At 71.2% G+C, this 56,843-nt stretch carries 49 protein-coding genes, 1 pseudogene and 1 riboswitch (2 of these 51 cut by a window edge); of the genes and pseudogenes, 32 read left to right on the top strand and 18 right to left on the bottom strand.

From position 1 onward, the window contains the following. Positions 1–165 carry the 3' portion of a 2Fe-2S iron-sulfur cluster-binding protein gene (locus ACWD1U_RS03205; RefSeq protein WP_451103934.1) on the top strand. 696 nt of this gene lie to the left of the window's left edge, so the window shows 165 of its 861 coding nt (coding positions 697–861); its start codon lies off the left edge, out of view; the stop codon is at positions 163–165. A gap of 6 nt (positions 166–171) precedes the next feature. Next, entirely contained in the window at positions 172–1,020 is an 849-nt protein-coding gene (fdhD, locus tag ACWD1U_RS03200) for a formate dehydrogenase accessory sulfurtransferase FdhD (protein WP_451103933.1), read from the top strand. A 104-nt stretch (positions 1,021–1,124) separates the two neighbouring features. On the opposite strand, the gene ACWD1U_RS03195 is transcribed toward fdhD, so the two are convergent. Continuing rightward, positions 1,125–1,562, bottom strand: a complete 438-nt coding sequence (locus ACWD1U_RS03195; RefSeq protein WP_451103932.1) for a MarR family winged helix-turn-helix transcriptional regulator — start codon at positions 1,560–1,562, stop codon at positions 1,125–1,127. A gap of 102 nt (positions 1,563–1,664) precedes the next feature. Between ACWD1U_RS03195 and ACWD1U_RS03190 the strand changes: the two genes are divergently transcribed. From ACWD1U_RS03190 to ACWD1U_RS03180, 3 genes are all read left to right on the top strand, one after another. Further along, positions 1,665–2,582, top strand: coding sequence for a quinone oxidoreductase family protein (locus ACWD1U_RS03190; RefSeq protein WP_451103931.1), 918 nt, complete (start codon positions 1,665–1,667; stop codon positions 2,580–2,582). Positions 2,583–2,732: 150 nt separating this feature from the next. Beyond that, positions 2,733–4,604 (top strand): exo-alpha-sialidase, encoded by a 1,872-nt coding sequence (locus ACWD1U_RS03185; RefSeq protein ID WP_451103930.1) that lies wholly within the window; start codon positions 2,733–2,735, stop codon positions 4,602–4,604. Positions 4,605–4,872: 268 nt separating this feature from the next. Beyond that, entirely contained in the window at positions 4,873–5,931 is a 1,059-nt protein-coding gene (locus tag ACWD1U_RS03180; protein ID WP_451103929.1) for a CobW family GTP-binding protein, read from the top strand. Here ACWD1U_RS03180 and ACWD1U_RS03175 read toward each other — a convergent pair. Further along, positions 5,928–8,384 (bottom strand): DNA gyrase/topoisomerase IV subunit A, encoded by a 2,457-nt coding sequence (locus ACWD1U_RS03175; protein ID WP_451103928.1) that lies wholly within the window; start codon positions 8,382–8,384, stop codon positions 5,928–5,930. The two genes, ACWD1U_RS03180 and ACWD1U_RS03175, sit on opposite strands and share 4 nt — an antisense overlap. A 363-nt stretch (positions 8,385–8,747) precedes the next feature. Here ACWD1U_RS03175 and ACWD1U_RS03170 point away from each other — a divergent pair, with 363 nt between their 5' ends. The 4 genes from ACWD1U_RS03170 (at position 8,748) to ACWD1U_RS03155 (ending at position 13,532) form a co-directional block, all read left to right on the top strand. Continuing rightward, entirely contained in the window at positions 8,748–10,118 is a 1,371-nt protein-coding gene (locus ACWD1U_RS03170) for a M16 family metallopeptidase (protein ID WP_451103927.1), read from the top strand. Beyond that, positions 10,115–11,503, top strand: coding sequence for a M16 family metallopeptidase (locus ACWD1U_RS03165; RefSeq protein WP_451103926.1), 1,389 nt, complete (start codon positions 10,115–10,117; stop codon positions 11,501–11,503). Before ACWD1U_RS03170 ends, ACWD1U_RS03165 begins: the two co-directional genes overlap by 4 nt. Positions 11,504–11,706: 203 nt before the next feature. Further along, positions 11,707–11,871: riboswitch (cyclic di-AMP (ydaO/yuaA leader) on the top strand. A gap of 12 nt (positions 11,872–11,883) precedes the next feature. Beyond that, on the top strand, positions 11,884–12,651 hold the full coding sequence (locus ACWD1U_RS03160) for a M23 family metallopeptidase (RefSeq protein WP_451103925.1): 768 nt from the start codon (positions 11,884–11,886) through the stop codon (positions 12,649–12,651). Positions 12,652–12,836: 185 nt separating this feature from the next. After that, positions 12,837–13,532 carry a GntR family transcriptional regulator gene (locus ACWD1U_RS03155; RefSeq protein WP_451103924.1) on the top strand — a complete coding sequence of 232 codons (696 nt, stop codon included), beginning with the start codon at positions 12,837–12,839 and terminating at the stop codon, positions 13,530–13,532. Positions 13,533–13,693: 161 nt separating this feature from the next. On the opposite strand, the gene ACWD1U_RS03150 is transcribed toward ACWD1U_RS03155, so the two are convergent. Continuing rightward, on the bottom strand, positions 13,694–13,975 hold the full coding sequence (locus ACWD1U_RS03150; protein WP_003993478.1) for an HPr family phosphocarrier protein: 282 nt from the start codon (positions 13,973–13,975) through the stop codon (positions 13,694–13,696). Positions 13,976–14,152: 177 nt separating this feature from the next. On the opposite strand from ACWD1U_RS03150, the gene ACWD1U_RS03145 reads away from it, so the two are divergent. From ACWD1U_RS03145 to ACWD1U_RS03130, 4 genes are read left to right on the top strand one after another with little or no spacing between them, the layout of a single operon-like run. After that, entirely contained in the window at positions 14,153–16,975 is a 2,823-nt protein-coding gene (locus tag ACWD1U_RS03145; RefSeq protein WP_451103923.1) for a bifunctional acetate--CoA ligase family protein/GNAT family N-acetyltransferase, read from the top strand. Between the two features lie 51 nt (positions 16,976–17,026). Further along, a complete protein-coding gene (locus ACWD1U_RS03140; RefSeq protein ID WP_451103922.1) occupies positions 17,027–17,614 on the top strand; it encodes a DUF5998 family protein in 588 nt (195 codons plus the stop codon). Continuing rightward, complete coding sequence (locus ACWD1U_RS03135; RefSeq protein WP_451103921.1) at positions 17,614–18,810, top strand: alkaline phosphatase family protein; 1,197 nt, start codon at positions 17,614–17,616, stop codon at positions 18,808–18,810. Before ACWD1U_RS03140 ends, ACWD1U_RS03135 begins: the two co-directional genes overlap by 1 nt. Positions 18,811–18,866: 56 nt before the next feature. Further along, positions 18,867–19,517: a thymidine kinase gene (locus ACWD1U_RS03130; protein ID WP_451103920.1), complete on the top strand. Its 651-nt coding sequence runs from the start codon at positions 18,867–18,869 to the stop codon at positions 19,515–19,517. 155 nt (positions 19,518–19,672) lie between these two features. Here the strand turns inward: ACWD1U_RS03130 and ACWD1U_RS03125 are convergent, their stop codons facing one another. Beyond that, a complete protein-coding gene (locus tag ACWD1U_RS03125; protein WP_451103919.1) occupies positions 19,673–20,476 on the bottom strand; it encodes a VOC family protein in 804 nt (267 codons plus the stop codon). A gap of 252 nt (positions 20,477–20,728) precedes the next feature. Here ACWD1U_RS03125 and ACWD1U_RS03120 point away from each other — a divergent pair, with 252 nt between their 5' ends. Continuing rightward, positions 20,729–21,580, top strand: coding sequence for a sulfurtransferase (locus ACWD1U_RS03120; protein ID WP_451103918.1), 852 nt, complete (start codon positions 20,729–20,731; stop codon positions 21,578–21,580). A gap of 73 nt (positions 21,581–21,653) precedes the next feature. Here the strand turns inward: ACWD1U_RS03120 and sepH are convergent, their stop codons facing one another. The 3 genes from sepH to ACWD1U_RS03105 all read right to left on the bottom strand — a co-directional run bounded on the left by sepH (position 21,654) and on the right by ACWD1U_RS03105 (position 26,081). Next, positions 21,654–22,688, bottom strand: a complete 1,035-nt coding sequence (gene sepH, locus ACWD1U_RS03115; protein WP_451103917.1) for a septation protein SepH — start codon at positions 22,686–22,688, stop codon at positions 21,654–21,656. 875 nt (positions 22,689–23,563) lie between these two features. Then, the gene (locus ACWD1U_RS03110) at positions 23,564–24,883 is read right to left on the bottom strand and encodes a D-arabinono-1,4-lactone oxidase (RefSeq protein ID WP_451103916.1); all 1,320 of its coding nucleotides are present in this window, start codon (positions 24,881–24,883) and stop codon (positions 23,564–23,566) included. Next, the gene (locus ACWD1U_RS03105) at positions 24,843–26,081 is read right to left on the bottom strand and encodes an MFS transporter (protein WP_451103915.1); all 1,239 of its coding nucleotides are present in this window, start codon (positions 26,079–26,081) and stop codon (positions 24,843–24,845) included. Before ACWD1U_RS03105 ends, ACWD1U_RS03110 begins: the two co-directional genes overlap by 41 nt. A gap of 173 nt (positions 26,082–26,254) precedes the next feature. Here ACWD1U_RS03105 and ACWD1U_RS03100 point away from each other — a divergent pair, with 173 nt between their 5' ends. Both ACWD1U_RS03100 and ACWD1U_RS03095 read left to right on the top strand, forming a co-directional pair. Further along, positions 26,255–27,382: a ferrochelatase gene (locus tag ACWD1U_RS03100; protein WP_451103914.1), complete on the top strand. Its 1,128-nt coding sequence runs from the start codon at positions 26,255–26,257 to the stop codon at positions 27,380–27,382. Positions 27,383–27,390: 8 nt separating this feature from the next. Beyond that, complete coding sequence (locus ACWD1U_RS03095; protein ID WP_451103913.1) at positions 27,391–28,206, top strand: inositol monophosphatase family protein; 816 nt, start codon at positions 27,391–27,393, stop codon at positions 28,204–28,206. A gap of 207 nt (positions 28,207–28,413) precedes the next feature. Here ACWD1U_RS03095 and ACWD1U_RS03090 read toward each other — a convergent pair whose 3' ends face one another. Further along, a complete protein-coding gene (locus ACWD1U_RS03090; protein WP_451103912.1) occupies positions 28,414–28,590 on the bottom strand; it encodes a hypothetical protein in 177 nt (58 codons plus the stop codon). Between the two features lie 409 nt (positions 28,591–28,999). Between ACWD1U_RS03090 and ACWD1U_RS03085 the strand changes: the two genes are divergently transcribed. The 4 genes from ACWD1U_RS03085 (at position 29,000) to ACWD1U_RS03070 (ending at position 32,595) form a co-directional block, all read left to right on the top strand. Continuing rightward, positions 29,000–29,653, top strand: a complete 654-nt coding sequence (locus ACWD1U_RS03085; protein ID WP_003993508.1) for a response regulator transcription factor — start codon at positions 29,000–29,002, stop codon at positions 29,651–29,653. Between the two features lie 6 nt (positions 29,654–29,659). Next, a complete protein-coding gene (locus ACWD1U_RS03080; RefSeq protein ID WP_451103911.1) occupies positions 29,660–30,892 on the top strand; it encodes a sensor histidine kinase in 1,233 nt (410 codons plus the stop codon). Positions 30,893–31,298: 406 nt separating this feature from the next. Beyond that, positions 31,299–31,595: a DUF4193 domain-containing protein gene (locus ACWD1U_RS03075; RefSeq protein ID WP_003993510.1), complete on the top strand. Its 297-nt coding sequence runs from the start codon at positions 31,299–31,301 to the stop codon at positions 31,593–31,595. 13 nt (positions 31,596–31,608) lie between these two features. Further along, positions 31,609–32,595, top strand: a complete 987-nt coding sequence (locus tag ACWD1U_RS03070) for a hypothetical protein (protein ID WP_451103910.1) — start codon at positions 31,609–31,611, stop codon at positions 32,593–32,595. Positions 32,596–32,813: 218 nt separating this feature from the next. Here ACWD1U_RS03070 and ACWD1U_RS03065 read toward each other — a convergent pair whose 3' ends face one another. Then, positions 32,814–33,272: a DUF3093 domain-containing protein gene (locus ACWD1U_RS03065; RefSeq protein ID WP_451103909.1), complete on the bottom strand. Its 459-nt coding sequence runs from the start codon at positions 33,270–33,272 to the stop codon at positions 32,814–32,816. A 58-nt stretch (positions 33,273–33,330) separates the two neighbouring features. Here ACWD1U_RS03065 and ACWD1U_RS03060 point away from each other — a divergent pair, with 58 nt between their 5' ends. The 7 genes from ACWD1U_RS03060 to ACWD1U_RS03030 all read left to right on the top strand — a co-directional run bounded on the left by ACWD1U_RS03060 (position 33,331) and on the right by ACWD1U_RS03030 (position 40,220). Further along, positions 33,331–33,915, top strand: coding sequence for a PaaI family thioesterase (locus tag ACWD1U_RS03060; RefSeq protein ID WP_451103908.1), 585 nt, complete (start codon positions 33,331–33,333; stop codon positions 33,913–33,915). A 149-nt stretch (positions 33,916–34,064) separates the two neighbouring features. Then, positions 34,065–34,634, top strand: coding sequence for a dUTP diphosphatase (dut, locus tag ACWD1U_RS03055; RefSeq protein ID WP_451103975.1), 570 nt, complete (start codon positions 34,065–34,067; stop codon positions 34,632–34,634). 1 nt (position 34,635) lies between these two features. Then, entirely contained in the window at positions 34,636–35,388 is a 753-nt protein-coding gene (locus ACWD1U_RS03050) for a DUF3710 domain-containing protein (RefSeq protein WP_451103907.1), read from the top strand. A gap of 399 nt (positions 35,389–35,787) precedes the next feature. Continuing rightward, positions 35,788–38,331, top strand: coding sequence for an ATP-binding protein (locus ACWD1U_RS03045; protein WP_451103906.1), 2,544 nt, complete (start codon positions 35,788–35,790; stop codon positions 38,329–38,331). Next, positions 38,328–39,011 (top strand): response regulator, encoded by a 684-nt coding sequence (locus ACWD1U_RS03040; protein WP_451103905.1) that lies wholly within the window; start codon positions 38,328–38,330, stop codon positions 39,009–39,011. Before ACWD1U_RS03045 ends, ACWD1U_RS03040 begins: the two co-directional genes overlap by 4 nt. Before the next feature lie 75 nt (positions 39,012–39,086). After that, positions 39,087–39,485: an OB-fold nucleic acid binding domain-containing protein gene (locus ACWD1U_RS03035; RefSeq protein ID WP_451103904.1), complete on the top strand. Its 399-nt coding sequence runs from the start codon at positions 39,087–39,089 to the stop codon at positions 39,483–39,485. A 3-nt stretch (positions 39,486–39,488) separates the two neighbouring features. Beyond that, positions 39,489–40,220, top strand: coding sequence for a DUF3159 domain-containing protein (locus tag ACWD1U_RS03030; protein ID WP_451103903.1), 732 nt, complete (start codon positions 39,489–39,491; stop codon positions 40,218–40,220). A gap of 110 nt (positions 40,221–40,330) precedes the next feature. Here ACWD1U_RS03030 and ACWD1U_RS03025 read toward each other — a convergent pair whose 3' ends face one another. Beyond that, positions 40,331–41,008 carry a potassium channel family protein gene (locus ACWD1U_RS03025; RefSeq protein WP_184989401.1) on the bottom strand — a complete coding sequence of 226 codons (678 nt, stop codon included), beginning with the start codon at positions 41,006–41,008 and terminating at the stop codon, positions 40,331–40,333. Continuing rightward, complete coding sequence (locus ACWD1U_RS03020; RefSeq protein ID WP_451103902.1) at positions 41,008–41,679, bottom strand: potassium channel family protein; 672 nt, start codon at positions 41,677–41,679, stop codon at positions 41,008–41,010. Before ACWD1U_RS03020 ends, ACWD1U_RS03025 begins: the two co-directional genes overlap by 1 nt. A gap of 247 nt (positions 41,680–41,926) precedes the next feature. Between ACWD1U_RS03020 and ACWD1U_RS03015 the strand changes: the two genes are divergently transcribed. The 3 genes from ACWD1U_RS03015 to ACWD1U_RS03005 all read left to right on the top strand — a co-directional run bounded on the left by ACWD1U_RS03015 (position 41,927) and on the right by ACWD1U_RS03005 (position 46,714). Continuing rightward, positions 41,927–42,904: an adenosine kinase gene (locus tag ACWD1U_RS03015; protein ID WP_451103901.1), complete on the top strand. Its 978-nt coding sequence runs from the start codon at positions 41,927–41,929 to the stop codon at positions 42,902–42,904. A gap of 296 nt (positions 42,905–43,200) precedes the next feature. Next, positions 43,201–45,252, top strand: a complete 2,052-nt coding sequence (locus ACWD1U_RS03010; RefSeq protein WP_451103900.1) for an APC family permease — start codon at positions 43,201–43,203, stop codon at positions 45,250–45,252. A 133-nt stretch (positions 45,253–45,385) separates the two neighbouring features. Beyond that, complete coding sequence (locus ACWD1U_RS03005) at positions 45,386–46,714, top strand: class I SAM-dependent RNA methyltransferase (protein WP_451103899.1); 1,329 nt, start codon at positions 45,386–45,388, stop codon at positions 46,712–46,714. Positions 46,715–47,247: 533 nt separating this feature from the next. Here the strand turns inward: ACWD1U_RS03005 and ACWD1U_RS03000 are convergent. Together ACWD1U_RS03000 and ACWD1U_RS02995 are read right to left on the bottom strand one after the other, a co-directional pair. Beyond that, on the bottom strand, positions 47,248–49,698 hold the full coding sequence (locus ACWD1U_RS03000; RefSeq protein ID WP_451103898.1) for an ABC transporter permease: 2,451 nt from the start codon (positions 49,696–49,698) through the stop codon (positions 47,248–47,250). Next, positions 49,695–50,387 carry an ABC transporter ATP-binding protein gene (locus ACWD1U_RS02995; protein ID WP_451103897.1) on the bottom strand — a complete coding sequence of 231 codons (693 nt, stop codon included), beginning with the start codon at positions 50,385–50,387 and terminating at the stop codon, positions 49,695–49,697. Before ACWD1U_RS02995 ends, ACWD1U_RS03000 begins: the two co-directional genes overlap by 4 nt. Positions 50,388–50,607: 220 nt before the next feature. Here ACWD1U_RS02995 and ACWD1U_RS02990 point away from each other — a divergent pair, with 220 nt between their 5' ends. Continuing rightward, positions 50,608–51,906: a sensor histidine kinase gene (locus tag ACWD1U_RS02990; RefSeq protein WP_451103896.1), complete on the top strand. Its 1,299-nt coding sequence runs from the start codon at positions 50,608–50,610 to the stop codon at positions 51,904–51,906. Then, positions 51,903–52,592: a response regulator gene (locus tag ACWD1U_RS02985; protein WP_451103895.1), complete on the top strand. Its 690-nt coding sequence runs from the start codon at positions 51,903–51,905 to the stop codon at positions 52,590–52,592. Before ACWD1U_RS02990 ends, ACWD1U_RS02985 begins: the two co-directional genes overlap by 4 nt. Before the next feature lie 249 nt (positions 52,593–52,841). On the opposite strand, the gene ACWD1U_RS02980 is transcribed toward ACWD1U_RS02985, so the two are convergent. The 5 genes and pseudogenes from ACWD1U_RS02980 to ACWD1U_RS02960 all read right to left on the bottom strand — a co-directional run. Continuing rightward, positions 52,842–53,243, bottom strand: coding sequence for a hypothetical protein (locus ACWD1U_RS02980; RefSeq protein WP_451103894.1), 402 nt, complete (start codon positions 53,241–53,243; stop codon positions 52,842–52,844). Positions 53,244–53,730: 487 nt separating this feature from the next. Further along, positions 53,731–53,887 (bottom strand): annotated as a pseudogene (locus ACWD1U_RS02975) (IS1380 family transposase); the annotation flags it as partial. A gap of 88 nt (positions 53,888–53,975) precedes the next feature. Continuing rightward, a complete protein-coding gene (locus ACWD1U_RS02970) occupies positions 53,976–54,779 on the bottom strand; it encodes an alpha/beta fold hydrolase (RefSeq protein ID WP_451103893.1) in 804 nt (267 codons plus the stop codon). Between the two features lie 162 nt (positions 54,780–54,941). Beyond that, a complete protein-coding gene (locus tag ACWD1U_RS02965) occupies positions 54,942–55,946 on the bottom strand; it encodes an NADP-dependent oxidoreductase (protein ID WP_451103974.1) in 1,005 nt (334 codons plus the stop codon). A gap of 172 nt (positions 55,947–56,118) precedes the next feature. Next, a protein-coding gene (locus ACWD1U_RS02960; protein WP_451103892.1) for an aldo/keto reductase crosses the window boundary here: on the bottom strand, positions 56,119–56,843 show its 3' portion. 331 nt of this gene lie beyond the right edge of the window; 725 of the gene's 1,056 nt are visible here — the last part of the coding sequence; its start codon lies beyond the right edge, outside the window; it ends in the stop codon at positions 56,119–56,121.

The following is a 56,843-nucleotide window of genomic DNA, read 5'->3' as shown; positions in this document are numbered from 1 at the left end:
ACGACCACGGTGTGCGCGTACTGCGGAGTGGGCTGCAACCTGACGCTGCACGTGCAGGACAATGAGATCGTGAAGGTCACCTCGCCGCACGACAATCCGGTGACCCACGGCAACCTCTGCATCAAGGGCCGCTTCGGCTACCAGCACGTACAGAACCGGGACTGATCAGGCATGGGACGAGTCACGGAACGACGCAAGGTGCTCCGCATCCGGGACGGGGCGGTCTCCAGCCGCCCGGACACGCTCGTCGCCGAGGAACCCCTGGAGATCCGGCTCAACGGCAAGCCCCTGGCGATCACCATGCGCACTCCCGGCGACGACTTCGCGCTGGCGGCCGGCTTCCTGGTGAGCGAGGGGGTGCTGGGCGGGCAGCGGGACCTGCGGAACATCGTCTACTGCGCCGGGGCGACGGCCGACGGCTCGAACACGTACAACGTGGTCGACGTCCAGGCGGCCCCGGACGTGGTGATCCCCGACATCACGCTGGAGCGCAACGTCTACACGACGTCGTCCTGCGGCCTGTGCGGCAAGGCGTCGCTGGACGCGGTGCGCACCACGGCCCGCTGGCCCATCGCCGACACTCCCCCGGTCCGGGTCACGCCCGAGCTGCTCGCGAGCCTGCCCGACCGGCTGCGCGCCGCCCAGCGGGTCTTCGACCGGACCGGGGGCCTGCACGCGGCGGCCCTGTTCTCCGAGGAGGGCGAGCTGCTGGACGTCCGGGAGGACGTGGGCCGGCACAACGCCGTCGACAAGCTGGTCGGCCGCGCCCTGCAGAACGGGGAGCTGCCGCTGTCCCGGGCGATCCTGCTCGTCTCGGGCCGGGCCTCCTTCGAGCTGGCGCAGAAGGCCGTGATGGCCGGCATCCCGGTCCTGGCGGCCGTGTCGGCGCCGTCCTCGCTGGCGGTGGACCTGGCCGCCGAGACGGGCCTGACGCTGGTGGGCTTCCTGCGGGGCGCCTCCATGAACGTGTACGCGGGTGAGGACCGCATCGCTCTGCGGGCCGCGGCCGCCCAGGGCTGAACCGGTCCTTCCGCGACACGGCGGCGGGGCCCCGACCGGCGGGGAGCGCCCCCTGCGCCGCAGGGGCCCCGTCTCGGCCCGCCCCCGGGGAGACGGGGGCGCCGTCAGTGTGCCGTGCCGGATATCCGCAGCAGCATGCCCGTGAACTGTTCGCGTTCGGCTTCCGACAGCGGCGCGAGCAGCTCGTCGTTGGCCGCGCGGGCCGCCTTCTCGCACCGCTCGAGCAGCCGGGCGCCCTTCTCGGTGAGGGACACCGCGTTCTTGCGGCGGTCCCTCGGATCCGGCTCGCGGACCGCCAGGCCGGCCGACTGGAGGTCGTTGAGGATGCCGACCAGGTCCTTGGGGTCCAGCCGGACCGCACGGCCGAGGTCGGCCTGGGCGACGGGGGCCAGGTCGCGGACGGCGGACAGCACCACGTGGTGCCACATCCGCATGTCCTGCGCTGCCAGCGCCTCGGCCACCAGGGCCCGGCCGCGGGCGGCGGCGCGGCCGAGCAGCCAGCTGGGCAGGGAGCGGATCGCGGGGAGGGGGGCTTCCGACATGGCCGCAGCCTAACCAGAAAATCGTTGGTTCCTCCTATGATCCTCCTATACCGTTGGGCTTCCCAACGATCCGTCGGGATCACCCACGACTCCGGAGGTGCGATGCGCCGTGTCCGCTACGAATCCCGAGACGGCCCCTTGTTCGTGGAAGAGGTACCGGCTCCCGAGCCCGGCCCCGGAGAACTGCTCGTGCGCACCGCGGCGATCGGCGTCACCCTCCCGGTCGTCCGCAAGGTCACCGAGGCGGCCGAGCCGGTCCCGCTCGGCGGCGAGATCGCCGGGGAGGTCACGGCCGTCGGCGAGGGCGTCACCGGCTTCCGCACCGGCGACCGCGTGACGGGGCTCTGCTTAGGCCACGGCTACGCCGACTTCGCGCTGCTGCACGAGGCCATGGCCTCCCCGGTTCCGGTGGAGGCCGGTGCCGTCGACGCGGTCGCCCTGGTCCGCAGCGGCCTGGTCGCCCTCGGCGCCCTGGAGGCGGCCCGCCCCGAGCCGGGCGAGGCGGCCCTGGTCACCGCGGCCGCGAGCGGCGTCGGCCATCTGGCCGTGCAGCTGGCCCGGACGCGCGGCGCCGGACGCGTCGTGGGAGCCGTCTCCGACCCGGCCAAGGCCGGCTTCGTCCGGGGCCTCGGCGCCGACCACGTCATCACGTACGGGGAGGACAGCTGGGGCACCCCGGTCGACTACGCCCTCGACGCGGTCGGCGGCGAGCTGCTCACCCCGGCCCTCGCCGCACTCGCCCCGGAGGGCCGGCTGGTGGCGTACAGCTCGGGCGGCGGCACCATCCGGGCGTACGACCTGCTGGTGGGCGCCAAATCGGTGATCGGGTTCCAGGTGGCCCGTATCGCCCGGGGGAGACCGGAGTTGTACGAGCGGTGGCGCGAGGAGCTGTGGCGGCTGTTCGCGGCCGGCGAGCTCAGGCCCGTCGTCCACGGGGAGTTCGCCCTGGAGGACGCGGCGAAGGCGCACGGGGAGATCGAGGCGCGGTCCAACCTGGGCAAGGTCGTCCTGATCCCCTGACGCACGCTTCTTGTGGGGGGTCTGTGAGGCCAAGTACCGTCTGTGAGCCCACACATGGGACGTGGGATGTCCGAATGACCGAATGACCGCATATCCGTTCCCACTCCCCGGTGGTCCAGCCGACAGACGCATGAAGGGGCACATCGCACCATGCCGTCAAGTCTTCGCGCACGTCTGAGATCCACCCTGACAGCCGCTGTCGCCGCCGGGGCGCTGCTCGCCCCCATCGGCACGGCGCACAGCCAACCCACCACGGTCGCAGGGGAGTTCGAGCAACAGGTCCTCTTCAAGGCTTCCCGGGACCCCGGCTACGCCTGCTTCCGGATCCCGGCGATCGTGCGCACCGCCAACGGCACGCTGCTGGCCTTCGCCGAGGGCCGCGTCCTCAACTGCGGTGACGCCGCCGACATCGACATCGTCCTCAAGCGCTCCACCGACGGCGGCCGCACCTGGGGACCGCTCCAGGTCGTCAACGAGGGCGCGGGCGACACGCACGGCAACCCGGCGCCCGTCGTGGACCGCAGGACCGGCCGGATCCTGCTGGCCGAGACGTACAACACCGGCCGTACGGACGCCGGCAACTGCACCGTTCCCTGCGACCGCACCCCGCATCTGCAGTACAGCGACGACGACGGCCGGACCTGGTCCGAACCGCGCGACCTGAGCGGCGAGATCCTGCCCGCCCACTGGAACTCCTGGTACGCCACCGGGCCCGTGCACGGCATCCAGCTCACCCGAGGCAAGCACGCCGGGCGGCTGGTGTTCGGCGTCAACACCGAGACGTGGGACGGCGGCCGGGTCACCGCCAACCACGCCGCTCTGATCGTCAGCGACGACGGCGGCGACCACTGGCGGATCGGCGCCACGGACTCCTGGCCCATAGCGCAGGACGGCACGTTCCGGCAGAAGCCGTCGGAGGTGACGCTCACCGAACGGGCCGACGGCGCCGTCCTGGTCAGCGGCCGTGAACAGGACGGCACCGACCTGGGCCACCGCTCCCAGACCCTCAGCCTGGACGGCGGCGACAGCTTCGCCACGCCCTTCCGCGGCCTCCCGGACCTCTACACCCCGCAGGTCCAGGGCGCGACCCTGCGCCTGGGCGGCCGGATGCTGCTGTCCGCTCCGGCCGATCCCGACCGCCGCCGGACGATGATGGTCCGCTCCTCCTACGACGGCGGGCGCACCTGGGAGAGCGTGGACCGCGGCACGGTCGTCACGAGGGACTGGTCCGGCTACTCGGACATGGCGGCGGTCGACGGCGCGACGGTGGGCCTGCTGTACGAGGGCGGCGCGGTCGACGCCCGCGACGAGATCCGCTTCGCCCGCTTCACCGAGGACTGGCTGACTCCGCGCCGGGGCGCCGACCCGACCACCCGCGACGCCGCGCCGGGTGCCAAGCCCGCGGCGGTGCTCGGCGGAGCCGGACGGACGGCCGGGATCCGCGGCGGCGCGCTGGCCTTCGACGGCGCCGACGACGCCGTACGCCTGCCGTACCGGTCCCGACTTCCGCTCGGTGAAAGGGACTTCACCGCCTCGCTGTTCTTCCGCTACACGGCCACGACCGGCGAGCAGCCCTTCCTGTGGATGGGCGGCATCGGCAGCACCCAGCCGCAGATCTGGCTGCGCGGGGAACCGGCGAGCGACCGGGTCCGTGCGCTGATCACCACCCGTTCCGGCGCCACGACCGTCAGGACGGCCTCGGTGTGGACCACCGGCGCCCACAACGACGGCCGCTGGCACCATCTGGCGCTGCGCCGCGGCGGAGGGAAACTGACCCTCTTTCTCGACGGCGAGGCACTCAGCACCACGGACGTGCCCGGCTCGGTCAGCCGCAACTCCCCGTTCGGCGTGCACATCGGCCAGCGCATGGACGGCAGGGCGTTCCTCACCGGGACCGTCGACGACGTCCGCGTGTGGAACCGTGCCTTGTCCGACAAGGAGTTGGCGTCCGGCGCCTTTGGCGCGGCCTCCCGGGGCACCGTGCTGTGGCTGCCCATGGACCGGGTGAGCGGCAGCAACTAACGTCACGGGACGTGCCCGACGACGCAAGGGGTCCTCGCACTGTGCCCGCCCGGGTCGCGCGGCCTGGCACCGCGCCTCGCCGCGTTGCCGGAGTGCCCAGGCAGCTCCGCTGCCTGGGCACTCCGGCGCCGTCTGACTCGCTGACGCTGCTGACGATCGTTCACTTCATCGCCGCTCTCACGGCTCGTATCCTGGGGCGGCATCCCATCCTCGTACGTGTGCCGGGAACGCGAGCCGGTGCACGCGTCGGCGCGAAAGAGGTCGCACGGTGAGCCAGCCGAGCCCGAAACCGCAGCAGATCCCGGTCGTCGTCCTGGCCGGATTCCTCGGCTCGGGAAAGACCACACTGCTCAACCACCTCCTCCACCGCGGCGGCGGCAGCCGGATCGGCGCCATCGTCAACGACTTCGGGGCCATCGAGATCGACGCGATGGCCGTGGCCGGAGCGCTCGGCGACTCGACGCTCTCCCTGGGCAACGGGTGCCTGTGCTGTGCCGTCGACGCGAGCGAGCTGGACCAGTACCTGGAGCGGCTCGCGGCCCCCTCCCTCGGCATCGACGTCATCGTCATCGAGGCCAGCGGTCTCGCCGAGCCGCAGGAACTCGTGCGGATGCTGCTCGCCAGCGAGCACCCCGGGATCGTCTACGGCGGGCTCGTCGAGGTCGTCGACGCCGCCGAGTTCGACGACACCCGCTCCCGGCACCCCGAGATCGACCGGCATCTCGCGCTGGCCGATCTCGTCGTCGTCAACAAGCTCGACCGGGCCGTGGACGGCGAACGCGTGCTCGGGCTCGTGCGGTCCCTCGTCGACGGCGCCGCCGTCGTCCCGGCGACCTACGGCCGCATCGACCCCGAGTTCCTCTTCGACTGCCGGCCGAGCGAGGAGCGCATCGGGCAGTTGTCCTTCGACGACCTCGGCGGACACGGCGAGGGCGACCACGCCGGGCACTTGCACACCGCGTACGACAGCCTGTCGTTCGCGGCACGGGAGCCCCTCGACCCGCGCCGGCTGATGGCGTTCCTCGACAGCCGGCCCGAAGGGCTGTACCGGATCAAGGGATACGTCGACTTCGGGCCGTACGACGTCCGGAACCGGTACGCCGTCCATGCCGTGGGGCGGTTCCTGCGCTTCTACCCGGAGCCCTGGCCGGCCGGAGACGAGCACCTCACCCAGCTCGTCCTCATCGGCTCGGGCATCGACGCCTCCGCTCTCGACAAGGAGCTCCAGGCGTGCAAGAGCGACGCCCCACAGGCCGACGAGCACGGCATGTGGGGCGTCCTGCGCTACGTGCGCGATCCCGAGGAGGATCCCGCGGAGCGGGTTTAGACCGGCCCGGCCACCACCGCCACCGTCTTGGCCAGGGACACGCCCGAGCCGTCGCGGCGCGGGTCGATGTCCGGGAGGTCGGCCGGGGTGCCGTTCTTCTGCGCCGCCAGGGCCGGGGCCGGGCCCGCCCAGGCCAGGGACAGGCAGTCCTCGCCCTTCAGGAACCGCTGACAGCGGACGCCGCCGGTGGCGCGGCCCTTGCGCGGGTACTGGTCGAACGGGGTCATCTTGGCCGTCGTCTGGACCGAGTCGTCCAGCGTGCCCCGCGAGCCCGCGACCGTGAAGACGACCGCGTCCGCGGCCGGATCCACCGCCGTGAAGGAGATCACCTTCGCGCCCTCGGCGAGCTTGATGCCGGCCACACCGCCGGCCGGACGGCCCTGCGGGCGCACCTGGGACGCCTGGAAGCGCAGCAACTGGGCGTCGTCGGTGATGAAGACCAGATCCTCGTCGCCGGTGCGCAGCTCGACCGCGCCGACGATCCGGTCGCCCTCCTTGAGGGTGATCACCTCGAGCTCTTCCTTGTTGGACGGGTAGTCCGGCACCACGCGCTTGACGACGCCCTGCTGCGTGCCGAGCGCCAGGCCCGGGGACGACTCGTCGAGCGTGGTAAGGCAGACCACCGTCTCGTCGTCCTCCAGGGACACGAACTCGGCCAAGGGGGCGCCCCCCGCGAGGTTCGGCGTCGGCAACGGCTCCGGGAGCTGGGGCAGGTCGACGACGTTGAGCCGCAGCAGGCGGCCCGCCGAGGTGACCGCGCCGATCTCGCCGCGTGCGGTGGCAGGGACCGCCGAGACGATCACGTCGTGCTTCACGCGCTTGGCGCCGGCGTCCTCCGCGAACGGCTCGCCGTTGGCCGTACGGGCCAGCAGACCCGTCGAGGACAGCAGCACCCGGCACGGGTCGTCGGCCACCTGCAGCGGCACGGCGGCGACCGGGGCGGCGCCCGACTCCAGCAGGACCGTACGCCGGTCGGTGCCGAACTTCTTGGCGACCGTGGCCAGTTCCGAGGAGACCAGCTTGCGCAGCTCCGCGTCCGAGTCGAGGATCCGGGTCAGTTCCTCGATCTCCGCGTTGAGCCGGTCCTTCTCCGTCTCCAGCTCGATGCGGTCGTACTTGGTCAGCCGGCGCAGCGGCGTGTCGAGGATGTACTGCGTCTGTACCTCGCTCAGCGAGAACTGCTCCATCAGGCGCTGCTTCGCCTGCGCGGAGTTGTCGCTGGAGCGGATGAGGCGGATGACCTCGTCGATGTCGAGCAGCGCCGTGAGGAGACCCTCGACCAGGTGCAGCCGGTCGCGCTTCTTGCCGCGCCGGAACTCCGAACGCCGCCGGACGACGGTGAAACGGTGGTCGAGATAGACCTCCAGGAGTTCCTTCAGGCCCAGCGTGAGCGGCTGGCCGTCGACCAGGGCCACGTTGTTGATGCCGAAGGACTCCTCCATCGGCGTCAGCTTGTACAGCTGCTCCAGGACCGCCTCCGGCACGAAGCCGTTCTTGATCTCGATGACCAGGCGCAGACCGTGCTCGCGGTCGGTGAGGTCCTTGACGTCGGCGATGCCCTGGAGCTTCTTGGAGCCGACCAGGTCCTTGATCTTGGCGATGACCTTCTCGGGGCCGACCGTGAAGGGCAGCTCCGTGACGACGAGGCCCTTGCGGCGGGGCGTCACGGGCTCCACCGCCACCGTCGCCCGGATCTTGAACGTGCCGCGGCCCGTCTCGTAGGCGTCCCGGATGCCGGACAGGCCGACGATGCGGCCGCCGGTGGGCAGGTCGGGGCCCGGGACGTGCTTCATCAGGGCGTCGAGATCCGCGTTCGGATGCCTGATCAGGTGGCGGGCGGCGGCGATGACCTCGCGCAGGTTGTGCGGCGGCATGTTCGTGGCCATGCCGACCGCGATGCCCGAGGCGCCGTTGACCAGCAGGTTCGGGAAGGCGGCGGGCAGGGCCACCGGTTCCCGCTCCTGGCCGTCGTAGTTGGGGTTGAAGTCGACGGTGTCCTCGTCGATCGACTCCGTCATCAGGCTCGTCGCCTCGGCCATGCGGCACTCGGTGTACCGCATCGCGGCCGGCGGGTCGTCGTTGCCCAGCGAGCCGAAGTTGCCGTGGCCGTCGACCAGCGGGACCCGCATCGAGAAGGGCTGGGCCATGCGCACGAGGGCGTCGTAGATCGACGCGTCGCCGTGCGGGTGCAGCTTGCCCATCACCTCGCCGACGACACGGGCGCACTTGACGTACCCGCGCTCGGGGCGCAGGCCCATCTCGTTCATCTGGTAGACGATGCGGCGGTGCACCGGCTTGAGGCCGTCGCGGGCGTCCGGCAGGGCGCGGGAGTAGATGACCGAGTACGCGTACTCGAGGAAGGAGCCCTGCATCTCGTCGACGACGTCGATGTCGAGGATCCTCTCCTCGTACGAGTCGTCGGGCGGCGGGGTCTTCGTGCTGCGGCGGGCCATCGCTGCCGGCTCCTCCTGTTGCTGGTCGCTCGCCTACGGGGAATGCGTGTCGGTGACGGGACGCCGATCGTGCTCAGCCCATCGGGCCTCGGCGCGCTCGCCCTCTCGTCTCCGGCCGCCCCTGCGGCTCGCTCGTGCTGCTGCGATCCGGATCTGACGCCGACCATTGTGGACCGCCGCACTGACAACCGGGACCAGGACCCTTCCTCCGGCTGCCGCACCCCGTCCCACAGCTGTCCTCGAGTCTCGCTCTCGGCGTACCCCGACCGGGAACTTCACCAGCGCTTCGCGCGCTTGCATACAGTGGCAGGACCGGCAGGAATCCGCGGTCGGGAAGACCGCTCCGCGATCGAAGGGACGTACATGCCCATGGGTCACACGGCCACAGCCCAGGCAGGCTCCGGGGGCCTGACAGCGACCGAGCACCGCCTGGCCAACGGCCTGCGCGTGGTGCTCTCCGAGGACCATCTGACCCCGGTCGCGGCGGTGTGCCTCTGGTACGACGTCGGCTCGCGCCACGAGGTCAAGGGGCGTACGGGCCTGGCTCACCTTTTCGAGCACTTGATGTTCCAGGGATCCGGCCAGGTCAAGGGCAACGGCCACTTCGAGCTCGTCCAGGGCGCGGGTGGCTCGCTGAACGGCACGACCAGCTTCGAGCGGACCAACTACTTCGAGACCATGCCCGCCCACCAGCTGGAGCTCGCCCTCTGGCTGGAGGCCGACCGCATGGGCTCCCTGCTCACCGCCCTCGACGACGAGTCGATGGAGAACCAGCGCGACGTCGTCAAGAACGAGCGCCGCCAGCGATACGACAACGTCCCCTACGGCACCGCCTTCGAGAAGCTCACCGCCCTCGCCTACCCGGAGGGCCACCCCTACCACCACACCCCGATCGGCTCGATGGCCGACCTGGACGCGGCGACCCTGGAGGACGCGCGCGCGTTCTTCCGCACCTACTACGCGCCGAACAACGCCGTGCTGTCCGTGGTCGGCGACATCGACCCGGAGCAGACGCTGGCCTGGGTCGAGAGGTACTTCGGTTCCATCCCCGGTCACGACGGCAAGCCCGCGCCGCGTGACGGCTCGCTGCCGGAGACCATCGGCGAGCAGCTGCGTGAGGTCGTCGAGGAGGACGTCCCGGCGCGCGCCCTGATGGCCGCCTACCGGCTGCCGCAGGACGGCACGCGCGCGTGCGACGCGGCCGACCTGGCCCTCACCGTCCTCGGCGGCGGCGAGTCCTCCCGCCTCTACAACCGCCTGGTACGGCGCGACCGTACGGCCGTGGCGGCAGGCTTCGGCCTGCTGCGGCTCGCCGGGGCGCCCTCCCTGGGCTGGCTGGACGTGAAGACGTCCGGTGACGTCGAGGTGCCGGTCATCGAGGCCGCCATCGACGAGGAGCTCGCCCGGTTCGCCGAGGAGGGCCCCACCGCCGAGGAGATGGAGCGCGCCCAGGCCCAGTTGGAGCGCGAGTGGCTGGACCGCCTCGGCACGGTCGCGGGCCGCGCCGACGAACTGTGCCGGTACGCGGTGCTGTTCGGCGACCCGCAGCTCGCCCTGACGGCCGTCCAGCGCGTGCTGGAGGTCACGGCGGAGGAGGTCCAGGAGGTCGCCAAGGCCCGTCTGCGCCCGGACAACCGCGCGGTGCTCGTCTACGAGCCCGTCGCCGACGAGACCGACGATGCCGAGGACACCGCAGCCGCGGCCGGCGACGAGAACGAGGAGGCGGCCAAGTGACCGAGCTCACCACGATGGACTTCCACCCCCGGCCGCAGGCGGGCGAGGCCCGGCCCTGGGCCTTCCCGGCCCCCGAGCGCGGCACGCTCGGCAACGGACTGACACTGCTGCGCTGCCACCGCCCCGGCCAGCAGGTCGTCGCCGTGGAGGTGCTGCTGGACGCGCCCCTGGACGCCGAGCCGGCCGGCCTCGACGGCGTCGCCACGATCATGGCCCGGGCCTTCTCCGAGGGCACCGACAAGCACTCCGCCGAGGAGTTCGCCGCCGAGCTGGAGCGCGCCGGCGCCACCCTCGACGCGCACGCCGATCACCCCGGCGTCCGAATCAGCCTGGAGGTGCCGGCCTCCCGGCTCTCCAAGGGAGTCGGCCTGCTCGCCGACGCTCTCAGGGCGCCCGCGTTCGCGGACAGCGAGATCGAGCGGCTGGTCCGCAACCGCCTCGACGAGATCCCGCACGAGCTGGCCAACCCCTCGCGCCGCGCCGCCAAGGAGCTCTCCAAGGAGCTGTTCCCGGCGAGCTCGCGCATGTCGCGGCCACGGCAGGGCACCGAGGAGACGGTCGCCGCGATCGACTCCGCGGCCGTACGCGGCTTCTACGAGAAGCACGTCCGCCCCGCCACGGCCACCGCCGTGGTCGTCGGCGACCTCACCGGCATCGACCTCGATGCCCTGCTCGGCGACACGCTGGGCGCCTGGACGGGCTCCTCGGCCGAGCCGCGCCCGGTGCCGCCGGTGACCGCCGACGACACGGGCAGGGTCGTCATCGTGGACCGCCCGGGCGCCGTCCAGACGCAGCTGCTGATCGGCCGCATCGGCCCGGACCGGCACGACCGCGTGTGGCCCGCGCAGGTGCTCGGCACGTACTGCCTCGGTGGCACCCTCACCTCCCGCCTGGACCGCGTCCTGCGCGAGGAGAAGGGCTACACCTACGGGGTGCGCTCGTTCGCCCAGGTCCTCAGGTCCGCCCCGGACGGCACCGGTGCCTCGATGCTCGCCATCAGCGGTTCCGTGGACACCCCCAACACCGGCCCCGCGCTGCAGGACCTCTGGACGGTGCTGCGTACCCTCGCCGCCGAGGGCCTCACCGACGCCGAGCGGGACGTCGCCGTGCAGAACCTGGTCGGCGTGGCGCCTCTGAAGTACGAGACGGCGGCTGCCGTCGCGTCCACCCTGGCCGACCAGGTAGAGCAGCACCTGCCCGACGACTACCAGGCCACGCTGTACCGGCAGCTCGCCGCGACCGGCACCGTGGAGGCGACCGCGGCGGCCGTCAGCGCCTTCCCGGTGGACCGGCTGGTGACCGTCCTCGTGGGTGACGCGGCGCAGATCAAGGGCCCGGTCGAGGCCCTGGACATCGGCGAAGTCACGGTCGTCGCCGCCGAGTAGCGAGACGCGGGCGGCACGCGTACGGAGGGGCCCTGGTTGTCTCCTAAGGCACCAGGGCCCCTGTATGCCCGAATTGATACGGAGGTTGCCTGTCTGCCCTGTGGTATGCGCTACAAAAGCCGGGATTCGTTTGGGAATTGAAAGTGGACCCGTTTAGCGTCATCCGGGCTGTTCGTCAGGCAGTGCGCCGCACCCGCGGCACCGGACAGTCATCGCCGAGTCCCCGCACGGCGCGAGCCAGGGGAGCCGGGGACCCAACGCAGTCCCTGGGGTGAATCGGACGCCCGCGCGAACCGCGAGGGGGTCCGTAGGAGACCTTCCTGCTCCGAACCCGTCAGCTAACCCGGTAGGCGAGAGGGAAGGAAAGGACCAGCCACCACATGGCGTTCACACGCGCCACCGGGAAGCACCGTCGTCCCAGCCGGATCCAGCGCGGCACGGCCCGCGCGGCGGGCGTCGCGGCCCTCGCCACCACCGGCGTCCTCGGCACCGTGGCCGCCCCGGCCGCCTTCGCCGCCGAGCCCGCCCCGGAGCAGACCGGCCTCACCCCGGTCGTCACCATGGGCGACACCGTGGCCCAGCAGATCGACGCCCAGGCCGTCGCGCAGCAGCACGCGGCCGAGGAGGCCGCCGCCAAGAAGAAGGCCGAGGAGGCCGCCCGCAAGCGGGCCGAGGAGGCGGCCGAGAAGGCCCGCGAGGCCAAGGAGCGCGCCGCCCGCGAGGCCGAGCGCAAGCGTCTCAACAGCTTCCAGTCCCCCATCCCGGGCTCCTACGTCTCCACCGGTTACAAGTCGGGCGGCGCCATCTGGTCCTCCGGCAGCCACACCGGCATCGACTTCCACGCCGCCACCGGCACCTCCGTCCACGCGGTCGGCATGGGCACGGTCGTCGAGGCCGGCTGGGGCGGTTCCTACGGCAACCAGGTCGTGATCAAGATGAACGACGGGACGTACACCCAGTACGGCCACCTGTCGTCCATCGGCGTCTCGGTGGGCCAGCGGGTCACCCCGGGTCAGCAGATCGGCCTGTCCGGCGCGACCGGCAACGTCACCGGCCCGCATCTGCACTTCGAGGCCCGCACGAGTCCTGAGTACGGCTCCGACATGGACCCCGTCGCCTACCTCCGCTCGCACGGCGTGGACGTCTGACGGCACCTTTCGCTGTTCCCGAGGCCCCGGCTCCCCGAGCCGGGGCCTTTCGGTTCCCGGCGGCCCGCTGTCCAAAAAATATCCCTGGATTCCGGCCTGCCGTCGGAAATTCGGGCTCATTGCAATAGAGTCACGGAACACGCGTCACTCGTCGGCGTTTCACGGGGATTAAGCGGAGGTCGGTCATGCGTATTCCCGCGCACTCGGTGTGCACGGCCATCCGGGACGACATCGTCGCGGGTGTCCACGCACGCGGCAGCCGGCTCACCGAGGAACTCCTCGCACGCCGCTACGGCGTCTCGCGCGTACCGGTCCGGGAGGCCCTGCGCACCCTGGAGGCCGAGGGCTTCGTGGTGACCCGGCGGCACGCGGGCGCGTGCGTGGCCGAACCCACCGAGCAGGAGGCGTCCGACCTGCTGGAGATGCGCATGCTGCTGGAGCCGCTCGGCGCCGCGCGGGCCGCCCAGCGCCGCACCGAGGCCCATCTCAAGGTCCTGCGCGGTCTGGTCCGGATGGGTCAGGAGCGCGCCCGCCGGGGCAACAGCGACGACCTGCGCTCCCTGGGTGGCTGGTTCCACGAGACGCTCGCACAGGCCTCCGGCAGCCCCGCGCTGACCTCGATGCTCACGCAGCTCCGCCACAAGATCCTCTGGATGTACGCCGTCGATCCACCGGCGAGCCCGGTGGAGTCCTGGAGCGAGCACGGAGCGATCGTGGACGCGGTGGCGCGCGGGGACGGCGAGCGCGCGCGGGCGGTCACGGCGCTGCACGCCGAGCGCGCGACGGCCGCGCACCGCCTGCGGTTCGGCTCCGCCGGGGAGCGCACCGAGCGTGTGAGGAACTCGCAACATGCCGTAAACACGTCGAGTCTGCGGCATTAACACGAGAGCCGTATACAAAGAGCAGGAAATTGCGGGGGGCTATTTCTGCTGTCGTCATTTCGCGGGAGAGAAATTAGCCGCGTGGCGAGGAAATGGCGAAGGGCTCGCCCGATGAATTCGGACGAGCCCTCCCGTGTGCGCCGGAGCCGGCGCGAATGGACTCAGACGGTCTCGGGCAGTTCCTCGAGACCCTCGGAGACCAGCTTGGCCAGTCGGTCCAGGGCGGCGTCCGCGCCCTCGGCGTCGGAGGCGAGGACGATCTCCTCGCCGCCCTGGGCGCCCAGGCCCAGAACGGCCAGCATGGAGGCCGCGTTGACGGGGTTGCCGTCAGCCTTGGCGATCGTCACCGGGACGCCTGCGGCCGTGGCGGCTCGGACGAAGATGGAGGCGGGGCGGGCGTGGAGGCCCTCGGCCCAGCCGACGTTGACGCGGCGCTCAGCCATGTGTTGCTGCCCTTCGGTGTTCAGGGTTGTCTAGACCAGTTTCCCATACGTGAAGCCCACCCGGAGCGGTCCTGTCGTTCCACTCCGGGGTGCCGTCGGATCGCGGCCTCGACCCGACTGACGCCCTCCACAGACTGCCTCGCGCCGTTGTCAGGCGCTAGCCGTACTCTGGGGCCCATGCAGACCTCGCCGGACCGGCACGAGTATCCCGCCCACTGGGAGGCCGACGTGGTGCTGCGCGACGGTGGCACCGCGCGCATCCGGCCCATCACCGTCGATGACGCCGATCGCCTCGTCAGCTTCTACGAGCAGGTCTCCGACGAGTCGAAGTACTACCGCTTCTTCGCGCCGTACCCTCGCCTGTCCGCCAAGGACGTCCACCGCTTCACGCACCACGACTTTGTGGACCGGGTGGGACTCGCGGCCACGGTCGGCGGCGAGTTCATCGCCACCGTACGCTACGACCGGATCGGCGCGGACGGAACGCCCGCGTCCGCACCGGCCGACCAGGCCGAGGTCGCCTTCCTGGTCCAGGACGCCCACCAGGGCCGCGGGGTCGCCTCCGCCCTGCTCGAACACATCGGAGCCGTCGCCCGCGAGCGCGGCATCCGCCGCTTCGCCGCCGAGGTACTGCCCGCCAACAACAAAATGATCAAGGTGTTCACGGACGCCGGGTACACCCAGAAACGCAGCTTCGAGGACGGCGTCGTCCGTCTCGAGTTCGACCTGGAACCCACCGACCGCTCCCTCGCCGTGCAGTACGCGCGCGAACACCGCGCCGAGGCCCGCTCCGTGCAGCGGCTGCTCGCGCCCGGCTCGGTCGCCGTCATCGGCGCCGGGCGCACCTCGGGCGGCGTGGGCCGCAGTGTCCTCGGCAACATCCGCGACGCCGGGTTCACCGGCCGGCTGTACGCCGTGAACAAGGCCCTCCGCGAGGAGCAGAAGGAACTCGACGGCGTGCCCGCGCACCGCTCGGTGCGGGACATCGACGGCCCGGTCGACCTCGCGGTCGTCGCCGTACCGGCCGAAAACATCACCGAAGTCGTCACCGAGTGCGGCGAGCACGGTGTGCAGGGGCTCGTCGTGGTCTCCGCCGGCTACGCCGAGAGCGGCCCCGAGGGGCGCGAACGCCAGCGTGCGCTCGTACGGCACGCGCGCACGTACGGCATGCGCATCATCGGCCCCAACGCCTTCGGCGTCATCAACACCTCCCCCCGGGTGCGGCTCAACGCCTCCCTCGCCCCCGAGGTCCCCCGCCCGGGCCGGATCGGCCTGTTCGCCCAGTCCGGCGCCATCGGCATCGCCCTGCTGTCCCGGCTGCACCGGCGCGGCGGCGGCGTCACGGGCGTGAGCGGCGTCTCCACCTTCGTCTCCTCCGGCAACCGGGCCGACGTCTCCGGCAACGACGTCCTGCAGTACTGGTACGAGGACCCGGACACCGACGTCGTCCTCATGTACCTGGAGTCCATCGGCAACCCCCGCAAGTTCACCCGCCTCGCCCGCCGCACCGCCGCCGCGAAGCCACTGGTCGTCGTCCAGGGCGCCCGGCACGCCGCCGCCCCCCAGGGGCATGCCGTACGGGCGACCCGGCTGCCGCACGCGACCGTCTCGGCCCTGCTGCGGCAGGCCGGCGTCATCCGGGTCGACACCATCACCGAGCTGGTGGACGCCGGCCTGCTCCTCGCCCGCCAGCCGCTGCCCGCCGGCCCCCGGGTGGCGATCCTGGGCAACTCCGAGTCGCTCGGCCTGCTCACGTACGACGCGTGCCTCGCGGAGGGCCTCCGGCCGCACCTCCCGCAGGATCTGACCACAGCGGCGTCGGCGGCGGACTTCCACGCGGCCCTGTCGCGCGCGCTGGCCGACGACCGGTGCGACGCGGTGGTGGTCACCGCCATACCGGCGGTGGGGGAGCGGTCGGTCGCGGACGAGGCCCTCGCGCAGGCACTGCGCTCGGCGGCGGCCTCGGCTCCTGCCAAGCCGGTCCTGGTGGTGCACGTGGAGCTCGGCGGCCTGGCGGAGGCCCTGTCGGCGGCGGCGAGCACGGCGCCTCAGGCCGGGGCGGACCATCCTTCGCACAGCGCCCCTCGCCCGGCCTCCGCCGAACAGCGACTTCCCGCTGCCGAGGCCCCCGAAGGCACCCACCTCATCCCCGCCTACCCCGCAGCCGAGCGCGCCGTCCGCGCCCTCGCCCAGGCCGTCACCTACGCGCAGTGGCGGCGCGACGCCGCCGACCCCGGCAAGGTGCCCGAGTACGACGACATCGACGAGAAGGGCGCCGCCGCCCTGATCGAAGGCCTCCTCGCGCGCGGGCAGGGACTCACGCTCGGCACGGAGGAGACCTGCGACCTGCTCGGCCACTACGGCATCCAGGTCCACCGCGCCCTGCCGGCCCCGACCCCCGACGCCGCCGTCGAGGCCGCCCGCACCCTGGGCTACCCCGTGGCCCTCAAGGCCACCGCACCGCACCTCAGGCACCGCGCCGACCTGGGCGGCGTACGCCTCGACCTTGCCGACGAGGAGCAACTGCGCCGGTCGTACGCCGAGTTGACCGAACTGTTCGGCGCGGCGGAGGAACTGCGCCCCGTCGTGCAGCGCATGGCACCGCGCGGTGTGGACGTCGTCGTCCGGGCCGTCATCGATCCCGCGGCCGGCGCCGTGCTCTCCTTCGGGCTCGCCGGGGCCGCCTCCCAGCTGCTCGGGGACACGGCGCACCGGCTGATCCCGGTGACCGACCGCGAGGCGACCTCCCTGGTGCGGTCGATCCGCACCGCGCCCCTGCTGTTCGGCTGGCGCGGCTCCGCACCGGCCGACACCCGCGCCCTGGAGGAGCTGCTGCTGCGGGTGTCCCGGCTGGTGGACGACCACCCCGAGGTCGTCGCGGTCACCCTGGAACCGGTGGTCGTCGCCTCGCACGGCCTGAGCGTCCTGGGCGCCTCCGTCCGCCTCGCGCCGCCGCCCGCCCGCGACGACCTCGGCCCGCGGACACTCCCCGCGTACTGACAGGGGCCGAGCGGTGCCTCGCAGTCAGTGGACCCCCGTAGGATGGGCGTCATGGCCAAGACCAGTACGACGACCCAGGGGCTGCGGGCGGCGATCGAGCGCAGCGGCTACTACCCGGCCCTCGTGGCCGAGGCGGTGGAAGCCGCCGTGGGCGGCGAGCCCATCCGGTCGTACCTGGTCCACCAGGAGACGACGTTCGACCAGAACGAGGTGCGGCGGCATGTGACGGTGCTCGTCCTCACCGACAACCGCTTCATCGTCAGCCACACCGACGAGCAGGCCGCCGACAGCACCTCCCCGACGCCCTACGCCACGACGTCGACGGAGTCGGTGAAGATCGGCCGTATCTCGTCGATCGTGGTCAGCCGCGTGGTCGCCAACCCGGAGTCGTACCAGCCGGGCACGCTGCCCCGCGAGGTGGTCCTCACCATCGGCTGGGGCGCTGTCTCCCGCATCGACCTGGAGCCCGCCGCCTGCGGCGACCCCAATTGCGAGGCGGACCACGGCTACACCGGCAACTCGACGGCGGACGACCTCAGCCTGCGCGTCAGCGAGGCCGGGGACGGACCGGAGACCGTGCGCCAGGCACTCGCCTTCGCGCAGGCCCTCTCCGAGGCGACCGCGGACACCGGCCGCTGATGGCGCAGCCCAAGACGGCCTGGGACCCCCATCCCGAACCGCTCGCCGTCGCCTCCGCACCGGTCCCCGAGTACGGCGGCGGATCGCTCGCCGACCTCCTGCCGACCCTGGCCGCCGGCCTGGACGTGCCGGGCATGACCGCCACGATCCCCGAGCTGGCCCCCGCCGACCGGAACTGCGTCTTCCTGATCGACGGCCTCGGCTGGGAGCAGCTCAAGGCGCATCCCGAGCACGCGCCCTTCATGACGTCCCTGCTCGCCACCTCGCGCGGCGGCACCGGGCGCCCGCTCACCGCCGGCTACCCGGCGACCACGGCGACCTCCCTCGCCTCCGTCGGCACCGGCCTGCCGCCCGGCGCGCACGGCCTGCCCGGGTACACCGTGCGCAACCCGGACACCGGCGAGCTGATGAACCAGTTGCGCTGGCAGCCGTGGACCCCGCCCGGCGCCTGGCAGCCTTACCCGACGGTCTTCCAACTGGCGCACGCGGCGGGCGTGCACGCCGCGCAGGTGTCGTCCCCGACCTTCGAGAACACCCCGCTGACCCGGGTCGCGCTCAGCGGCGGAACATTCCTCGGGCGGCTGACCGGCGAGGACCGTATGGACCTGGCCGCCGAGCAACTGGCCGCGGGCGACCGCTCCCTGGTGTACACGTACTTCGCCGAGGTCGACGGCGCCGGCCACCGCTTCGGCGTCGACTCCGACGCCTGGCGCGGCCAGCTCATGTACGCCGACCGCCTGGTCCAGCGCCTGGCCGAGCAACTGCCCCCGCGCAGCGCGCTCTACGTCACCGCCGACCACGGCATGATCGACGTGCCCTTCGACGAGGAGCACCGCATCGACTTCGACGAGGACTGGGAGCTGAGCGCCGGCGTCGCCCTGCTCGGCGGCGAGGGCCGCGCCCGGCACGTCTACGCGGTGCCCGGCGCCGCGAACGATGTCCTGACGTGCTGGCGCGAGGTGCTGGGTGAGCAGTTCTGGGTCGCCTCACGCGACGAGGCCATCGCGGCGGGCTGGTTCGGCCCGCAGATCGACGAACGGGTGTACGACCGGCTCGGCGACGTGGTCGCCGCCGCGCGCGACGACGTCCTGCTCATCGCCTCCGAGCGGGAGCCGAAGGAGTCGGCGATGGTCGGCAACCACGGTTCGATGACCCCCGCCGAGCAGCTGGTTCCCCTGCTCGAAGTACGCTCCTGAAGTCCCGCTTCCGACCTCCCGCCCGACCTCTCCCGCCGAAAGGTGCTCAACTCGACATGCCCGAGCTGGTGTTCTTCTCCGGAACGATGGACTGCGGGAAGTCGACGCTGGCTCTCCAGATCGAGCACAACCGCTCGGCGCGCGGCCTGCAGGGCATGATCTTCTCCCGTGACGACCGCGCCGGTGAGGGCAAGCTGTCCTCGCGCCTCGGTCTGGTCACGGAGGCGGTGGAGGTCGAGGACGGGCAGGATCTCTACGCCTACCTCGTCGACCACCTCTCGCAGGGCGGCCGCGCGGACTATGTGATCGCCGACGAGGCGCAGTTCCTCGCGCCGGAGCAGGTCGACCAACTCGCGCGCGTGGTCGACGACCTGAGCCTGGACGTCTACGCCTTCGGCATCACGACCGACTTCCGCTCCAAGCTGTTCCCCGGATCCCAACGACTGGTGGAACTGGCCGACCGGGTCGAGGTGCTCCAGGTCGAGGCCCTGTGCTGGTGCGGCGCCCGTGCCACGCACAACGCCCGCACGATAGACGGCGTCATGGTCGTCGAGGGCGCCCAGGTGGTCGTCGGCGACGTCACCCGCTCCGCCGACGAGGTCGGCTACGAGGTCCTGTGCCGCCGCCACCACCGCCGCCGCATGACCGCGGCGACGGCCCGCGCGGCGGCCCTGTCCCCGGACGTGCTGCCGGTGTCGTCCGTCTGACCAGCCGCCGGACGGACAGGCCGGGCGCGGGCTCGGCCGCTCCCCGGACCGGCGTACGCAGGATCGGCGCGCCCCACGCCACAGCGGTGCGGCAGGCCGAGCAGCAGCGCCACAGCCCCAGCGTCCACCGCCTCACCGACTGTCCCGGGGGACCGTCAACTCGGTCGTTGCAGCAGCGCGAACCGCGCCCCTTCCGGATCCGCCACCGCCGCCACCCGGCCCTGTGCCGTGTCGTGGACCGGCTTGAGGACCTGCCCGCCCAGGTGGACGAGGTGGTCCAGCGCGTCGTCGACGTCGGCGACCTGGAAGTAGGTCACCCAGTGCGGGCCCCGGTCGCGGGGCAGGGCCTGGCCCAGTCCGTGGATCCCGGCGACCGGCCGGCCGTCCAGATGCAGGGTCACGTAGTCGAAGTCGGCGGAGATCACCGGCTCCTCCTCGAGGCCGAACACCGTCCGGTAGAACTTGGCGGCGCTCGCCGACTCGAAGGTGAGCAGCTCGTTCCAGGCGGGCGTACCGGCGACGCCCGAGACGACCGTGCCGAGATGCGCGGCGGCCTGCCAGACGCCGAAGACCGCGCCCGAGGGATCGGAGCCGATGGACAGACGCCCGGCGTCGGCGGCGTCCAGCGGCCCCACGCCGATCGTGCCGCCACGGCTGCGCACGGTCTCGGCCGTCAGATCCACGTTCTCCGAGGCGAAGTAGGGCGTCCACGTGATGGGCAGATGCCGGTCCGGCGGCAGCCGCCCGATGCCGGCCACCTCGCGCCCGTCGAGCAGCGCGCGCACGTAGGGGCCGAGTTGCTGGGGGCCCGGCTGGAACTCCCAGCCGAACAGCGCTCCGTAGAATTCCTCGGTCGCGTCAAGTCCGTGCACCATCAGGCTCACCCAGCAGGGCACGCCGGGTGTGTGCCGAGCGGGCGCCTCGCCGTTCGGGCGGGCCGACCCCCGTGCGTCGGTCATCGTCACTCTCTTCTCGGCCTCGTGGTGGCCGTGCTCTCCGCAGCCCTCGTGGGGCACGCCCTGTGGGGCGGCTTCTGCCCGGGAGAATGCCCGATGTGCGGGCCCCTGTCCCTTGCGGCGCGCTTGTCGGCACCTGTCGTTCAGCTGTACAGCATGTGCTTGTTCCCGTACGCCGCGTGATCGCCCGGGTCCGGCCGAGCAGAGTAGCCGGACACGGACGGCTCGGCCACCCCCGTGCGCGAGGATGGGGTCATGAACGCCATCATCTCCGCTTCCGACCTCGCGACCGACCTGGCGGGCCCCCGCCCGCCGGTCCTGCTCGACGTCCGCTGGCAGCTCACCGCGGCCAAGGCGGCCGGTGAACCACCGTTCGACGGCCGGGCCGCGTACGCGTCCGGGCATCTGCCCGGGGCCGTCTACGTCGATCTGGACCGGGAGTTGGCCTCCGCGCCGGGCCAGGGCGGCCGGCACCCGCTGCCCGATCTCACGGTCTTCGGTGCCGCGATGCGACGGGCGGGCGTGTCGTCCACGGTGCCGGTGGTCGTCTACGACGGCGGCCAGGGCTGGGCGGCGGCCCGGGCGTGGTGGCTGCTGCGCTGGACGGGTCACCCGGACGTGCGGGTCCTCGACGGCGGGCTGCCGGCCTGGGAGGGCCCGCTGGAGCAGTCCGAGCCGGCCCCGGCGGAGGGCGACTTCGTGCCCGAGCCGGGGGTCACGGGACTGCTCGACGCCGACGCCGCCGCGGAGTTGGCGCGGTCCGGGGTGTTGCTGGACGCGCGGGCGGGGGAGCGGTACCGGGGCGAGGCCGAGCCGATCGACCCGGTGGCCGGGCACATCCCGGGTGCGGTGTCTGCGCCCACCACGGACAACGTGGGGGCGGACGGCTGCTTCCTGCCCGCCGAGGAACTGCGCGAGCGCTTCAAGGGGCTCGGCGTGTCCGGCGGTTCGCCGGTCGGCGTGTACTGCGGGTCCGGGGTCTCCGCGGCCCACGAGGTCCTGGCGCTGGCGGTCGCGGGCGTTCCGGCGGAGCTGTACGTGGGGTCGTGGTCGGAGTGGTCCTCGGACCCGGACCGGCCGGTCGCGGTGGGGCCGGATCCCCGGTAACCCGGCATGACGAAGGGGCCGCGCCCGGAAGGCGCGGCCCCTTGTCCCCTGCACCTCTTGCAGCCGGAGTCGGCTACTCCTGCTTCTTGCGCCGTGTGCCGAACACGATCTCGTCCCAGCTCGGGACGGCCGCTCTGCGGCCGGGACGGACGCCGTCGGCTTCGGCCTGGCGGTCGGTGGCACCGATGAGGCGGTCGCGGTGGCTGCCGACGGAGCGCGGCATGAGGACGTCCGCGTAGGCGGAACCGGCCGAGGCCGCGGGAGCCGGGGGCTCCTCCTCCTCGGGTTCGACGACGGGTTCCTCGTCGGGTTCCGGCGCGGGGTGCTCCGGAACGACGAGATCACCGCGGAAGCTCGGCACCGCCTCCAGCAGGCTGGTCAGCGAGTCGCGCTCGCCCGTGCTCTCCTCGATCGGTTCGGACGCCTGCGCGGGCAGGCTGGGCCGCTCGCGGTCGGCGGGACGGTCCAGCGGTCTGTCGCGCGGCAGCCGGGCGATCCGGGGGACGAACGGGAAGCTGGGCTCGGGCGCGGCGAGGTCGTCGGACTCGCCGATCAGCGAGCGGGCCTCGTCGTCGACGGCCTGGACGAGCCGCCGGGGCGGGTCGTACGTCCAGCTCGCCGAGTGCGGCTCGGCCGCGACGCGGTAGACCAGCAGGACCTCCCACGTGCCGTCGTCGCGACGCCACGAGTCCCACTGGACGGTGTCCTTGTCGACGCCGCGCATCAGCAGCCGCTCCTGCACGGCCTCGCCCAGTGGCGGACCGGAGTTCTCGCCGGGACGGCGGACCGGGGTCTTGCGGGCCCGTTCGGCCATGAAGGCACGCTCGGCGAGCACCGGGCCCTCGAAGCGGCGCACCCGGTCGACGGGGATGCCTGCCATCTGCGCGACCTCCTCCGCGGTCGCACCGGCACGTATACGCGCCTGGATGTCGCGGGGGCGGAGGTGACTCTCCACCTCGATCTCGATCTGGCCGAGGCGGGGACGGTCGCCGCGTACGGCGGCGCGGAGCCGTTCGTCGATCGGAAGCGTGTACTCCGTGCTGTCCGCAGCCTTCAGCACCAGCCGTGTGCCGTCATTCGAGACGGCCACGACACGCAGTTCGGGCATGGGGACCTCCCGGGTGGTGCCTGCCGACGTCACGTGCGTCGCTGCTTCCGCTAGTCGAGTGTGGCCTGCCCGGGTGCAGCCTGCCACAACCTTGCCGAGTTGCCCGGCGTGTCGGGCGCGGGCCCTGGATCGCCGTTATGGCACGGTTACCTATTCGCAACGCTAAGTGACGAACTTCATCACCCTGTGCAACTAGCCCCCTCCCGGCGGTCCTTAAAGGCCCCGTACACCCTGACGGGAGACCGGACCCAGGGTTCGCCACAGTACTCCATTTGGGCCACGTGCGTGGATTGGCACGCCGCCGAACTTCCGGCAAGACGGGGGACATGGCCACCCCTTGCCCCCATTTCTCGATCTTGAACGTGGGGAACTTCCGCGGCGCGAGGGTCGTGGCCCGCTGGCCGGCGGTCGTGTCCGCGGCCCGAGCACCGCCGCCACCCGGCGAGTTCAGCGAGGGCACCGTCCACCGCGCCCGGGTCAGGGGCTGGAAGCGTCCGGTGCTCGCCGCGGCCGTCGCCTTCGACGTCACGATGGCCGGAATCACCACCTACGAGCTCGTGTCCGGCCGCAACCTCAGCGGCGGACGCAGCACCTCGGTCGGCGACGCCTTCTCCGGTGGCCGTGACTCCTCGCCGGACTCCGGGCTTTCAAGCGGCTCGGAGGCCCCGGGGCTTTCCGGCGGCTCGGGAAACTTCGACGATTCGGACTCCGGTTCGGGGGATGACGGCGGGGTTACGACCGGCCCCTCCGGCATCGGCGCACCCTCGGACGGGGACGCCTCACCCTCCCCTGACGAGGGCGGCGGTACGGCACCGAGCCCGACCCCACCGCCACCGCGAGCGAGGACCCCGGGCACATCAGCCCGAGCGCGTCGCCTACGCCCCCAGAACCCTGCGCAAGTAGTCGTTCTGGAACCGCCGATCAGGGTCGAGGCGATTCCGCAGCGCCGTGAACTCGCCGAACCGCGGATACACCCGGGAGAAGTACTCGGCGTCCCGGGTGTGGATCTTGCCCCAGTGCGGACGGCCCTCGTGCGCGGTGAAGATGCGCTCGGCCGCGGTGAAGTACCGCTGATAGGGCGAGCCCTGGAACATGTGGACGGCGATGTACGCGCTGTCGCGGCCGGAGGCGGTGGACAGCGTGATGTCGTCGGCGGGGGCGGTGCGCACCTCGACGGGGAAGCTGATCCGGAGGCCGGAACGGTCGACCATCGTCTTCAGCTCGCGCAGCGCCTCGACGACGGCCGCGCGCGGAACGGCGTACTCCATCTCCACGAAGCGCACCCGGCGCGGGGACGTGAAGACCTTGTAAGGGATGTCGGTGTAGGTCCGCGCGGACAGGGCCTTGCTGGAGATCTGGGCGATCACGGGGATCGTGGCGGGCACCGCTCGGCCGACCCAGTTGGCCACCTGGAAGACGCCGTTGGAGAGGAACTCGTCCTCGAACCAGCTCTGGAGCTGGGGCACCGGCTTCTCCGGGCCCGCGCTGCGGTTGTTGCGCTTGGTGTTGGTGTTCCCGGTGTGCGGGAACCAGTAGAACTCGAAGTGTTCGTTCTCCGCCCACAGTTCCTCGAAGTCCGCGAGGACCTTGTCGAACGGCATCGGTTCCTCGCGGGCCGTGAGCAGGAAGACCGGCTCGACGGCGAAGGTGATGGCGGTGACGATGCCCAGGGCGCCGAGGCCGACGCGGGCCGCCGCGAAGACCTCCGGGTTCTCCTTCTCGGAGCAGGTGAGGACCGAGCCGTCGGCGGTGACCAGTTCCAGGCCCTTGATCTGGGCGGCGATCGAGCCGGAGTCGCGGCCGGTGCCGTGCGTGCCCGTACTGGTGGCCCCGGAGACGGTCTGCTCCATGATGTCGCCCATGTTCGTGAGCGACAGGCCCTCACGGGCCAGAGCCATGTTGAGCCTCTTGAGCGGGGTGCCTGACTCCACCGTGACCGTCATGGCCTCGCGGTCGATGTCGCGTATGCCGGTCATCAGTTGAGGGCGGATCAACACACCGTCGGTCGCGGCTATGGACGTGAAGGAGTGCCCCGTGCCGACGGCCTTCACCCTCAGGCCGTCCTCGGCTGCCCGCCGTACGGCGGCGGCCAGCTCGTCGACGGAGGCCGGGGTGACCTCCCGCGCGGGACGCGCCAAGACGTTGCCGCCCCAGTTACGCCACGTGCCGTTCTTTCCGTTCGCTGTGCTGCTCAACGGAGCCTCCCCGACCCGGTGCCGGTCGCTTGAGCCGGCGGAACCCGAGGAAACCCACCGCGACCGCGACGGCTCCGGACACTGCCGGAACCCCGTACCCCGCACGCGCCCCGGCCGCGTCGATCACCCAGCCGGCCGCGGAGGAGCCGAGTGCGACCCCGACCGCGAGCCCGGTGCTCACCCAGGTCATGCCTTCGGTGAGCTGCGCGCGTGGTACGTGCTCTTCGATGAGGGACATGGTCGTGATCATCGTCGGAGCGATGGACAGACCCGCAACGAACAGCGCCACGGCCAGAGACGGCAAGTTTCCGACCAGTAGGAGGGGGATCATACTCACGGCCATGGCGCACACGCCCAGCAACCACCGGCGTTCCGGTGCCCCGGCGAAGTGCAGCAGCCCGAAAACCATGCCCGCCACACAGGAACCCGCCGCGTACAGCGCGAGGACGATGCTCGCGGCGGCCTTGTGCCCCTCCTCGTCGGCGAAGGCCACGGTCACCACGTCTACCCCACCGAAGATCGCCCCGGTGGCGACGAAGGTGACCACCAGGACCTGAAGCCCCGGCGCGCGCATCGCGCTGCCGCCGGCCTCGCGTTCGCGCGGGTACGGCTCGGGCTCGGTGGCGCGCTGCGCGGTCAGCCAGAACACGCCGACGGCCAGGAAGCAGGCGGCCAGCAGCGGACCGGCCTCAGGGAACCAGGCCGTGGACAGGCCGATGGAGATGATCGGCCCGAAGACGAAGCACACCTCGTCCACCACGGACTCGAAGGAGTACGCGGTGTGCAGCTGCGGGGTGCCCCGGTACAGGGCCGCCCAGCGGGCGCGGATCATCGCGCCGACGCTCGGTACGCACCCGACGCCGGCGCAGGCCACGAACAACACCCAGTCCGGCCACCCGTAGTGCGCGGCGAACAGCAGGACGGCCGCCGCCGTGAGTGAGATCAGCGTCGCCGGGCGCAGCACCCGCCGCTGCCCGTACTGGTCGACCAGGCGCGAGACCTGCGGTCCGGCCACTGCGGCGAAGAGCGCGATGGTGGCGGACAGGGCACCGGCCAGCCCGTACCTCCCGGTGAGCTGGGAGATCATGGTGACCACGCCGATGCCCATCATCGACACCGGGATGCGACCGAGGAAGCCCGCTGCGGAGAACCGCTTGGAGCCGGGAGCGGCGAACAGGGCGAGGTAGGGGCTGGGCAACGGGGTCTCCGAAGGGCTCGGTAACCTGCGAACGCAGGGGATACAGCTTACGCGTGAAGAAGCCCTCAGACACCGGGCCGGAAACCAGTCACGGACCGGCCTCGACGCCACCGGTCGCGCACGTGTCACCCCGCCGTTTCCTGCCCGTCGGTGCCGGGTGGCAGGATCGACTCATGCCAGACGCGCGCGATGTCAGCCCCTACGACGCCCTGCTCCTGCTCTCCTTCGGCGGCCCGGAAGGCCCGGACGACGTGGTCCCGTTCCTGGAGAACGTGACGCGCGGGCGAGGCATCCCCAAGGAACGCCTCAAGGAGGTCGGGCAGCACTACTTCCTCTTCGGCGGGGTCAGCCCGATCAACGACCAGAACCGTGCCCTGCTGGACGCCCTGCGCAAGGACTTCGCCGATCACGGCATGGACCTGCCGGTCTACTGGGGCAACCGCAACTGGGCGCCCTACCTGACGGACACGCTGCGCGAGATGGTCCGCGACGGCCGCCGCCGCGTCCTGGTCCTCGCCACCAGCGCCTACGCCTCGTACTCGGGCTGCCGCCAGTACCGCGAGAACCTCGCCGACTCCCTCGCCGCCCTGGAAGCCGAGGGCCTTGAGCTGCCGAAGATCGACAAGCTGCGGCACTACTTCAACCACCCGGGGTTCCTCGAGCCCATGATCGACGGGGTGATCCGGTCCCTCGCCGAGTTGCCCGAGGACGTCCGGGACGGGGCGCACATCGCCTTCTCGACGCACTCGATCCCGACGGCCTCAGCCGACACCTCCGGGCCCGTCGAGGACCACGGCGACGGCGGTGCGTACGTCAAGCAGCACCTGGACGTGGCCAAGCTGATCGCGGACGCCGTCCGGGAGCGCACCGGCGTCGACCACCCCTGGCAGCTCGTCTACCAGTCCCGCTCCGGCGCCCCGCACATCCCGTGGCTCGAGCCCGACATCTGCGACCACCTCCAGGAGCGGCACGCGGCCGGTGTCCCGGCCGTGGTGATCGCCCCCATCGGGTTCGTCTCCGACCACATGGAGGTCCTCTACGACCTCGACACGGAGGCCAAGGCCAAGGCGGAGGAGCTGGGGCTGCCGATGCGCCGCTCGGCCACCGTCGGTGCCGACCCGAGGTTCGCCGCCGCGATCCGCGAGCTCGTCGTGGAGCGCGCCGCCGTCGAGCGCGGACAGCAGGTCACCCCCTGCGCCCTGGGCGCCCTCGGTCCGAGCCACCACCTCTGCCCGGTCGGCTGCTGCCCGGCCCGTGCCCCCCGGCCCGCCGCCGCGGGCGCCGACAGCACCTACGCGTGAGGAGCCCTGTGACCGACCCCCTGCACACGGACCTGCTCGAACTCGCCCAGGAGGCCGCCCGCCACGCCGGCGCGCTGCTGCGGGACGGGCGTCCGGCCGATCTCGCGGTCGCCGCGACCAAGTCCAGCCCCATCGACGTCGTCACGGAGATGGACATCGCGGCGGAGAAGCTGATCACCGGCCTGATCGCCGAGCGCCGCCCGGAGGACGGCATCCTCGGTGAGGAGGGCGCCTCCACGGAGGGCACGAGCGGCATCCGCTGGGTGATCGACCCGCTCGACGGCACGGTCAACTACCTGTACGGGCTGCCCACCTGGGCGGTCTCCATCGCTGCCGAGCAGGACGGCGACACCGTCGTCGGAGTCGTCGCGGCCCCGATGCGCGGCGAGACGTTCCACGCCGTGCGCGGTGGCGGCGCCTGGGCCACCGGAGCCTGGGACGGCGAGCGCCGACTGGCCTGCCGCCCCGCGCCGCCCCTGGACCAGGCGCTGGTCTCCACGGGCTTCAACTACGTCCAGAAGGTACGCGCCCACCAGGCCGAGGTCGCCCAGCGACTGATCCCGATGCTGCGCGACGTCCGACGGGGCGGCTCGGCCGCGGTCGACCTGTGCGACCTGGCCGCGGGGCGCCTGGACGGCTACTACGAGCGCGGTCTGCACCCCTGGGACCTCGCAGCGGGGGACCTGATCGCCCGGGAGGCGGGTGCGCTGACCGGTGGACGCCCTGGTGAGCGCCCGTCAGGTGATCTGGCGGTCGCGGGGACCCCGGGCGTCTTCGAGCCCCTCCAGCGCCTCCTGGAGGACTTCGGCGCCTGGCACGACTGAGAGCCGCCCGGGCCGCGAACGACAGAGGGCGGCTCAGGGCCGTCGCACCACGCCGGGCGTGGCCTCGGGCCGTCGTGCGACGTGGGGCGCGGCCTCGGGCCGTCGTGCGACAGTCGGCTGCGCGCTGAACAGCGTGTGAACACCGCCGCGGGACGACGAAGCGGGCCCCGGCGCTGGATTCGCCGGGGCCCGCTTCGTACGGCCTGATCAGACGCTCGTCGTGGCGCCGACCTCCACACCGTGCTCGGCGGCGAGACGGCGCAGGTCGTCGAGCTCACCCTGCTCCACCTCGACGAGGAAGTCGTCGCCCTCGTCGCGAGCCCGGGACAGATCGGACTCGGTCGCCCTTATGCGCTGCAGAAGTCCTGCCGTGAATGCGTCCATGCTGCGCCCCCTCGTCCTGGGTCGTGGGTCGATGGCACGGGGGTGTGCCGTTCAAAAGGGACGATCACGTCTGATGCGGATGCCCGGCGCCGCGCGGCCGGGCGGCGACGGTGCCGGACACCCACGCCCGCCCTGCGGAAAGCGGATCGGTGCGCACCGCATGGGAGTGCGGTACCAGCAGAGCGTGATCGTGGGATGTAAAGCCGTCCTCCCCAAGCTCCCTTCCGCGGAAACCTAACCGGAGGGGAAAATCTCGTATTCCCGCCCGGGCCCTCGGCCCCCCACTCGCCTTACCTCCGACTTATGGTCGAAACGGGCAGGATGGAGGGCACCACACAAGACACCGTCGAAGACCCCTGCCCGCGTGCGCCCAGCGCTGCGCGGGCGGACATGAGGAAGGACCAGGGACGTGCGCGTACTCGTCGTCGAGGACGAGCAACTGCTCGCCGATGCGGTGGCCACCGGACTGCGCCGGGAGGCCATGGCCGTCGACGTCGTCTACGACGGTGCGGCCGCCCTGGAGCGCATCGGCGTCAACGACTACGACGTGGTCGTCCTCGACCGCGACCTCCCGCTCGTGCACGGCGACGATGTCTGCCGCAAGATCGTCGAGCTCGGTATGCCCACGCGCGTGCTGATGCTCACGGCCTCCGGTGACGTCAGCGACCGCGTGGAGGGCCTGGAGATCGGCGCCGACGACTACCTGCCCAAGCCGTTCGCGTTCAGCGAGCTCATCGCGCGCGTGCGTGCCCTGGGTCGGCGTACGAGCGTGCCCCTGCCGCCCGTCCTGGAGCGCGCCGGGATCAAGCTCGACCCCAACCGCCGCGAGGTCTTCCGCGACGGCAAGGAGGTCCAGCTCGCTCCCAAGGAGTTCGCCGTCCTGGAGGTGCTGATGCGCAGCGAGGGAGCCGTGGTCTCCGCGGAGCAGCTCCTGGAGAAGGCGTGGGACGAGAACACCGACCCGTTCACCAATGTCGTGCGCGTGACGGTCATGACCCTGCGCCGCAAGCTGGGCGAGCCGCCCGTCATCGTCACCGTCCCCGGCTCCGGATACCGGATCTGATCACCCGTGGCAACGACTCCAGCGCCTCCCCAGGCGCCCCCGAAGCCCACCTGGGACCCCAGAAGGCCCGTGCCGCCCTTTCCGTGGCTGCGCCCGACCATCCGCATAAGGCTCACGCTGCTCTACGGCGGCATGTTCCTGATCGCCGGCATCCTGCTGCTGTCGATCATCTACCTGCTGGCCGCGCAGGCGCTGAACGTGGGCAGCGATCTCCCGTTCAAGATCGTCGAGGGCAAGGTCACCAGCGACATCTGCAACCTGCCCGACCAGGCCTCGCCCGCCGAGTTCAACAACGCCATGAACCAGTGCGTCAACGACCAGCGCCAGCACGCCCTGGACAACCTGCTCAGCCGCTCGCTGCTCGCGCTGCTGGGCCTGGCGGTCATCGCCTTCGCGTTCGGCTACGCCATGGCCGGCCGCGTCCTGTCGCCGCTGGGCCGGATCACCCGCACCGCCCGCGCGGTGGCGGGCTCGGACCTGTCGCGCCGGATCGAGCTGGACGGCCCGGACGACGAGCTGAAGGAGCTGGCGGACACCTTCGACGACATGCTGGAGCGGCTGCAGCGCGCCTTCACCGCCCAGCAGCGCTTCGTCGGCAACGCCTCGCACGAACTGAGAACGCCGCTGGCGATCAACCGCACGCTCCTCGAGGTGCACCTGTCCGATCCGAACGCGCCAGTGGAACTCCAGCAACTCGGCAAGACGCTGCTGGCCACCAACGAGCGCAGCGAGCAGCTCGTCGAGGGCCTGCTGCTGCTCGCCCGCAGCGACAACCAGATCGTCGAGCGGGGCCCGGTGGACCTCGCAGAGGTCGCCGGTCAGGCCATCGACCAGGTGCACGCCGAGGCCGAGAGCAAGGGTGTGCGGATCCGCGGCGAGCAGAAGCCCGTGGTCGTCCAGGGCAACGGCGTGCTGCTGGAGCGGATCGCGCTGAACCTGGTGCAGAACGCCGTGCGCTACAACGTGCCCGAGGGCGGCTGGGTCGAGGTCACCACCGACGTCCAGCACGGCCAGGCGGTCCTGGTCGTGTCGAACACGGGACCGGTTGTGCCGGCGTACGAGATCGACAACCTCTTCGAGCCGTTCCGGCGGCTGCGCACGGAGCGCACGGGAAGCGACAAGGGCGTCGGACTCGGTCTGTCCATCGTCCGGTCCGTCGCCCGGGCGCACGGCGGGCACATCTACGCGCAGCCGCGCGAGGGAGGGGGGCTCGTGATGCGCATCACGCTGCCCATCTGAGATCATGGCGCCGATCAACTCGACGACACCCGAAGATGTTCGCTTTACGCGGAATTCCCGAGACATCGCCGTGCGTGTCCCGTGTGTGATCGATCACAGGGGCAACTTTCCGGTCATCTACTCTCCGTGATCATGTGTCCTGTCGGAAAGCCGGGAAAGTCCCGGTTTTCGGGGGTCTTGATCACGGGAAGTACACGGTGAGACGCCTTTGTAGTGCGGCATTCGGACCGTGTACGGTCCCCATCGCCATCCAAGCCGATCACTCGTGAGGAGTCCGGTTGGGTGTCGATTGAGTAACAGACCTTGATGTGAGGCAAAATCTCCGCCTCAGGTCGGGCACAAGTCCGGCCTCTCACGCGTTACGTGCGCTGGAGACACCGCAGACACCCAGAGGGGGAGAGCGACCATGGCAACCGATTACGACACTCCACGCAAGACCGACGACGACGTCGACTCGGACAGCCTTGAAGAGCTGAAGGCTCGTAGGAACGACAAGTCGGCCTCCGCCGTGGACGTCGACGAGTTCGAGGCCGCAGAAGGCCTCGAACTGCCCGGAGCCGACCTCTCGAACGAGGAACTGGCAGTCCGAGTGCTCCCGAAGCAGCAGGACGAGTTCACCTGCATGAGCTGCTTCCTGGTGCACCACCGCAGCCAGCTGGCCCGGGAGAAGAACGGTCAGCCGATCTGCCGCGACTGCGACTGAGGGCGGGTCGGCCGTGACTGGCTCGACCCCTCCCTGGAAGCGCCGCTTTTCCAAGCGGAAAGCGGACGAAGGGCCGACCGACGGCCCGCGGTACGACGCGCGTGACGATGAGCGAGGCCCCACCGGTACGGGGGCGGCCTCGCTCGAACCGGCAGCGGACCGGGGTGACCTCCCGGCATCCGTGGACGTCCCCGCACCCGTCGCCCGGCGGCGGGTGGGGGCGATCCGGGAGCGGGCCAGGTCGAGCGCCCGCAAGGGCGGCGACCGGGCCCGGGCGGGGCTCGCCTACCTCGCCGACCGGATCATCGATCTGGCCCCCAGGGTCCCCGTACGGGACCTGGCGACCCTGCGCAGACAGTTCCCCGGCCTCGGGCCCGAGGAGCTCGCGGACAAGCTCGTGGCGGGCGCGTCGAAGGCGACGGCGACGGTCGGCGCGGGTGTCGGCGCGGCGGCCATGCTTCCCGTGCCGCCGGCGATGCCGACGGAACTGGCGGCGGAGGTCACCGGCGTCGCGGCGATCGAGCTGAAGCTGATCGCCGAACTCCACGAGGTGTACGGCGCACGGCCGCCCGGCAACCTCAAGCAGCGCAGCACCGCTTACCTCGACTCGTGGTCGGGGGAGCGCGGGATCGACGCGTCCAAGCCGTCGACGTTCAGCACGGCGCTGAACAGCCGCATGAAGCGCGAGCTGCGGCAGCGGATCATGAAGCGGATGGTCCGCAACATGCCGAACCTGATGCCGTTCCTGGTGGGCGCCGCCGTGGGCGCGGCGATGAACCGCAGCGAGACGAGGAAACTCGCCGGCCGGATCCGCGAGGACCTGCGCAAGTTCCAGGTGCCCTGGGAGTCCCTGGAGCAGCTTCCCGCCCTGCAACGTCCCGCGGACGCCCTGGAGATGGGCGCGATCACGAACGACCCGCTGGGCCGCCACGAACAGCGGCACCACGAGGACCACCAGCAGGACGGCAGACCCGGCGACCAGCCCGGCGACGGGCGCTGATCCCGCCCGTCCCGTCTGCCGGGCGATGCCTCGCACAGGTGTGCCAGGCCCTGTCGTCACATTCCGCCTGCCCCTCGACGCCATGCACGCACTCCCGCCGCACCGGGCGAACATGCCCAAGTGCGTCCGGTGCAGGACTTCCGCACGGCACGCCGAGAGCACGCACCTGCCGCCGCGGGGCCGCCCTCCGGGCGACGACGGGAAGGTGACGACAGACCTCAGGCCGACTTGGCCGCCCTCAATGCCTCCGCGAGGCGCTCCGGCTCGCGCGTGGACAGGTAGAGGTACGGAGTCGGGTCCTGCGGATCCGTGACCTCCACGCGCAGGGCCGTGGGGATGTAGGCCCGCAGCAGCATGAAGGCGCGCGGGTCGGCCTTGTGGGTGCGCCAGGCGCGGGTTTCCTCCGCGTCCAGCACCTCCGCCTCGCCCAGTGCCGCCACGGGGATCTTCGCCTCGCCCGCGATCAGGCAATCGCCCACGACGCGGATGCGGACCGAGCCGTAAGAGCTCGCGGCGACGGCCGCGACCGCGGTGCCCCCGGCCAGGCCGCCGAGCATCGGCAGCGTGCCGAACGGGAGCAGGACCAGGGCCATGGAGACCCCGACGAGGAACGAGATCAGCCACCAGGTCCGCGGGGCGGTGAGGCGTTCTTCGTACGGGGCGGCGGAGAGCTGCATGGAGTCAAGCTTGGCACGGTGTCTTGAACGGGCCGACGCGCGGGTAAGGTCTGCGGCTGTGAGTCGTACTTCCGCCGCTCTTCAGCCACCGGCCGACGCCGTGCGACCGGTGCGGCATCCGGATGCCCCGGCGCCCGGCGAGCTCCTCGGTGCGCACTACGGCCAGTGCTTCGGCTGTGGCGGCGACCAGCCGCACGGGCTGCACCTGCAGGCACGGGCCGGCGAGGGCGTGTCCCTCACCGCCGAGTTCACGGTGCAGCCCGCTCACCAGGGCGCCCCGGGTCTCGCGCACGGAGGCGTGCTCACCAGTGCCCTTGACGAGACCCTCGGCTCGCTGAACTGGCTGCTGCGCACGATCGCCGTGACCGGGCGGCTGGAGACGGACTTCGTGCGGCCCGTGCCCGTCGGCACCACGCTGTACCTGGAAGCGGAGGCGACGGCGGTGGCCGGGCGGAAGATCTACTCGACCGCGACCGGACGCGCGGGCAGCCCCGACGGGCCTGTCGCCGTACGCGCCGACGCGCTCTTCGTCGAGGTGAAGGTCGACCACTTCGTCGACCACGGCCGCCAGGAGGAGATCCAGGCGGCCATGAACGACCCGGACCAGGTCCGGCGCACCCGTGCCTTCGAGGTGAACCCGTGAGCCAGGACAGCTCCGGGAGCGCCGTCGACCTTCTGAGCCAGGCGGCCCCTCTTGCCCCGGCGGTCTCCCGGAGTCCGTTCGCACCTCTGAGCGCAGTGAGTTCCCTGGACGCCGTCGACCCCACCAGCTCCGCCACCCCGGAGAGCCCCATGACCCCCACGAGCCCCTCGAGCCGGCAGCCGGTCGACGTGCTGATCCGGCGCGTCGATCCGGACGTACCGCTTCCGTCGTATGCGCACCCCGGTGACGCGGGTGCCGATCTGCGGACCACCGCGGCGTGCGAACTGGCCCCGGGCGAGCGGGCCGTGCTGCCCACGGGAGTGTCTGTGGCGTTGCCGGAGGGGTACGCGGCCTTCGTGCACCCGCGATCCGGTCTGGCCGCGCGCTGCGGCGTCGCCCTGGTGAATGCCCCGGGGACGGTTGATGCCGGGTACCGTGGGGAGATCAAGGTGATCGTGGTGAATCTCGACCCGCGCGAGACCGTGCGGTTCGAGCGCTTCGACCGAATCGCCCAACTGGTCGTCCAGCAGGTCGAGAGGGTCCGCTTCCAGGAGGTCGCGGAGCTTCCCGGCTCCGCGCGGGCCGAGGGGGGCTTCGGGTCCACCGGAGGCCATGCCGCGGTGGACGGGACGAGCGGCACAAGCGGTCAGGCCGCCGTGGGCGGTCAGGCGGGTGGGAATCGATACGCTTCGGTCGTATCCGACCGGGAAGGACAGTGACGTGTTCGGACGTCGCAAGAAGAGGGATGCCGCCGAGGACGCGGCCGGCGAGGCCGAGCAGGTCGTCGACGGTGTCGACACTGAGGCGGACGAAGAGGGCGGGCGCCTGAGGCTCGAGCCTGCGCCGCGCCCCGACGGACCCTGGGACAGCTCCGAGGTCCGCGACCCGGGCGAGGGCCGGGTCGACCTGGGCGGTCTGTTCGTGCCCGGCGTGGACGGCATGGAGCTCAGGGTCGAGGTCGCGGGTGACGCGATCGTCGCGGCGACGGTCGTGCTGCGCGACAGCGCCATCCAGCTGCAGGCTTTCGCCGCGCCCAAGCGTGAGGGCATCTGGGGTGAGGTGCGCGAGGAGATCGGCTCCGGCATCACCCAGCAGGGCGGCATCGTCGACGAGGTCGAGGGGCCGCTGGGCTGGGAGCTGCGCGCGCAGGTCCCGGTGCAGCTGCCGGACGGCACCGGCGGTTTCCAGGTCGTGCGGTTCGTCGGTGTGGACGGCCCCCGCTGGTTCCTGCGCGGGGTCATCTCGGGCCAGGGCGCGGTGCAGCCGCAGGCCGCCGGGGTGCTGGAGCAGATCTTCCGGGACACCGTCGTGGTGCGCGGCGAGGGCCCGATGGCGCCCCGCGACCCGATCGTCCTGAAACTGCCGAACGACGCCCAGATGGTTCCCGAGGGCGTTCAGCAGGAGGAGGGCTCCCGTTTCGCCGGCGGAATGGGGCAGCTCCAGCGCGGACCGGAGATCACCGAGGTCCGCTGAGCCGCAGCGACACCAGGGCCGCATTCCACCGGGGTGCGGCCCTCTCTCGTGCGCGGAACCTTGACGGCCTCCGCACTGCGCCTACCGACTCCGAGCAACGGGCAGACGGCTGGACCGGTTCCTCCTGGCCCGAGGCCGCCGAGATCAACAAGTACACGCACCGGGGGGACCGGGCCCGCTCCGGCCGCTTCGCCACCATGCTCGCGCACCGTGTACCTGCCCTCTTCGTCGCCTGGGAGACCCGCACCCACGGCGGCAACCCCGCGTGAGCCCCTGATCGGCCGGGCGCGTCAGAGTTCCGTCAAAGACGGCCCCGCCGGCGTGCCCGGCACGGACGAGGAGCCCCGGCCGGCCGTAAGGTCGACGCTGCGCAGGCACAGACCGGAAGACAATGGGGCCATGGCACGCGGCAAGCTTCGGATCTACCTCGGTGCGGCACCGGGCGTCGGCAAGACGTACGCGATGCTGGCCGAGGCGCACCGCCGCGTCGAGCGGGGCACCGACTGCGTGGTCGCCTTCGTCGAGACCCACGGCCGCTCCCGCACCGAGGTGATGCTGCACGGGCTGGAGCAGGTGCCGCGCAGACGGCTGGAACACCGGGGCGGCGTCTTCCCCGAGATGGACCTCGACGCCGTCCTCGCCCGCCGCCCGCAGGTCGCCCTCGTGGACGAACTCGCCCACACGAACATCCCCGGCTCCCGCAACGCCAAGCGCTGGCAGGACGTGGAGGAACTGCTCGCGGCCGGGGTCGACGTCGTCTCCACCGTCAACATCCAGCACCTGGAGTCCCTCGGCGACGTCGTCGAGTCGATCACCGGCGTGCGCCAGCAGGAGACATTGCCGGACGAGGTGGTACGCCGGGCCGACCAGGTCGAGCTGGTCGACATGTCGCCGGAGGCGCTGCGGCGGCGGATGGCGCACGGCAACATCTACCAGCCCGACAAGGTCGACGCCGCCCTGTCGAACTACTTCCGCCCCGGTAACCTGACCGCCCTGCGCGAGCTGGCGCTGCTGTGGGTGGCCGACCGGGTCGACGCGTACCTGACGCAGTACCGCAGCGAGCACCGGGTGTCGAGGATCTGGGGCTCGCGCGAGCGGATCGTGGTCGGCCTGACCGGTGGCCCCGAGGGCCGGACGCTCATCCGCCGGGCCGCGCGGCTGGCCGAGAAGGGCGCCGGCGGCGAGGTGCTCGCCGTCTACATAGCCCGCAGCGACGGGCTGACCTCGGCCTCGCCCAAGGAACTCGCGATGCAGCGAACCCTGGTCGAGGACCTCGGCGGAACGTTCCACCACGTGGTCGGCGACGACATACCGGCCGCGCTGCTCGCCTTCGCCCGCGGGGTGAACGCCACCCAGATCGTGCTGGGCTCCTCGCGCCGCAAGACCTGGCAGTACGTCTTCGGGCCCGGCGTCGGGGCGACCGTCGCCCGGGAGTCCGGGCCCGACCTGGACGTGCACATCGTCACCCACGGCGAGGTCGCCAAGGGCCGCGGACTGCCGGTGGCCCGAGGCGCGCGCCTCGGACGCTCCCGCCGGGTATGGGGCTGGATCGTCGGGGTCGCCGGCCCGCCCGTCCTCGCGGCGCTGCTCGGCACCGTCGACCTCGGCCTCGCCAACGACATGCTGCTGTTCCTGGCGCTGACCGTGGCCGCCGCCCTGCTCGGCGGGCTGCTCCCGGCGCTCGCCTCGGCAGCGGTGGGCTCCCTGCTGCTGAACTACTTCTACACACCGCCCCTGCACCGGTGGACCATCGCCGACCCGAAGAACATCGTCGCCATCCTGATCTTCGTGGCGGTCGGGGTGGCCGTGGCCTCCGTGGTCGACCTCGCCGCCCGCCGCACCCACCAGGCGGCCCGGCTGCGGGCAGAGTCCGAGATCCTTTCCTTCCTCGCCGGCAACGTGCTGCGCGGCGAGACCGGTCTGGAAGAGCTGCTGGAACGGGTCCGCGAGACCTTCGGCATGGAGTCCGCGGCCCTGCTGGAGCGGGCGAGCGACGTCGAGCCGTGGACCTGCGCCGGCCGGGTCGGCCAGGGGCACCCCGTCGAGCGGCCCGACCAGGCCGACGTGGACATGCCGGTCGGGGACCACATGGCGCTCGCTCTCACCGGTCGCGTCCTGCCCGCCGAGGACCGCAGGGTGCTGGCAGCCTTCGCCGCCCAGGCCGCCGTCGTCCTGGACCGCCGGCGGCTCCAGGAGGAGGCCGACCGGGCCCGCACGCTCGCCGAGGGCAACCGCATCCGTACGGCGCTGCTCGCCGCCGTCAGCCACGACCTGCGCACCCCGCTCGCCGGGATCAAGGCGTCGGTGACCTCCCTGCGCTCCGAGGACGTCGCGTGGTCCGAGGAGGACCGGGCGGAGCTGCTGGAGGGCATCGAGGAGGGCGCCGACCGCCTCGACCACCTCGTCGGCAACCTCCTCGACATGTCCCGGCTCCAGACCGGCACGGTCACCCCGCTGATCCGGGAGGTCGACCTGGACGAGGTGGTGCCGATGGCACTCGGCGGTGTGCCCGAGGGCAGCGCCGGGCTGGACGTCCCGGAAACCCTGCCCATGGTCGCCGTGGACCCCGGACTGCTGGAGCGGGCGATGGCCAACCTCGTCGAGAACGCCGTCAAGTACAGTCCGTCCGGCGCGCCCGTGCTCGTCGCCGCCAGCGCACTCGCCGACCGGGTCGAGGTACGGGTGGTCGACCGGGGGCCGGGCGTCCCCGACGCGGCCAAGGACCGCATCTTCGAGCCGTTCCAGCGCTACGGCGACGCCCCGCGCGGTGCCGGCGTGGGCCTGGGGCTCGCGGTGGCGCGCGGTTTCGCCGAGGCCATGGGCGGCACCCTGAACGCCGAGGACACACCCGGCGGCGGGCTCACCATGGTCCTCACCCTCCGCGCGGCGGGTACCGGCCCGGATCCCCTCCCCGCAGCAGAACCCGAGAGGCAGGCCTCATGACCCGCGTCCTGGTGGTCGACGACGAGCCGCAGATCGTGCGTGCCCTCGTGATCAACCTCAAGGCACGCACCTACGAGGTCGACGCGGCCCACGACGGTGCCGGCGCCCTCCGGCTCGCCGCCGCCCGCCACCCCGACGTGGTCGTCCTCGACCTCGGACTGCCCGACATGGACGGCGTCGAGGTGATCAGGGGACTGCGCGGCTGGACGCGGGTGCCGATCCTGGTGCTGTCCGCCCGGCACACCTCCGACGAGAAGGTCGAGGCGCTGGACGCGGGCGCCGACGACTACGTCACCAAGCCGTTCGGCATGGACGAGCTGCTGGCCCGGCTGCGGGCCGCCGTGCGCCGGGGCGAGCCGGCCGGCGGCGGGGAGGACGACGTGGTCGTGGACACCGGCGAGTTCACCGTCGACCTGGCCGCGAAGAAGGTCAACCGCGCCGGGAAGGACGTACGGCTGACCCCCACGGAGTGGCACCTGCTGGAGGTCCTCGTGCGCAACAGCGGCCGCCTGGTCGGGCAGAAACAGCTGCTCCAGGAGGTGTGGGGGCCCTCGTACGGGACGGAGACGAACTATCTGCGCGTGTACATGGCCCAGCTGCGGCGGAAGCTGGAGGCCGATCCTTCGCACCCGAAGCACTTCATCACCGAGCCGGGGATGGGGTACCGGTTCGAGAAGTGACTGGTCGGAGGGCGTCGGTTCACGGCCTCACCTGAGGGGTACGGAGATGTCAGCACGCCCCGGTACGCTTCAGACATGAGTGCTGTTCCTCGTTCCGAAAAGCCGGCGGGCCGGTTCCGGCGCATGCTCGACCGGCTCTCCTCGTCGCAGGAGGACCTGGAGTCCGAGGAACTGCGGGAGGACAGCGAGACCACCGGCTGCACCCGGATCGGAGACTGTCAGGACCGCCAGATAGTGACGGTTACTGGTACCTTGCGCACGGTCACCCTGCGACCGCGGGCCGGAGTCCCGGCCCTGGAGGCCGAGCTGTTCGACGGCTCCGCCGCACTGGACGTGGTGTGGCTCGGCAGGCGCTCCATCGTGGGGATAGAACCGGGGCGCAAGCTGATCGCATCGGGCCGGATCTCCATGAGCCGGGGCCGCCGGGTGCTGTTCAATCCCAAGTACGAACTCAGACCCCTCGGACGGGAGTAGCCGGTGACGTCGCTCGACAAGCCGACCGAAGAGACATCTGCGGACGACGCACGGGCGGTGACCGAGGCCGCCCTGTTCGAGGCGTTCGGCGGCGTGCGGGGCATGGTCGAGACGGTGCTGCCCGGCCTGCTGTTCGTCACCATCTACACGATCAACAAGGACCTGCACCTGTCGGCGATCGCGGCGCTGGCCGTGTCGCTGGTGCTGGTGGTGGTCCGGCTGGTGATGAAGGACACCGTCAAGCATGCCTTCAGCGGTGTCTTCGGTGTGGCCTTCGGTGTCGTCTTCGCGATGATGACCGGCAACGCCAAGGACTTCTACCTGCCCGGCATGCTCTACACGTTGGGGCTGGGACTCGCGTACATCATCACCACCCTGTGCGGTGTGCCGCTGATCGGGCTGATTCTCGGCCCGGTCTTCAAGGAGAACCTCTCCTGGCGGACGCGGAACCCGGGCCGCAAGAAGGCCTACGCGAAGGCCAGCTACGCGTGGGGTGCGATCCTGCTCGCCAAGTGCGCGATTCTCTTTCCGCTCTACTGGTGGGCCGACACCACGCAGCTGGGCTGGGTCCTGATCGCCCTCAAGATCCCGCCGTTCCTGCTCGCCGTGTGGCTGACATGGATGTTCCTGGCGAAGGCGCCCGCGCCCATCGACGTGTTCGCGGAGATGGAGGCGGAGGAGAAGGCGGCCGAGGAGAGGGAACGGCAGGCCGCGGCCAGGTCGCCCGAGCAGTGAACCTCCCGGCGTGACGAGTTCCGGAGCCGAGAGACGCCGGAACCGGAAGAGGAGGGGGCGTCCCGAGAAGTCGGGACGCCCCCTCCTCTTGCTCCCCGCGGGGGCCTGGTTCAGCTCGCCGCGCTGTCCCGGCGTACCGAGAGCAAGTCCTCCAGCTGTTCCTCCCTGGCCTGGGCGGCCACGAAGAGGAGTTCGTCGCCTGCCTCCAGGGAGTCCTCCCGGGAGGGCGTGAGGACGCGGGTGCCGCGGATGATCGTGACCAGGGACGTGTCCTCGGGCCACTCGACGTCGCCGACCTGAGTGCCGGCCAGGGCCGACTCCTCCGGCAGGGTCAGCTCGACGAGGTTGGCGTCGCCGTGGCTGAAGCGGAGCAGGCGGACCAGGTCGCCCACGCTCACCGCCTCCTCGACCAGGGCCGACATCAGACGCGGGGTGGAGACGGCGACGTCCACGCCCCACGACTCGTTGAACAGCCACTCGTTCTTGGGGTTGTTCACCCGAGCGACGACGCGCGGCACGCCGTACTCCGTCTTGGCCAGCAGGGACACGACCAGGTTCACCTTGTCGTCGCCTGTCGCGGCGATGACGACGTTGCAGCGCTGGAGCGCAGCCTCGTCCAGGGAGGTGATCTCGCAGGCGTCGGCGAGCAGCCACTCGGCCTGCGGGACGCGTTCGACCGAGATGGCGGTCGGCGCCTTGTCGATGAGCAGGATCTCGTGGCCGTTCTCCAGCAGTTCGCCCGCGATCGAGCGGCCGACGGCGCCGGCACCGGCAATGGCGACCCTCATCAGTGACCGCCCTCCTCTTCGGGACCCTTGGCGAACGCCGCCTCGACCATGTCGACCTCGTCGGTGCGCATCATCACGTGCACCAGGTCGCCCTCCTGCAGCACCGTCTGCGAGGTGGGCAGGACCGCCTCGCCGAGCCGGGTCAGGAACGCCACGCGCACGCCCGTCTCCTCCTGGATCCGGCTGATCTTGTGGCCGACCCAGGCTGTGGAGGTGTGCACCTCGGCGAGCTGGACGCCGCCGGTGGGGTCACGCCACAACGGCTCGGCACCGGACGGGAGCAGTCGGCGCAGCATCTGGTCGGCCGTCCAGCGGACCGTCGCGACGGTGGGGATGCCCAGGCGCTGGTAGACCTCGGCGCGACGGGGGTCGTAGATGCGCGCGGCCACGTTCTCGATGCCGAACATCTCGCGGGCCACGCGGGCGGCGATGATGTTGGAGTTGTCACCGCTGGAGACAGCGGCGAAGGCGCCGGCCTCCTCGATGCCCGCCTCGCGCAGGGTGTCCTGGTCGAAGCCGACTCCGGTCACCCGGCGGCCGCCGAACGAGGAGCCCAGCCGACGGAACGCGGTGGGGTCCTGGTCGACCACGGCGACCGTGTGACCCTGTTGCTCGAGGTTCTGGGCCAGAGCGGAACCCACCCTTCCGCAACCCATGATGACAATATGCATCCCGTCACACCGTGCTTCCTGCAGGCCCTCTGACCTTCATGAATGTCGTGCTCATGTCTCTCTTTCGGCTCGCAAGGCATCACGTCGCGGCCTGCGTGCGGGCCGCCAGGCAACATCATGCCGGTGGAATCACGCCATGATGCCCTCCGGTGCCGATGCCGTGTTCGACTGTCCGACTCCAACGTATCGGCAAAGCCGAGGGGGTTGCCGACGGCCCTGCGGGGCTTCGGCGGTGGGAGGTAGCGCAATGAGTCACGAGATCGACGTCCTGGTGCTGGGCGGCGCGGGTGTGGACACGATCGTGCACGTGCCCGAACTGCCCGTGCCGTTCGCCGACAGCCACATGATCCGGCCCGGGATCGTGACGCGGGCGGGGCAGAGCGGGGACTTCGTCGCCCTCGCGGCGAGCGCGCTGGGGCTGCGCACGCACCACCTCGACATGCTGGGCGACGACTCCGAGGGGGACCTCGTCCGCGCGCTGCACCGCGACCGGGGCATCGCGCTCACCCCCGTCCCGCAGCCGCTCGGCACCAAGCGCGCGGTCAACCTTGTCGGCCCCGACGGCAGGCGGATGTCCCTGTACGACGCCACGCGCTGCGCCGACACGGACCGGCTGCCCGAGGCCACGGTGCGGGAACTGGCAGCTGTCAGCCGGCACGCCCACGTCGTCATCACCCAGCCGTGCGCCCACGCCCTGCCCGTCCTGCGCGAGGCGGGCGTCACGATCTCCACCGATCTGCACGACTGGGACGGCTCCAACCCCTACCACGAGCCCTTCGCCCATCAGGCCGACCTGGTCTTCCTGTCCAGCGCGGCCCTCACCGACCCGGAGCGGACCATGCGGCGGATCACCGAGCGGGGCCGGGCCCGGACCGTCGTCGCCACCGCCGGGGCGGACGGGGCGTACCTGCTGACGGACGGCGCCCTGACACACGTACCCGCGGCCGTGCCCCCGTCCCCGGTCATCGACTCCAACGGCGCGGGCGACGCCTTCGCGGCCGCCTTCCTCTACGTCTGGCTGAACGGCGAGCCACCCCACCGCTGCGCGCTGTACGGCACGGTGGCGGGTGCGCACGCCTGCACGGTTCCGTCGACGCGGGTCGACGGTGTCGGGCGGGAGCAACTGCGCGCGCGGGTGGCGGAACTTGAGCGGGCCCAGGCAGGCAGCGGGCCGTGCACGGACGCCGGTGATGGCCCTGCCCCGCGTCCCGGCTCGTGTGTCTAGCGCGCCCCCGGCGACACGTCCTTGCGCCGGCTGATGCTCCGCACACTCGCCACGGTGAGGATTCCGAGGACGAACAGTGTCGCTACGGCGCCGATCAGCTCTGCGGTCGTGTGCATGGGGCCTCCGAGGGGACAACGGCCGGGGATCGGACGGGGCTAGTCATATAGGCATGGGAAGCGGGTGACCTGCGGAATCGGCAGCCGCACCAGTCTCTGAATTCACTCGGAGAGCAGAGGGAACGCCGATGGGGGTGGCGGGTGGGCGGGCCCGCAATCGAACGCTTACGATCCTCTGTTGTGTCCAAACTGACCGACGTGCCCAAACGGCTCCTGATCGGGCGCGCACTGCGCAGTGACCGGCTCGGGGAAACGCTCCTGCCGAAGCGCATCGCACTACCCGTCTTCGCCTCCGACCCGCTGTCCTCCGTGGCGTACGCGCCCGGCGAGGTGCTGCTGGTCCTGTCGATCGCGGGCGTGACGGCGTACCACTTCAGCCCCTGGATCGCCGTCGCGGTGGTCGTGCTGATGTTCACCGTGGTGGCCTCGTACCGGCAGAACGTGCACGCCTACCCCAGCGGCGGCGGCGACTACGAGGTGGCGACCACCAACCTCGGCCCCAAGGCGGGTCTGACGGTCGCGAGCGCGCTGCTCGTCGACTACGTCCTCACCGTCGCGGTGTCGATCTCCTCCGGCATCGAGAACCTGGGCTCCGCGATCCCGTTCGTGGTCGAGCACAAGGTGCTCTGCGCGATCGGCGTGATCGTGCTGCTGACGCTCATGAACCTGCGCGGCGTGAAAGAGTCGGGCTCGCTGTTCGCGATCCCGACGTACGTCTTCGTCGCGGGCGTCTTCACCATGATCGCCTGGGGCGCCTTCCGCGGACTGGTCCTGGACGACACCATGCGGGCACCGACCGCGGACTACGTCATCAAACCCGAGCACCAGGGCCTGGCCGGCTTCGCCCTGCTCTTCCTGCTGCTGCGCGCCTTCTCCTCCGGCTGCGCCGCGCTCACCGGCGTCGAGGCGATCTCCAACGGCGTCCCGGCCTTCCGCAAGCCCAAGTCCAAGAACGCCGCGACCACGCTCGCCATGATGGGCCTGCTGGCCGTCACCATGTTCTGCGGCATCATCGCGCTGGCCGCCGCGACCGACGTCCGCATGGCCGAGAACCCGGCCCGCGACCTCTTCCACAACGGCGTCCCGCTCGGCCCGGACTACGTCCAGAACCCGGTGATCTCCCAGGTCGCCGAGGCCGTCTTCGGCAAGGGCAGCTTCCTGTTCCTCGTGCTGGCCGCGGCCACCGCGCTGGTGCTGTTCCTCGCCGCAAACACCGCCTACAACGGCTTCCCGCTGCTCGGCTCGATCCTCGCCCAGGACCGCTACCTGCCGCGCCAGCTGCACACCCGCGGCGACCGCCTCGCCTTCTCCAACGGCATCGTGCTCCTCGCCGGCGCCGCCGGACTGCTGGTGTGGATCTACGGCGCCGACTCCACCCGCCTGATCCAGCTGTACATCGTCGGCGTGTTCGTGTCCTTCACGCTCAGCCAGACCGGCATGGTCCGGCACTGGAACCGCCACCTGGCCACCGAGCAGGACCAGGCCAAGCGCCGCCACATGATCCGCTCGCGCGCCATCAACGCCTTCGGCGCCTTCTTCACCGGCCTGGTGCTGGTGGTCGTCCTCGTCACCAAGTTCACGCACGGCGCGTGGGTCGCCCTGCTCGGCATGGTGATCTTCTACGCGACGATGACGGCCATCCGTAAGCACTACGACCGGGTCGCCGAGGAGATCGCCGCCCCCGAGGGCCCGAGCGACGACAGCGTACGGCCTTCCCGCGTCCACTCCGTCGTCCTGATCTCCAAGATCCACCGCCCGACGCTGCGCGCCCTGGCCTACGCCAAACTGATGCGCTCGGACACCCTGGAGGCGGTGAGCGTCAACGTCGACCCGGCGGAGACCAAGGCGCTGCGCGACGAGTGGGAGCGGCGCGGCATCGACGTACCGCTGAAGGTCCTGGACTCGCCCTACCGCGAGATCACGCGGCCGATCATCGATTACGTCAAGGGACTGCGCAAGGAGTCGCCGCGGGACGCGGTGTCCGTGATCATCCCCGAGTACGTCGTCGGCCACTGGTACGAGCACCTGCTGCACAACCAGAGCGCCCTGCGGCTGAAGGGCCGGCTGCTGTTCACGCCGGGGATCATGGTCACCTCGGTGCCGTACCAGCTCCAGTCCTCCGAGGCGGCCAAGCGGCGGGCCCGCAGGCAGCAGGAGTGGAACGCGCCGGGGTCGGTGCGGCGCGGTCCGGCCCAGGTGCGGCCGAACGAGTCCGCCGAGCCCAAGTCCTGAAGAGGTCCTGAGGCGACAGCCGAAGGGAAACGGCGGTGAATCGGCCGGGCGGCAGCCACGTAGACTGGTGGGCTGTTGTCCGGCCGTGTTCCGTACGGCCTCTTCCCCTCACGCATTTTGGAGTCACCCCGCCATGCAGGCAGAACCGAGGACGTCGCTGGTGGGGGAGGAGTACGAGGTCGAGATCGGCCCCGTCGCCCACGGCGGCCACTGCATCGCCCGTACGGCCGAGGGCCAGGTGCTGTTCGTGCGGCACACGCTGCCCGGTGAGCGGGTCGTGGCGCGGGTGACGGAGGGCGAGCAGGGCGCGCGGTTCCTGCGCGCGGACGCGGTGGAGGTGCTCGACGCCTCCAAGGACCGCATCGACGAACCCTGCCCGTTCGCCGGGCCGGGCCGCTGCGGCGGTTGCGACTGGCAGCACGCCAAGCCGGGCGCGCAGCGTCGCCTGAAGGCCGACGTCATCGCCGAGCAGCTCCAGCACCTCGCCGGGCTCACGCCCGAGGAGGCCGGCTGGGACGGCACGGTGGTGCCCGCCGAGGGCGACAAGGTGCCGGCGGGCCAGGTTCCCGCGTGGCGCACCCGCGTCCAGTACGCCGTCACGGCCGACGGCCGGGCGGGCCTGCGCCGGCACCGCTCCCACGAGGTGGAGCCGATCGACCACTGCATGATCGCCGCGGAGGGCGTCAGCGAGCTGGGCATCGAGAAGCGGCTCTGGACCGGCATGGACTCCGTCGAGGCGATCGCGGCGACGGGCTCGCAGGACCGGCAGGTGGTCCTCACCCCGAAGCCGGGCGCACGCCTTCCCCTGGTCGAACTCGACCGCCCCGTGTCGGTCCTGCGCGTGGACGAACGCTCCGGCGGCGTCCACCGCGTCCACGGCCGCCCCTTCGTCCGTGAACGCGCGGACGGCCGCACCTACCGCGTCGGAAACGGCGGCTTCTGGCAGGTCCACCCGAAGGCGGCCGACACGCTGGTGACGGCGGTCATGCAGGGCCTGCTGCCCCGCAAGGGCGACATGGCCCTCGACCTCTACTGCGGCGCCGGCCTCTTCGCCGGAGCCCTCGCCGACCGGGTCGGCGAGCAGGGCGCGGTCCTCGGCATCGAGTCCGGCAAGCGGGCGGTGGAGGACGCGCGGCACAATCTCGCGGACTTCGACCGCGTGCGGATCGAGCAGGGCAAGGTCGAGAGTGTGCTGCCGCGGACCGGGATCACCGAGGTCGACCTGATCGTCCTCGACCCGCCGCGGGCGGGAGCCGGGCGGAAGACCGTGGAGCATCTGGCTTCGCTGGGGGCGCGGAAGATCGCTTATGTGGCGTGCGATCCGGCGGCGTTGGCGCGGGACTTGGGGTACTTCCGGGACGGGGGGTACCGGGTGCGGACGCTTCGGGCGTTCGATCTGTTCCCGATGACGTCGCACGTGGAGTGTGTGGCGATCTTGGAGCCCGCAACAAAGAGGTCCTGACCTGCTGTTTCTCTGGATTGCTGAGGAACGCCGGTGCTTCCTCGACCTGTTCTCCAAGGTGCACGACGTGGAACGTGTCGGGGGACCAGGGAGAGGGTTTGACCTGCGGCTTCGTGAACGTCGTTCGGGACGGTGGACGCGTTGTCCCTACTCCGCGGGGCGTATGAGAAACCGTCCTGACGCTGGTCCCGACGGAGCGTCGGGCGAGTGGCCCTCTGGTCCGCGTGGTCGTCCGCCGCCCATGCCGTCTTTCCCCTGGGCAGATGGTGTCAGCGGAAGAGATTGGCGGGGCAGGGCTCAGCGACCGATCGTGCCGCGGGCGGCATGGACTCCGTCCTCGACGGCTCCGCTGAGCCAAGAGAAGTCGTTCACAGCCACCCGCACCGCTTCCCGCTGCCGGCCCCTGTCCGGGCCTCCCGAGTCCCTCTCAAGACGACCTGCCTGGACGGGGGCCTCGTCGCCCGTGCCTGTACGGGCAGCCCGACCCCGCGAGACTGGCGGATCGGCCCCAGCGGCTCGCGCTCCGGCGGACGCTACTCGGTGCGCAGCGCCGTGGCCGTACGGGCCCTGGCCGCCCAGCCGGCCGGGATCAGCGCGCCCAGCACCGCGATCACGACCCCGCCGAGCCCCAGTAGGAGCAGCTGGAAAGGCCCGTACACGTCGAGGACAAGCGACGGCAGGCTGGTGCCTACGGCCCGCCCCATCACCGGCATGACGACGTGGTGCAGCGCGTACCCCGCAGGGACGCCGATCAGCCCGCCGATCACGCCGATCACGGCCACCGAGGCGAGCACGAGGCCCATGGTCTGCCGCGGCGTCATGCCGATCGCCTTGCAGACGCCCAGGTCGTGGATGCGTTCCCGGGTGTCGAGGACCACGGAGTTGAGTACGCCGAGACCGGCCACGGTGATCAGCATGAGGGTGAGCAGCACCGCCATCGCGGACATGATGAGGATGATGCCGTCCTGCCCCGACTCGGAGCCGGTCGTTGCGTCGCCCCCCAGTGGCTGTACGACTGCGGCGACCTTCTGGGCGTATTCGTCGGCGGAGACGCCGGACTTGGTCTCGACGAGGAAGGTACTGGGCTCGGCCGACGCGAAGCTGGCCATGTCCGCGTGGATCTCCAGCCGGCTGCCCGACGTGTCGAAGGACTCGCCCACGATCCGCAGGTTCGCGGTCTCCTTCTCATAGGTCACCCGCACCGTGTCACCGATCTTGGTGCTGGTCCTCTCCAGGAAGCGGGAGGGCACCACGACCTGCCCCTTACCGGTGATCCAGTGCCCGGAGAGCATCTCGTAGCTGCCGGAGCGCGAATTGCCCTCGTAGAGGCTGGCCTGAATCGAGCCGGAGACCCCGGCCACGGCGACCTCGGTCTGGGCCTTGCCGTAGTACGACTCCGTGCCCGGCTGTGACGTGACGGCGGACCGCACCTTCGCCGGATCGGCGACCTTGGGCTCTTTGGACGTGCTTGCCGCGCTGTTTTCCACGGGAGGCGGGCCTGACTCGCTGCCGCCAGGGCGAGGCGGGTCTGCCGCGTTGCCCCCTACAGGAGGCGGCGGGGGAGGAGCGACTTCGATTGCCTTGGTCGTCGTGACCGTGACCGCGGCACGGTTCTCGGGGTTCTGGGAGGTGCCGATCGCGTTCAGGGACGAGGTCAGCCCCACCGCGAACGTCACCGCGACCGTGCCGAACGCCACCGCGAGCAGCATCGCGAGGGTACGTACGGGATGCGTGAAGGGAGTGGCGAGACCGTAGGTCACCTGTCGCGGCAGCGGCAGCATCCCCATCGCCCGATGCGCCCACTGGCCGCGTCCTGTGCGCGGCGACCGGCCGACCGCGATGGCCTCGACCGTACGCAGCCTTCCGGCCCGCAGCGCGGGAATCAGAGCCGCGAGCCCCACGACGACCAGGGCGGCGGCCGGCACGGAGACATCCACCCACCAGGCCACCGAGAGTGAGACTCCGCCGTACACCGACTCGGTGTCGGACAGCAGTGGCACGGCCAGGAGATTCCCCAGGACGACACCCAGGGCGATGCCGACGACGGCCGGGATCAGCGCCTGGGCCACGTAGGCGCGTACGACCTCGCGCGGAGTGAAGCCGATGGCCTTGAGGATGCCGATCCTGCGCAGGCTGGTGCCGACCGCGCCACTGATCACACTGCTGACGATGATCACAGACATCACGATGCCGAGCGCGCCGAAAGCCATCACGAACGGGACGGTCGCCGCCGCACCCTGATCAGCGGCGCGCTTGGTGTCCAGCCAGGACTGGGTCCCAAGGAGCGCCCCGGGCCCCACGGAGGCGGCGAGCTTCTTCCGGTCGGCGATGATCTGCTGCTTCGTGCTCGCGGAGTCGAAGCGGTAGAGCATCTGACTCGCGACTGGGTTGCCCTTCGATGCCAGCGCGTCGACCTGCGCGGGGGCCGCCCAGGCGTCGGCGGTCTTGCTGGCGGAGGCGGCGAAGCCGACGATCAAAAGGGGCGGTCCGTCCTTGGCGCCCGACGTCTTCACGGGGGTGCCGATCCCGATGGCGGGCCCCTCGAACGACGCGTCGAGCACGATCTCGCCCGGCTGCTGCGCCCACCGGCCCGACTTCAGATCCACCCGGTCCACGGCGCCGTCAGGGCCGGACCGCCCGACCAGGGTCAGCGTCGGCAGTTGGAAGCCCGCCCGGTCCACCGGACGGACCGACGTGGACGGGTACGGTCCCGCGCTCGCGGCGACGCCGGGCAGCTTCCCGGTCTTCGCCAGCTCCGCCGCACTCGCCTTGGCGGGATCGAACTGCGCGGTGATGTGCGAACCTCGCTGCTTTTTGAAGGCGTTGTCGAAGGGCGCGGCCGCGGCGACCATCAGCGACCCGGCGACCACCGCCGAGGCCACGGCCATCATCGTGGCCACGGCGATCACCACGGTCTGCGCCCGCCGCCGGCCAACGCCGGAGCGTACAACCCGGCCCAGAGCACCGGTACCGAACAGGCTCATCGGACGGCCTGCGCGTAGGTGTCGAGGGCGACGTGACCGTCGACCAGGTGAATCGTGCGGCTCGCGCACGCCTCCGCCAGCGTCAGGTCGTGCGTCACCAGCACGATGGTCTGTCCGGCGCGGTGCAGATCCATCAGCAGATTGCGGACGTCGTGGCCCGAGGCGGTGTCGAGTGCACCGGTGGGCTCGTCGGCGAGCAGCAGCGCGGGCCGGTTGACCAAGGCCCGGGCGACCGCGACCCGTTGGCGTTCACCTCCGGACAGTCGGCCCGGGTAGGCGCGGGCGTGCTTCTGAATGCCCAGCATCTCCATCAGCTCACCCGCACGGGCCGCGGCCTTGCGCCGACTGGTCCCAGTCAGCTGGGCCGGGAGCTGAATGTTGTCGGTGACGGTGAGGTCGTCGAGAAGATTGAAGAACTGGAAGGCCATGCCGATGTACTCGCGACGGAACTTTGCGAGGGCGTGCTCGCTCAACTGGTCGATGCGCCGCCCCGCCACGATCACGGCGCCATCGGTCGGTTTGTCCAGGCCGGCGACGAGGTTCAGCAGCGTGGACTTGCCGCTGCCGGAAGGGCCGGTCACGGCAAGGGCCTCACCTTTGGCGACGCTGAGCGTGAGCGGTCCGAGCGCTGGCGCGCCAGCGCTGTCGTAGCGCTTCGCCACACCCTCCAGTTCGATCATTTGATGCATACGAGTTGTCCGTCCTTGCGGTCGCGAGAGGCACATGCCGTTGCCGGTCCTGCGAACCTAGAGGTGCCGCGTATGAGGCGCGTCGGCCGCGGAACCAACATCAGGCCCTTCCCGCGGAGGATTCGGTCGCGGAGTCATACCTGAGAAGTAGACCTCTGGGACAACGCCCTGGCCGGGCAGGCGGACGCGGGCCGGGCGGAGAGCGCAGCACAATGCACGGATGGAGACGGAAGACCGGCGCAGTCGGCATCAGCAACTCATCGACGCGCTACGCCCGGAGGCGAAGGCCGCTCCGCTGTCTCGGCGAGCGGTGCGCGCCGATGTGGTGCTGGCGGTCGTACTGACCGTCATTGCCCTGTTCGTGGCGGTGCGCTATCCCGGCGACGGGCCGGTGAACAGCAGCCCCCCTGCGGTGGACGTCGGGACCGGGGTCCCGGCCCCGCCCTCGCCGCCCGACCCTGGTCAGGTGCCCGAGGAGGAAGAACCCTCCTCCGTACCCTGGGGCCTGGTAGTCCTGTCGACGCTGCCGCTGGCAGCCCGGCGCCGGTATCCGCTGACCATGTTCGTGGTGGTGCTGGGCGCGGCACTGGCCATCGGCAGCTCCGCCTCCTGGATCACCGTCCTGGCCTGTGTCATCGGCGCCTACAGCGCCGTCGTACACAGCCGTTACCGGATAACGGCGATCTCCGTCCTGGTGATCGCCGCCGCGCTGTCCGGTTTCGCTTTCCGCAACGCGGACCCCGTGCTCCCCGGATGGTCCAGCCCAGGATTCGTGCTCCTGGTGGCAGGGATGCTGGCCAGCCTCGTCCGCTTCCTGCAACTGCGGCTGGCGTCCAGCCGGGACCGGGTGACAGAACTGCAGGCCGCCCAGGAGGAGGCCACGCGCCGCGCCGTCGAGGAGGAGCGTGCCCGCATCGCCGCCGAACTGCACGACGTTGTGACCCACAATGTGAGCGTGATGGTGATCCAGGCCGGCGCGGCCCGCAAAGTGATGGACATGGCGCCCGAGCAGTCGAAGGAAGCACTGCTGGCCGTCGAGGCGGGCGGTCGGGCCGCCATGGCCGAACTCCGCCACGTGATGGGCCTGCTGGCCGCCCCGGACCACGAGAGGCCCGACGGCCTGGAGCCCCAGCCCGGGCTCGCACAGCTCGACGCGCTCGTCGCACGAGTACGCGCCGCCGGTACGCCCGTGAGCGTCGGGGTGTCGCTGCCGCCGGATCCGCTGCCACCGGGGGTGGACCTCGCGGCGTATCGCGTCGTACAGGAGGCGCTGACCAACACGATCAGACATGCGCGTGGCGCGCAGGCGTCCGTCGCCATCGGCTACACCGACGACTGTCTGGAGATCGAGATCACGGACACCGGCGGCACCAAGGATTCCCCGCCGGTGCAGAGCAACGGCCGTGGCCACATGGGGCTGCGCGAGCGGCTGGCCGTCTACAAGGGCGAGCTGACGGCCGGACCGACGCCGGCCGGCGGCTACAGGGTCACGGCCCGCATCCCGCGGAGCACCGTATGAACAAGGACCAGCCGCCGCTGCGCGCCGTCATCGCCGACGACCAAGCTCTCGTACGCACCGGTTTCAAGATGATCCTGGCGGCGGACGGCATCGAAGTGACGGCCGAGGCCGCCGACGGGGCCGAGGCTGTCGCAGCGGTCCGCCGTACGCGGCCCGACGTCGTCCTCATGGACATCCGGATGCCGGAGATGGACGGCATCGAGGCCACCAGGCGCATCATCGGCGACGCCGGCCCGGCCGGAACGCGGGTCATCATCCTCACCACATACGATCTCGACCACTACGTCTACGCCGCGCTCACGGCCGGCGCCAGCGGCTTCCTACTCAAGGACGTCACCCCCGAACATCTGGTCTCCGCCTTACGCCTGGTACGGACCGGCGACGCTCTCCTCGCACCCACGATCACCCGTCGGCTGATCGAGCGCTTCGCCCCTCGCGACGAACCGCGGACCATCGCCCCGCACCGCGATCTGTCCGGCCTGACCCCGCGCGAGCTCGAGGTGCTCCGCCTGCTCGCGACGGGCCTCAGCAATGCCGAACTCGCCTCCCGGCTGTTCCTCAGCCCGACCACGGTCAAGAGCCATGTCGGCCGTATCCTGTCGAAGCTGGACCTGCGTGACCGCGTCCAGGCCGTCGTCTTTGCCTACGAGACGGGACTGATCGCCCCGGGCGGGGCGCCCCGATGACTGATTCCGAGGTCAGTGGTCGTGGGCCGTCAGTGACCAGATGACTGGTTGGTGATGTGGTGGTTGTGCCAGATTCGCGGCGGTCATCAGAGCGAGGAACCGTCGCACGACACGGAAGCTACTCCGGCAGGCTCGGGAGCCGCCTGTGCAGCTCCGGCATGTCCGTCTCGCGGCTGCCCGGCTGCGGGAGGAGAGGAGGGGGAATGCGCCTTCCCGCACGACGCGTACGGTGCGACCGACGAGGGCGCGTTACACCGGCCACATCTGGAGGAGCAGATCCCGGTTGAGGTAGTGGGGCAGATCATCGCGCAGGCCCTCGTGCAGGACGGTGCGGTACAGGCCCATGTGCTGGTGAGGCTTGCTCATGTCGTACGAGGTCAGCCCCGCCCCAGCCATGTGCAGCGGCAGCTCCACGACCCCCTGAGTGGTGCCGTGCGCCTCGTTCAGCGACTCCGGCAGACGCCGCCGGAACTTCTCCCGCTGGTTGGAGCAGCCTGATTCCGCACCGAGGAAGCAGGGGACGGACTGTTCGTCATGACGCTCGTTTGACGCTATGGTCGCCCGCAGGCGGGACAGCGAGCCGGGAAACGGGCCCTGACCTGATCTTTTCCGATACTTGCTCAGGACGACGTCTTTCCGATGACGTCGCATGTGGAGTGCGTGGCGGTTCTTGAGCCCGCAGCAAAGGGCCTTTGACCTGCTGATTTATTGATTCCCCAGGTTGCGGGCGGGTTGTGCCGACATGTTTTCGTAGGCCCACCGGGTGGAGCATGTTGCAGCTTTCCGTCACGTGTCCCACCTGTGGCTTCGCAGTGGGGGCGTGGGTCGAGAACGCTCTGTCTCAACGGTCAGGGACGGGTTCGGGAAATGTCTTGACGCGCGTTCGACGCTGTTTCTGACGGAGCGTGAGGTGGTCGTCCTGGATCAGATGGCGCGGGTCAATGGACTTGTCGGGCTTGACCCGTCGAGCAGCGCGTCGGCCTCGAAGTTCCATGACGGTCCGCCGGCGGAGTCGGTGGACCGCTTTCGTGCCGTGGGTCGAGGGTGCGCATGCGGAAGATCCGATTGTCGCCTCGGGGTGGCGCCGGGTTCCACTGGTCCGGGTGAGGTGCTGTCCGGGGGACGGGGAATTGGCTGGTCAGCCTGGGTCGGGCACCTGGGTGAGCCGGTCGAGGGCTGTGGTGATGTGACCGGTCCAGGGCCAGTGCCCGGCCAGGCGGAGGATTCACCGACGACCGGTGGTGACGAGCTGTCCGGCCGTGGTCAGCAGGGCGGAGCCGCAGTCGGCGGGGCTCTCAGAGTGGTGGCGATGTGCGAGGACGGATTTCCTGGTGCCGGTCTCGCTGAGTGCGGGGCAGGGGCATGGACCTGTCCGGCGGCTGGCTACGGTTCCAGGAATTCGAGCGCCCGCGGGACGAATCTGTCGTGGTGCTGGAAGATCCCGCCGTGTCCGGCGTCGGGGTAGAGGGGTTCGAGTTCGCCTTGGGGCAGCCGGGCCGCCAGGTCGACTGTGTTGACGCTCGGGACCATGCGATCGCTCTCGCCGTTGGCCACCAGGACCGGTTGGTGGATGCGCGACAGATCGGCCGGTGCCTGGCGGCCCCAGTGGTGGATGGCCTTCAGTTGGGCGCGGAACGATGAGAGCGAGATGGCTTTGTCGCGGTCGTTCGTGCGCTCCTTCAGCCGGTCCAGGAAGGCGTGGGCTGCCCGGCGGCCACCGGCGGTGTCGGTGAAGAAGAGGTACTGCTTGGGGTCCTTGCGGGTCAGGACGGCCTTGACGGTGTCCTTGATGGTGAGGCTCGTGACCTTGTTGATGCCGGGGCCTCCGGCGGGGCCCGTGCCCGCGAGGATCATCTTCCGTACGAGGTCCGGTTCCTGTGCCGCGACGACCTGGGCGACGAAGCCGCCCATCGACAGGCCGAGCAGGTCGACACGGTCGTACCCGAGAGCCCGGATGAACAGCACCGTGTCGCGGGCCATCGCCTCGATGGTGTCGGGCGTGGAGCCGCCGGAGGCGCCGACGCCGCGGTTGTCGTAGGTGATCACGCGGCGTCGGGCGGCGAGTCCGTCGACGACGCGGGGGTCCCAGTTGTCCAGGACCGCGGACAGGTGGTTGAGCAGGATCAGCGGTACGCCGTCGTCCGGACCGTGCTGCCGGTAGGCGAAGTCCACGCCGTGCACGGACACGGCGCGGGTCGGCGCGTTCTTGTACGACGACGGGGTGGGCGTGGGGGAGCTGGACGGTGCGTTCGTGATCGGGTCCTGGTGTGGGAGAAAGGAGCGTGGGGCGGGATCTTCTCGTTGTGGCGGGCGGCGTTCTCGGCGTCCGGCAGGGCCGGTGCCCTGTGCTCACGTCATGGAGACGACGACCTTGCCGGCTTTTGCGCGGCCTTTCTCGACGTACTCCATGGCCTGAAGGGTCTCGTCGAAGGGGAAGACCTGGTCGACGACGGGGCGGATCTTCCCGGCGTCGATGAGGGGGGTGAGTTCGCGCAGCTGGTCGCCGCTGGCCCTCATGAACAGGAAGGAGTAGGTGACGCCGAGGCGCTTGGCCTGGCGCCGGATCTTGGCACTGAGGACGGCGATGCCCAGGCGCATGACCGCGTTCGAGCCGAGTTCGAGGGCGGTGGCCGGGTCGGGCGGGCCCGCGACGGAGATGGCCAGGCCGCCGGGCTTGAGGATGCGCAGGGACTTGGCGAGGTTCTCGCCGCCGAGGGAGTCCAGGACGAGGTCGTAGCCGGTGAGGAGTTCGGAGAAGTCCTGGGTGCGGTAGTCGATGACCTCGTCCGCGCCGAGGTCCTTGACGAGCTCGATCTTGGCGGTGCTCGCGGTGGCGGCCACGTGCGCGCCCAGTGCCTTGGCCAGTTGGATGGTGATGGATCCCAGGCCGCCGGCGCCCGCGTGGATGAGGACCTTCTGGCCCGGCTGGACGTTCGCCCGCTCGACCAGGGCCTGCCAGGCGGTCAGCGCGACCAGGGGGAGGGAGGCGGCCTCGGTCATGGTGAGCGTGGCGGGCTTGGGCGCCAGGTCGTCCTGGTGGACGGCGAGGAGTTTGGCGAAGGTACCGATGCGGTCCTTGTCAGGCCGCGCCCAGACCTCGTCGCCCACCGCGAAGCGGGTGACGGACGATCCGACGCGGACGACGGTCCCGGCGAGGTCGTTGCCCAGGACGAGCGGGAGACGGTAGGGCAGGATCGCCTTGAGGTCACCATCGCGGATCTTCATGTCCAGCGGGTTGACGCCCGCCGCGTGGATCTTGACCAGGACGTCGTCGGCGCCCACCTGAGGGTCAGGTATCTCGGCGGCGCGCATCCCGGCCGCATCACCGTACTTCTCGACCATGAAGGCCTTCATCGTCATCTCCGTTCGTGTGGTCTCCCGTCCAAGCGGGAGGGGTGTTCTGTCCGTGAGGGGCTTGTCTCGGTACGAGACGGTTTGTGGTGTTCTTCTAGTCCGCGCGCTCCGCGTCGGCACGGCAGTGGCCAGTGCCTGCGCGGAGAGCTCTGCGTCGGCCGTGTTTCCGGGCTCAGGCCACCGGCACGACCGGGGTGATGACGCTGCTCGCGTCGCCGCCCTGGAGGTGCCCCAGCGAGCCCGCGATGCCCTCGTGCGGTACGCCGAGCGGCACGGCGCTGACCTTGTCGAGGCGCGCGTACTGCTCGTCGGTCAGCTGGACGTCGAGGGCTGCGAGGTAGATGTCGAGCTGGGAGAGGTTGCGCGGGCCGATAATCGGGACCAGCGTGGCCGTGGAGCGGGCGGCGCGCTCGCGCACCCAGGCCACCGCCACCTGGGCGGGTGTCACGCCGGTCTCCTCGGCGATCGCCAGGACGGTGTCGACGACGGCGGTCTTCTGGCCGGTGCTCTCGGTGTGGATGACCATGCCCAGGTCGCTCAGGCGCCCCTCGGCGGAGCTGCGGTACTTGCCGGTGAGCAGTCCGCCGCCGAGCGGGGACCACAGGGCTGCGCCGAGCCCGAGGCTCTCGGCCATGGGCAGGAGCTCACGGTCGGCGGTGCGCTCAACGAGGCTGTACTCGTGCTGGATGCCCACGATCGGGGCCCAGTTCTTCAGGTCCGCGAGGGTTACCGCGCGCGAGACGCGCCAGGCGGGGAAGTTGGACAGCGCGGCGTGGTGGATCTTGCCGGCGCTCACCAGGTCGTCGAGCCCGCGCAGGAGTTCCTCCATCGGAGTGAGCTCGTCGGGGAAGTGCACCCACAACAGGTCGATGTAGTCGGTCCCCAGGCGCTTCAGGC

Source organism: Streptomyces sp. NPDC002788 (genome assembly GCF_053592115.1).
Note: the sequence above shows the minus strand (reverse complement) of the source record. Positions and strands in the feature narration are given on the sequence as shown.

Bases quoted from the DNA above. Each gene is read 5' to 3' on its own strand.
- ACWD1U_RS03100 (WP_451103914.1), top strand. From the start codon at position 26,255: ATGCCAGACGCGCGCGATGTCAGCCCCTACGACGCCCTGCTCCTGCTC.
- ACWD1U_RS03065 (WP_451103909.1), bottom strand. From the start codon at position 33,272: ATGCAGCTCTCCGCCGCCCCGTACGAAGAACGCCTCACCGCCCCGCGG.
- ACWD1U_RS03185 (WP_451103930.1), top strand. From the start codon at position 2,733: ATGCCGTCAAGTCTTCGCGCACGTCTGAGATCCACCCTGACAGCCGCT.
- ACWD1U_RS03155 (WP_451103924.1), top strand. From the start codon at position 12,837: ATGCGTATTCCCGCGCACTCGGTGTGCACGGCCATCCGGGACGACATC.
- dut (WP_451103975.1), top strand. From the start codon at position 34,065: ATGACCCCCACGAGCCCCTCGAGCCGGCAGCCGGTCGACGTGCTGATC.
- ACWD1U_RS02990 (WP_451103896.1), top strand. From the start codon at position 50,608: ATGGAGACGGAAGACCGGCGCAGTCGGCATCAGCAACTCATCGACGCG.
- ACWD1U_RS02985 (WP_451103895.1), top strand. From the start codon at position 51,903: ATGAACAAGGACCAGCCGCCGCTGCGCGCCGTCATCGCCGACGACCAA.
- ACWD1U_RS03140 (WP_451103922.1), top strand. From the start codon at position 17,027: ATGGCCAAGACCAGTACGACGACCCAGGGGCTGCGGGCGGCGATCGAG.
- ACWD1U_RS03195 (WP_451103932.1), bottom strand. From the start codon at position 1,562: ATGTCGGAAGCCCCCCTCCCCGCGATCCGCTCCCTGCCCAGCTGGCTG.
- ACWD1U_RS03120 (WP_451103918.1), top strand. From the start codon at position 20,729: ATGAACGCCATCATCTCCGCTTCCGACCTCGCGACCGACCTGGCGGGC.
- ACWD1U_RS03170 (WP_451103927.1), top strand. From the start codon at position 8,748: ATGCCCATGGGTCACACGGCCACAGCCCAGGCAGGCTCCGGGGGCCTG.
- ACWD1U_RS03005 (WP_451103899.1), top strand. From the start codon at position 45,386: ATGCAGGCAGAACCGAGGACGTCGCTGGTGGGGGAGGAGTACGAGGTC.
- ACWD1U_RS03075 (WP_003993510.1), top strand. From the start codon at position 31,299: ATGGCAACCGATTACGACACTCCACGCAAGACCGACGACGACGTCGAC.
- ACWD1U_RS02995 (WP_451103897.1), bottom strand. From the start codon at position 50,387: ATGCATCAAATGATCGAACTGGAGGGTGTGGCGAAGCGCTACGACAGC.
- ACWD1U_RS03175 (WP_451103928.1), bottom strand. From the start codon at position 8,384: ATGGCCCGCCGCAGCACGAAGACCCCGCCGCCCGACGACTCGTACGAG.
- ACWD1U_RS03000 (WP_451103898.1), bottom strand. From the start codon at position 49,698: ATGAGCCTGTTCGGTACCGGTGCTCTGGGCCGGGTTGTACGCTCCGGC.
- ACWD1U_RS03040 (WP_451103905.1), top strand. From the start codon at position 38,328: ATGACCCGCGTCCTGGTGGTCGACGACGAGCCGCAGATCGTGCGTGCC.
- ACWD1U_RS03130 (WP_451103920.1), top strand. From the start codon at position 18,867: ATGCCCGAGCTGGTGTTCTTCTCCGGAACGATGGACTGCGGGAAGTCG.
- fdhD (WP_451103933.1), top strand. From the start codon at position 172: ATGGGACGAGTCACGGAACGACGCAAGGTGCTCCGCATCCGGGACGGG.
- sepH (WP_451103917.1), bottom strand. From the start codon at position 22,688: ATGCCCGAACTGCGTGTCGTGGCCGTCTCGAATGACGGCACACGGCTG.
- ACWD1U_RS03035 (WP_451103904.1), top strand. From the start codon at position 39,087: ATGAGTGCTGTTCCTCGTTCCGAAAAGCCGGCGGGCCGGTTCCGGCGC.
- ACWD1U_RS03015 (WP_451103901.1), top strand. From the start codon at position 41,927: ATGAGTCACGAGATCGACGTCCTGGTGCTGGGCGGCGCGGGTGTGGAC.
- ACWD1U_RS02980 (WP_451103894.1), bottom strand. From the start codon at position 53,243: ATGCGACGTCATCGGAAAGACGTCGTCCTGAGCAAGTATCGGAAAAGA.
- ACWD1U_RS03150 (WP_003993478.1), bottom strand. From the start codon at position 13,975: ATGGCTGAGCGCCGCGTCAACGTCGGCTGGGCCGAGGGCCTCCACGCC.
- ACWD1U_RS02965 (WP_451103974.1), bottom strand. From the start codon at position 55,946: ATGAAGGCCTTCATGGTCGAGAAGTACGGTGATGCGGCCGGGATGCGC.
- ACWD1U_RS03020 (WP_451103902.1), bottom strand. From the start codon at position 41,679: ATGCATATTGTCATCATGGGTTGCGGAAGGGTGGGTTCCGCTCTGGCC.
- ACWD1U_RS03090 (WP_451103912.1), bottom strand. From the start codon at position 28,590: ATGGACGCATTCACGGCAGGACTTCTGCAGCGCATAAGGGCGACCGAG.
- ACWD1U_RS03160 (WP_451103925.1), top strand. From the start codon at position 11,884: ATGGCGTTCACACGCGCCACCGGGAAGCACCGTCGTCCCAGCCGGATC.
- ACWD1U_RS03045 (WP_451103906.1), top strand. From the start codon at position 35,788: ATGGCACGCGGCAAGCTTCGGATCTACCTCGGTGCGGCACCGGGCGTC.
- ACWD1U_RS03145 (WP_451103923.1), top strand. From the start codon at position 14,153: ATGCAGACCTCGCCGGACCGGCACGAGTATCCCGCCCACTGGGAGGCC.
- ACWD1U_RS03190 (WP_451103931.1), top strand. From the start codon at position 1,665: ATGCGCCGTGTCCGCTACGAATCCCGAGACGGCCCCTTGTTCGTGGAA.
- ACWD1U_RS03135 (WP_451103921.1), top strand. From the start codon at position 17,614: ATGGCGCAGCCCAAGACGGCCTGGGACCCCCATCCCGAACCGCTCGCC.
- ACWD1U_RS03025 (WP_184989401.1), bottom strand. From the start codon at position 41,008: ATGAGGGTCGCCATTGCCGGTGCCGGCGCCGTCGGCCGCTCGATCGCG.
- ACWD1U_RS03125 (WP_451103919.1), bottom strand. From the start codon at position 20,476: ATGACCGACGCACGGGGGTCGGCCCGCCCGAACGGCGAGGCGCCCGCT.